The following is a 56,043-nucleotide window of genomic DNA, read 5'->3' on the forward strand; positions in this document are numbered from 1 at the left end:
AGGTCAAGCTGCGCGGCCGAGTCAAGGTCGAGGCGCTGTTCACCTTCGCGGCCGCCGCCTACAACCTCGTGCGCCTGCCCAAGCTGCTGGCCGAGGCTCGCGCATGAAGAGCGGCCCAGGCCGGGCCGAGACGCAGCCCGCGACCTGGAGTACCATCGAAGCTGGCGGATCGAGCCGCGTCGAGGTGGGCTGATCTCGAAAAACAGCCCTGACGATCCAAATCGAGCGCCACGCCAGACTTCTGCAGCAGTGCTGCTAGCGCCGCCGCGCCGCCTGCGTCGCGATCCGCAGCAGAGCGGAGGAGGCGTGGGCGTGGGCCAGCCCCGGATCGGAGCGGCGGCAGGCCAGGATCGCCTCCTGGAGGATCTGCACCGCCTGGCGCAGGGCGTTCGGGCTCCAGCGGGCGAGCTGGGTCTCGATGCTGCCCTTGCGCTTGAAGTGCAGGCCGCGCCAACTCGCGACCATCAGGCTCGGCGCCTTGTCGCCCTCCTCGATTCGGACGGCGAGCAGCTGCAGGGCGTGGCGCAGGCCGGAGCCGAGCATCGCCGACGGATCGAGGCCCTCGTGCCGGAAGCGGCGGACGTCGCGCTCCACCACGTCGCCCTGGCCCACGAAGGCGGCGTCGATCAGGGTGTTGAGCTGGCTGCCGGCGACATCGCTCACCACCGCCTCGACGTCGTCGAGGCCGACGCTTCCTTTGCCGGCTGCATAGAGCGCGAGCTTTTCGATCTCGGCGAGGCTCGCCCGGCGGTCGCCGCCCAAGCTCTCGGCCAGCAGCGTGCGGGCGTCGCGGTCGATGCGCAGGCCGCGGCCCTCCAGGGTGCGGTCGATCAGGTCGGCGATCGCGCGGGCGTCGTCGGCGTAGCACGGGATCGCCAGCGCCTTGGCCGACTTCTCGCACAGTGTGCGCAAGGGGGCGGCCTTGGCCAGGTCGCCGGCCTCGATCACGATGCGCGTGCCCTGGATCTCGCCCTTGAGCAGCGCCTCGACCGCGGGCGCGATCGGGCGGCTCGTCGGCCGCACCCAGATCGCGCGCTTGTCGCCGAACAGCCCGACGGTGCCGGCCTCGTCGACCAGCCGGCCGGGATCGCCGGCGAGTGCGTCGCCGTCGATCCGCACCAGCGCGAACGGGTCGCCCGGATCGGTGACGAAGCCCTCGGCGAGCTGCTTGGCGCGCTCGGCGACGAGCCCAGTATCGGGGCCGAACAGCAGGATCACGGGCGTGCGCGGGTCCGGCCCGCGCCGCAGCAGCCCCTCGATCTCACCGGCCTTGACCGCGGTCACGCGAGGTCTCCGGTGCGCCGAGGCGTCCGGGCGGAGCGCTCCGACTGAAGCGACTTCACGGCTTGGCCGAGAGCACCGAGGCGAGGCGGGTCTTGATCTGGTCGGCGAGGACCGAGGCGAGGCGGATCTCGGCGTCGCGGGCGGCGCGCAGGGAGGCGAAGCGCTGCACCGAGCGGTCGTAGGTGGCCGTCGAGGTCGCCACGCCCTCGGTGATGATCTTGGTGCCGTCGAGGTTTTCCAGGCTGTACTTGACCACGCCGACGATGGTGCCGGCCTCGGCGCGGCCCGTGGTGGTCGAGACGATCGGCGTCTGCACCGACTCGCTGCCTTGGAGCTTGAGCCGGTAGCGCTTCGGCCCGGGCTGGCCGGAGCCGTCGAGCGCGAAGATCAGCTCGCTGCGCAGGTAGTGCCCGATGCGCTCCTGGTCGCGCGCCATCGCGATGTCGTCGACCTGAATGCCGGCGAGCAGCGCCGGCAGCGATTCGCCCGACGCCGTCGGCCCGTAGAGCGGGCGGAAGCAGGCCGAGAGGTTCAGCGCCAAGCCCGCGACGCAGGCGAGCCGGGCCGCCCGCATCGCGGCGCGTGCCGCCGCGGTCCCGATCGTTGTGTCCGCCATCCGCCTCATCAGCCCGCCACCGTCCGACACCGTCTGGAGTTCTTTAGCGCGAGCGAACGGCCCGGCGCCACGACCCTACGACGGTTCCCTTACGATTCGTCTGCGGCGGGAGTTGGATAGGCCTTCGGCCCGGGATGTCGACGGCCGGAGCCGCCGACGGGTCTCGGGCCGGCATTCGTCAGGGGCGGTAGCGGGGCGCCGGCTCGGATTGTTGGAAGCCAGACGCCAGCACGCCGCGGGCGGGCTCCAGCGCCTCCCAGGCCGACAGGTCGTGGATCGCCGGGATCGTCACCTCTTCCTTGCGGTCGAACCCGACCAGGGCGGCGTCGACCAGGGCGTCGACGTCCATGACGCCGGGAATCCGGTTCACGTCGGCGCCGGCATGCTCCCACAGCTCCGTCCGGGTGGCGGCCGGCACCACGGCCTGGACGTAGACGCCCCGCGGGCCGACCTCGGCGGCCAGGCCGCGCGAGAAGGTCAGCAGGTAGGACTTGGTCGCGGAATAGATGCCGGGGAACAGGTCCGGGATGAAGGCCAGGGCCGAGGCGATGTTGACGATGGCGCCCGCGCCGCGCGCGGCCATGCCGGTGGCGGCGACCGAAGCCAGCATCGTCGGAGCCGTGACGTTGAGCCTGAGCAGGCGGTCCATCGCCGCGAGGTCGGCCCCGACGACGCCTCCGGGCAGGGTCGAGCCCGCGTTGTTCACCAGGATGTCGATCGCGGCGCCAGTCCGAAGGCGTTCGGCGACCGCCTCGAGGGCCGAGGCGTCGGTGAGGTCGGCCGTGAGCGCCGCGATGTCGGCGTCGTCGGCGACCTCCCACAGCGCCACGCCGTAGCTACCCGCCGGGTCGATCACCGGCCCTGGGCGACGATCAGGCGCTGCTCACGCAAGTCCGCCTGCCATTCGCCGTGCTGCTGGAACAGCGCCTTCTCATGCTCGGTGATGGTGGGCAGGAAGTCGTCGCGGGGCGGCACCCACTTCGTCAGGTAGGCCTTCATTGCATCTCTCCGCGTCGGGTGTTTCGAGATCGATCAGGCCATCTTCCGCAGGAAGTTGACGAACCTGCGCGAGAAGCCGGTGAAGGGCGGGTAGACCATCGAGGCGCCGGAGAAGCGCGACTGCACGAAGACCGGCTTCTCCTTGGAGAAGGTCTTGAAGCCGTACTCGCCGTGGTAGTGGCCCCTGCCGGAGGCGCCGACGCCGCCGAAGGGCAGCTTCTCCTGGAGGTAGTGGCCCATCGCGTCGTTGATGCAGACGCCGCCGGAGATCGTCTGGGCGAGCACCGTCTTCTGCTTGGCGCGGTCGTTGCCGAACCAGTAGAGCGCCAGCGGCCGGTCGCGCGCATGGATGAAGGCCGGCGCCGCCTCCAGGGTGTCGGCGGTGACGATGGGGGCAGGATCGGCCCGAAGATCTCCTCCTGCATCACCACCATCGCGGGCGTCGCGTCGAGGATCAGCGTCGGGGCGATGGTGCGTCGGTCGTCGCCCGCCGACCCGACGGTGACCACCGTCGCGCCCTTGATGCGGGCGTCCTCGATCGGGCCGCGCAGGCGGTCGGCATGGCGGTCGCTGACGATGGTGTTGTCGTCGGCGTTGCCCGCGACCGTGGGGTACTGCTTGGCGATCGCCGCCTTCATCGCCTCGACGAAACCGGCCTGGATGGCGCGCGGCATCAGGGCGTAGTCGGGCGCGATGCAAGTCTGGCCGGCGTTGAGGAACTTCGAGAACGTCAGGCGCTCGGCGGTCTTCGTCAGGTCGGCCGACGGATCGATGATCGTCGGCGACTTGCCGCCCAGCTCCAGCGTCACCGGCATCAGGTTGCGCGCGGCCGCCTCGGCGACCTTGCGGCCGACCGGCGTCGAGCCGGTGAACAGCAGGTGGTCGAAGGGGAGCGCCGAGAAGGCGCTGGCGCCCTCGGCGCCGCCCGTCACGACCGCGACCTCGTCGGCGTCGAAGTACTCGGCGACCTTGGCCTTGAGCAGGGCGCTCAGGCGGGGCGTCAGCTCGGACGGCTTGATCAGGGCGCGGTTGCCGGCGGCGAGCGCCGCGACGAAGGGGGGCGAGGGCGAGCTGGAGCGGGTAGTTCCAGGGCGCGATGATGCCGACGACGCCGAGCGGCTGGGGAATCACCTTCGCGGTGCCGGGACGCCACGCCATCTCGACGCCGACGCTGCGGGGCTTCGACCAGCGCGCGAGGCGTTTGCGCGCGTGCCGCACCGCGGCGATCTCCGGGGTGATCTCCGCCATGACCGTGACGATGTCCGGACGGGTGCCGAAGTCCGCCGAGATCGCGGCGGCGAACGCGGCGCCGTGCTGGTTCAGCATCGCCTCGACGCGGTTGAGCCGGTCGACGCGGATCGAGCGCGGCGGGTTCATGTCGAGGAGGAACGCCGCCTTCTGCGCGGCGATCAGGCGTACGGCCTCCGCTGCGGCACCGGGAGGGGTTGAATTCTGCGCTGGGTCGGTCCTTGGTGTCTTCATGTTGATGGCGCCAACATATGGAGTAAGTTGGCGGCGTCAACATGAGTGGCGGACTATTTCGGGACCGATGCGGATGGCGGAACGGCGGGGACTGGGAAAAGGCTCGGCCTATCACCACGGCGACCTGAAGACGGCACTGCGCGTCGAGGCCGAGCGCATCCTGGTCGAGCGCGGCATCGCCGAGGTCGGGTTGCGCGAGGTGGCGCGGGCGCTGGGCGTCTCGCACAACGCGCCCTACCGGCATTTCGCGAACCGGGAGGCGCTGCTGGCCGAGATCGCGGCGGGCGGATTCCAGAGGCTCGGCGCGCTCTACGAGGAGGCCATCGCCCCGGAGGATCCGACCGCGCGCGTGACCGCGATCGGTCACATGTACCTGCGCTTCGCCCTGGCGGAGCCGGCGGTGTTCCGGCTGATGATGGGCAAGGACCTCGCCAAGCCCCAGTACGTCGAGCTGAAGGCGGCGGCCGACGGGGTGTTCGCGATGGTGCGGGCCGGGGTGCTGACGGCCGGCGTGCCCGAGCCCGCCGTCGCCGAGACGCTGGCGCTGTGGTCGATGGTGCACGGGATCGCCACCCTGCTGCTCGACGACCGGATCGAGGGGCATGGCGGCCCGATCGATCCGTTCGAGGTCGTGACGACCTTCACCGCGACTTTCATGGTCGGCGTCCGCGCGAACGCGAGCCGCTCGTGACCGGTCGCCGGCGGGTTGGGCGGGCGGAGGGCGCGGGTCACGCTTCGCTCGGACGTGGCAGGGTCAGGGCCGCACCGAGACGCGAGGCGTGAACAGGTGATGGCCGCGACCCGCCTCCTCTCCGCCGACGAATTCGCCACCTGCTTTTCCGCTCCGATGCGGAACATGACGGCGACCGCGGAGGCGGTCGTCGATGTCTGGCCCTACGTCGACGCGATCGCGCTGCCGCTGGGACGCGCCACGGAGATCCTCGACGTGACCAGCGTCTACCGCGACGCGGCCGGCCGGTTCGATCAGGTGCTGATCGGGACGGATGTCGGAGACCTGTTCCTGGCCGTCGTCGTGAACCGGGCGGACCGCACCATCCACGGCCATCACCTTCTCGATCTCGCCGAGCGGTACGGCGTGCGTCGAACCTGACGCCGGCCGATCGCCGAGATGCGTTCGGCACGCGATACGATGCCGACGGCGCTCGGCGAGCGCCGTCACGGCCGTGCGATCGTCGCCATCGCTCGTCGTAGCCAGCCTCGACGCGAAGCTTGTAGGGTTGGCGCCATGACCAGGCCCCTCCTCCTTCGCCCCCTACGCAGGACGGCGAGCGACGCCGAAGCGTTCGCCCGCGCCGTCCACGACACGCAGACGGACAAGGCGGGCGATCCCTACGTCACCCACCTCGTGCGCGTCGTCGGCCGAGCCAGCGCGAAGCTCGCCGGCCTCCCCGGCATCCTTTCGAGCGAGACCGTGTGCGAGCTGCTTCAGGTCGCCTGGCTCCACGACGTGATCGAGGACACGCCCTACGACGGCGACCACCTCTTGGCCGAGGGCTTCTCCGAGCGGGTCGTGCACGGCGTCACCACGCTGTCGAACCTTGCGAAGACGCCGTATCCCGACTTCATCGCGGGCATCGTCGTGCATGCCTCGCTGCCCGCCATCCTCGTGAAGCTCTCCGACAACGAGGACAACGCCGACCCGGACCGCTTGGCCAAGCTGGACGCGGCGACCCAGGCCCGGCTCCTGGCCAAGTACGAGCCGTCGATGGCGTCGCTGCGCGCGGCCGCCCGCGCGAAGGGCTGGCAGGATCGCGGACGAGCCTGAGGCCCCGGCGTCCCGGTCACGCCATCCGCGCCAGGACGTCTTCCTTCCACAACACGCGGTGCAGCACCGACATGACGACGTGGCCGAGGACGACCGCCATGAGGACGAAGCCGAGCCAATAGTGGAACAGGTCGCCCGGGATCATCATCCAGGCGATCTTCTCGTCGCGAACCGGCATCAGCGGGATGCCGTAGGGGGAGAACCCCTTGCCTGACCCGTACTGACGCAGCAGCGAGATTCCCGGCACGATCACCATCAGTGCGTAGATCAGCGCATGGCCCGCCACCGCCGCCCGCCCGGCCTGGCCCGGATGCGGGGGGCGCCGACGCAGGTTCGCCAACCCCCAAGCCCCACGCAGCAGCACGAGAACGAACAGGGTGAAGCCCAAGGTGAAGTGGCTGCTCCCGACGAAGCGCGTCAGCGCCGTGTCGCCGATGCCGACATAGAGCAGGGCGCCTGTGAACTGCCACGCGAAGAGCGCCGCCATGAGCCAGTGGAATCCACGGCTGACGGGCCCATACCGCTCCGGTGTGTCGAGCCACCGCGCCATCTCAGATCCTTCCGACCCGTGCGTCGCCCCGGACGGTCCGGCTTCGCGAAGGCGATGCACGCATGAGACCGCATCCGCGGCTCCGCGGTCGAGGCGACGAAACGCCGTACCATCGATCACGCGCGCAGGCACGGGATGGCGTGTCGCGATGCCGACGTCTGTCGGCCTCCGAGGCCGGTAACCATTCGTTAACGATCCTGGGCCACGCATGGATCACGAGGGGATGCACGCCGTCCCCTCGTCATTGGGAAGCCCCGCTCCGGTTGCAACCGAACGGGGCTTTTCCATTTCCAGGCTCTGCCGTCGAACGACCGGTCCGAAGCCGGCTGCGATCGCGGCCAAAGCTTTCGCCCTCGTCGCCGGTTCGCGCGTCGAGGATGTCGGCCTCCACGCCATCGCTGCCGAGACCGAAAGCGCGCCCGCAGTCCCGGACCCGGATCATCGATCCGGATTGGTGAACCAGGCACGGGCACAGGCCCGGTTTGCGGCGGTCGCTCCATCGCTCCGGCAAATGCCCATGCCGGCCCATCGCGGTCATTGAAGAAGTCCGGAGGGTCTGCGGTGCGTTCGAATGAAGGAAGGATTTATGAACCGCATCAACGTTAGCGGTTTGTTATCCCCGTCGAGAGCGTTGCCCAATCCAAACACAACCAAACCCGGCCGGCTGCATTATGCATACGAACCGGCGCGAGGATGTCTGCGCCGGGGACTGAGATAGACGCCGTCGAAGTCGAGAGTGTGATGATCCACCAGCTCATTTACTATAGCCGCAACACCGTTCCGGGCGGCGACCGCGCCATGCTGACGAACCTTCGCGACATCGTCTCGGCCTCGCAACGCAACAACTGCCGTGACGGGATCACCGGCTTCCTGATCTTCGACAAGACTTGGTTCATCCAGATCCTCGAGGGGGATCGCACGCAGGTCGGCGAAACCTACAACCGGATCGCGCGGGACCCTCGGCACACCGGTGCGACCGTCGCGGATGCCCGCAACGTCTCGACGCGCTCGTTCCCGAACTGGACGATGGGCGGCGCGATGCGGACACCGGAGGTCGAGGAGGTCTACCTGCAGCACGGGGTCGGAAGCGCGATCGAGCCGGCCCGTCTCAAGAGCAGCCAGATCATCGCGTTGGCGTTCGACCTTCAGGCGTTCGACCAGGCGCGGCGTCAAGGGATGCGCCTCGCGAGCTGAAGGCGACGGGCACCCGCTCGGGGCGGCCCGCGCGCCGTCGAGGCCGGAAACCTTGCGGTGGGCCGAACAGGCATCGCGACGAACGCTGCCGGTGCGGTGGCGCCTCCGGCACCGCCGAATTCGATGGGACGTTGCGTAACGTCACGCTCGATTAAACCTGTCGTCGTATCCCACGGGACGGCACCCCCGCCCGAGCGGGGCTGCGCATGGGCTTCAGGGGACTTATGTCGGACACACAGCGCGAGGCGTTGCGCCAACAGGCGCTCGCCGAGATCGACCTCCTCGACACGCCGCCCGAGCGCGAGTTCGACGCCCTCGCCAAGCTCGCCCAACGCATGCTCGGAACCGGCATGTCCTCGATCACCCTAGTCGCCCCGGAGCGGCAGTGGTTCAAGGCGCGCTGCGGACCCCTGGCGGCCGAGACCCAGCGGGCCCAGGCGTTCTGTCCCATCGTGTTCGAGACCGAAGCGCCACTGATCGTCGCCGACACCACCCTCGACCCGCGCTTCGCGACGAGCCTGTTCGTCACGCGCGCACCGCACATCCGCTACTACGCCGGCGTCCCGGTCCGCGTCCGGCGCCCCGACGGCGAAAGGGTCACGGTCGGGACGCTCTGCGTCCTCGACGAGCAGCCCCGCGCGCCGACGCCTGCCGACCTCGACATCCTCACCGAGCTGGCCTGCGTCGCGGAAGCCCTGATCGAAGCCCGGACCCTCGCCGTCCGCGCCGCGGAGGTGGCCGATGAGCACCGGATGGCGGTCGAACGCCTGGAACGCGAGCGTCGCCAGTTCAAACGGGCCGAGCGCATGGCCGACATGGGATCGTACCGCTACGACATCGAGAAGCGGTCCCTGTCCTGGTCGGACGGCGTCTTCGCCATCCACGAGCTGCCCGTCGGCGGCGCCGAGCCGGACGGCGACGTCATGGAGGCCTTCCCCGAGCCCGATCGCACGGCGTTCAGGGCCGCGGTGATGCGCACCCTGGACACCGGCGAGCCGTTCGAGCTTGAGGCCGACCTCGTGACCGCCAAGGGAAACATCCGGCGCGTGCGATGCTCCTGCGAGATCGAGCTGGCCAAGGGCAAGCCCGCCGCCCTCATCGGCTTGATCCAGAACATCACCGAGCGGCACGGGCTGGAGACGCGGCTCCGCCACCAGGCCCGCACCGACGACCTGACGCAGCTGGCCAACAGGGCCGAGTTCCACCGCGTCCTCGATGCGCGGCTGCACGAGGCGCGGGCCGCCGACGGCGACGTCGGCGTCCTCCTGATCGATCTCGACGGCTTCAAGGGCGTGAACGACGCCCTCGGGCATGCGGCGGGCGACGCCGTGCTGCGCCGCGTCGCCGAGCGCCTGCGCAAAGCCGGCTACGAGCGGTATTTTCCGGCGCGCCTGGGTGGCGACGAATTCGCCGTCGTCGTCCCCCAGAACCTAGCTCGCACGGACCTGGACCGGATGGTGCGGCGCCTCCTGCACGACCTCGAGATCGTCGTGGATGGACAGGGCCACATCGCCCGCGTGACGGGAACGGTCGGCATCGCGTGGTCCAGCGAAGCGTCGCACGACCGCGACGCCGTCCTGCGCCACGCCGACGCGGCGCTCTACGCGGCCAAGCGCACGCGGAAGGGCACGGCGCAGACGTATCGGGTGAAGCCGGATTCGCGGCAGGTCGCCTGAGCGCGGTCCTAGTCTCGGGCCGCGCCGCGTCGGCGTCTACCAGCGGTAGATCAGGCTGGCGATGACCTAGCGCGGCTGGCCGCGGTAGCAGAAGCCCGCCTGGCAGCTCTGGTCGTTGCGGTCGAGCAGGTTGGTGACGTTGGCCTGAAATCGCATGCCCGCGATCCGCGGGTCGAGCTTGGCGAAGTCGTAGCCGGCCACGGCGTCGAACAGCGTCACGGTGGAGTTCCGGAAGGTGCCCGGCACGTCGTTGGCCGGGCTGGTTCCGGCGAAGCGCGCGCCGCCGCCGAAGATGAGGCCGAAGAGGTCGAAGCCCGGCGGGATCGCGTAGGTCGCGAACGCCTTCACCGCGTTGGCCGGGATGCCGGACAGGGCGAGCCCCACCGTGTCCGGGCTGCCGGGGCTCTTGGTGGTGCGGATGTCGACGTGGCTGTAGGCGGCGGTGACGTTGAAGCCCGGGCCGACTTGTCCACCGCCTCGATCTCGGCGCCGCGCGAGCGCACCTCGCCCACCGCCGCCTGGAAGATCAGCGGCGACACCGGGTCGGGGCGCAGCACGTTGGTCTGCCGGATGTCGAACACGGCGGTGTTCAGGAAGACGCTGGTGCCCGGCACGTTAAACTTGATGCCGCCCTCGACCTGCTCGCCCTGGGTCGGCGCGAAGGACGCGTTGTTGCGGCCGAGGCCGAGCTGCCGCGCGAACGAGGTCGCGTAGCTCACGTAGGGGACGAACTGGTCGGTTAGGAGATAGCTCGCGGCGGCGCGGCCGGTGAAGGCGTTCCGGTCGTCCTTGAAGGTGGTCGCCATCGACGGCACGTCGACGCGCGAGGCGACGGTGTCGTGGCGCCCGGTCAGCGTGAGGATCAGGCGGCCGATCCTGGCCTGGTCCTGTACGTAGGTGCCGACCTGCTCCTGGATCGTCCGCGACGCGACGACGACGGACGGCTCGGCAATGAACTGCGCCTCGTAATTCGGGCGGACTAGGCCGGCATGGGCGACCTCGAGCACGCTGCGGTTGCAGCGAATGGACCCATGCACACCAGATCTAGAACTCGAGGCCCGGGCCGTTCACCGCCTCGGACTCACGGGCGCAGAAGGCTTGGTCCGGCGCCTTGCGCTCGCCCGCGAGCACCTTGGAAAGCTCGACCCGCGCCCGTTCGAAGTCGGCGCGGAAGCCTGCGTCGCCCACCAGCGCGGCGAAGATCACCGAGCCGTTGGTGCGCCCGGCGGCGACGTCGCTCATCCAGTGCACGCCGCAGACGACGCGGCTCTCGCCGTAGGCCCGGCCGCGGGCGAGGATCGCGGTGGCCTTCTCGGGCACCAGGGCGGCCATGATCAGGGCATAGGCCCAGCCTTGCGTGGCGTGGCCGGACGGGTAGCTGAAGCTGTCGGCGAGCGCCTGGGTCCGCTGCACGCAGATCGGCGCCTCGTTGCCGACGAAGGGGCGCAGGCGCCGGTAATGCACCTTCGGCCCGCGGGTGCCGGCGGCGATGTCGAGGCGCGCGCGCTCGAACAGGGTGATCACCGCCGGCACGCGGGCCTGGTCGACGCGGGTGCCGAGCACGCAGGCGAAGGTTTCCAGGATCGCGGCCGCGCCCTCGGCCACGTCGGTGGCGGCCATCTCCCACCGTGCGGAGCCCTTCATCGCCCGCGTCGCGTTGAAGGCGGCGCGGTCGGCGGCCTCCAGGGTCGAGTGGCTGGCCGGCGGCGCCGGCAGGATCTGGACGGTGTCGGGAACGCCCGCGCCGGTCAGGTACGGCTTGTGCGCCGGCTTGTCGGGCCGCACCGGGTCGGCGGCGACGGAGGGCGCCGCCGGGGCCGGCGTCTGGGCGGTGGTCTCGGCCTGGGCCGCGGATGCGAGGAGCGCGAGGAGCGCCAGGGCAGTCGGGAAACGCGGCATCGGGTCCGTCCTCCGGGGCGGGCGAGGCCCAAGCCTTAACGCCTCGACCCTGAACGGGATACGACGGCGGCGCGACTTTTCCGGTCGGGACCCGGGCAAGTGCCGACGGGAGCGGGGAATTCGGGGGGCGGGCCGATCGACCCCCCCCCGCAGGCGGGGAGAGGCCCGCAGGCACCTCGTCGTGCCTGCGGGAACTCGTCGTGCCTGCGGGAAGCGGAGGCGAAGCCGAAGCGACGGTGAGGGGCAGGTGCCGGACGAGGCTCCTCCGTTGGCACCCCCTCACCTTCGGCTGCCGCCTCGCTTCGCCGACGACGAGGTCGGCCAAGCCCTCTCCCCGCACGCGGGGCGAGGGGATGCGCGCTGGCCGCCGGGGGCGGACACGCGCCGCTCTGACCAACGTCCGGAAAGAGGAACGATGCCCCCCCCCTCAAAACCCCGTCGGCGCTCGCAGATGCCACGCCGTCGCGCCCTGGAAGGCCTGCCCGATGCGCAACGCCATGGCCTCGTCGTAGCCGCGGCAGACGATCTGCAGGGAGAGCGGCAGGCCGTCTTGTGAGAAGCCGTTCGGCAGGCTGAGGCCGCAGAGGTCGAGCAGGTTGGCGAAGCGGGTGAAGCGGGACGGCATGTGCAATTCGTCGACCTCCGCCAGCGGCACCGCCGCGGTCTCGGTGGTCGGCGTCAGGATCGCGTCGACGCCCTCCCAGGCGAGCGCGAGGTCGCGCTTGAGGGCGTCGCGGCGCTGGAGCGTCGCGAGGTAGTCCTGGGCCGACAGGCTGCGGCCGCCGAGGATGCGCGCGCGCACCGCGTCGCCGAGCGGGGCGGCCGCGTCCTCGGCGAGCGCGCCGTTGACGAAGTAGGCCTCGGCGTTGGTGATCCCGCTCATCGCCACGAGGTCGGAAAACCGGAACGGCAGCGCCAGGTCGACGACCTCCGCGCCGAGCCCGGACAGCACGTCGAGGGCGGTGTCGTAGGCGGAAAGCATCTCGGCCGAGCAGCCCGTGCGCTCGGCCTCCGGCATCCGCGCGAGGCGCAGGCCGCGCACGCCGCGATGCAGGGTCGGGAACGGGTCGGCGGTCAGGATGCCGCGGGTCGCGGGATCGAGCGGGTCGGGTCCGGAGATCGCCGCGTAGAGCAGGGCGGCGTCGGCGACGCTGCGGGCGAGCGGGCCGGGGGTGTCGAGGGTCGCGCTGAGCGGCACGATGCCATGGGTCGAGACCCGGCCGACGGTGACCTTCAGGCCGGTCAACCCGCAGAACGCCGCCGGCAGGCGCACCGATCCGCCGGTGTCGGTGCCGATGCCCCAGGGCGCCATCCGCGCGGCCACCGCGACGCCGGTGCCGCTACTCGAGCCGCCGGGGGTGCGCGGGGTTTCGAGGTCCCACGGGTTCCACGGGGTGCCGAGGTGCTGGTTGGTGCCCCAGCCGCCATAGGCGAACTCCACCGTGTGGGTCTTGCCGAGCACGATCATCCCCTGCGCGATCAGCCGTCGGGCGATGGTGGCGGTGCAGGCGGCACGCCGCGCCCGGTGGGCGGCCGAGCCGCCCATGGTGATGCGGCCCTCGATGTCGATCAGGTCCTTCAGTGCGATCGGCACCCCATGCAGCGGGCCGACCGAATGGCCGGAGCGGATCGCCCGGTCGGCGCCCTCCGCTGCCAGCCGCGCGTCGTCGGCGAAGACCTCGGTGAAGGCTTGGAGCTTCGGCTCGCGGGCGTCGATGCGCGCGAGCATCGCCTCCACGGCCTCGACCGGCGACACCGTTTTGCCGGCAATGCGTTTGGCGAGCTCGGTCGCCGAAAGGTCGGCGAGGTCGTCGCCCGTATCCGTCATGATGCCTGACACCGTCGTCCTCTTCGTCGTCTTGCACTGCAGGAGGCGCGCGTTTCCCCGGACGGGTGGAGCGGGAGCGGAACCCGATCCGGGGTCCAGCATGATCACGTCGCGAAGCGTCCGAATGTCTCGCCGCGCCGGGTATCGAGCCGCTGACGCGGCACTTTCGTTCGCTGGATCCCGGATCACCCTCCGCTGGCGCTGCGGGCGTCCGGGACAACGGCACGGCGTCGTTCGAAATCCCTACGGCATGCTCACCAACGTCAAATCGACGAACCAACTCTGCGGCGAGACGAACCCCTTCACCTTCGGGCTCATGCCGCGGGGGTTGAGGTCGTGGACGACGTAGAGCCAGGGCGGGTCGTCCACCAGGCGCTCGTGCGCGGCCTTGGTGGCGGCCGAGATCTCGGCCGGGTCGCTCGATTCGGCGAGCGTCTTCAGGGCCTTGTCGAAGGTCGCGTCGGTCCAGTTCGGGAAGTTGAAGCCGTTCGGGGGAAAGCGGTCGGCCGCGAAATAGCGCACCATCACGCCGGCATCCGACGTCGGCGAGGATACGTTGAGGGCGTTCGAGCCCTGGAGGCTCGCCGCGTCGGGCAGCGCGCGGCTGGAATTCAGCAGGATCTGCCACTCGACCACGTTGAACGACACGTCGACGTCGCAGGCCTGCTTGAGGTTTTCCTGCATGAACTCGTTCATCGGCATCGGCGACATCTGCCCCGAGCCCGAGGCCGAGATCATGATCTTCAGCGACAAAGGCTTCTTGGCGGTGTAGCCGGCCTCGGCGAGCAGCGCCTTGCCCTTCTTCGGATCGAAGAGGTAGCGGTTCTTCGGGGTGCCGAAATCCGGGTTGCCGTCGTTGAACCAGCCGCTGGCGGCCTCCGCCGTGCCGTTGAGGAAGCTGACTACCGCGGGACGGTCGACGCAGTAGTTCAGCGCCTGGCGCACGCGCACGTCCTTGACCGGGCTGTTCGTCGCGCCGACGTTGAAGATCCACGGCCAGACATGCGGGTAGACGCCTGTGGTGACGGCAAAGCCCGCGGCCTTGAGCGACGGGATCGCATCGGGGGCCGGCACCTCGATCCAGTCGACCTGGCCCGCGCGCAACGCCGCGATCCGGGCGTTCGCCTCGGGGATCGGCATCAGGCGGATCTTGTCGACCTTCGCCATCCGGGATTTATCCCAGTAGCCGTCGTTGCGGGCGAGATCCGCCGATTCCCGCGGGGTCACCTTGGTGAGCTTGAACGGCCCGGTGCCGGCCGCCGGCACCGCCTGCACCTTGGCCCAGTCGCGGCCGGCCTTCTCGAACGATTGCGGCGAGGTGAACAGCAGGTACACCGCCATGTAGGGGAAGTACGAGGCCACCTGCGTGGTGGTGATCTGGATCGTGCGCGCGTCGAGCTTCTTGTAGCTGCCCATGATCGGCACCCGGGCGCGGGAGATGCCTGCGCCCTGCGCTTCGAATTGCGGGCTGTCGTTCTTGAAGTACCGGTCGAGGTTCCAGATCACCGCGTCGGCATCGAACGGTTCGCCGTCGTGGAAGCGCACGCCGTCGCGCAGGTGGAAGGTCCAGACCCGCTTGTCCTCGGCGGATTGCTCCCAGGCGGTGGCGAGCGCCGGCATCAGACCAGCCGGCTTGTCGGTGCGGGTCAGGTCCCACTGCACCAGCCCCTCGAAGATCGGATAGCCGAGGAAGCGCATGCCCTCGAAGCCGTTGTTGGGCATGCCGGTCGCGGTGGGCACGTCGGTCGCGGTCATCGCGATGCGCAGGACGCTCTCGGCCGACGCCGGCGGGGCGGCGAGCGCGGTGGTCAGCGTGACGGCGGCGAGCGTTCGGCCGATCATCGTGGGGCTTCTCATGCGGTGGGCGGGAAGATCCCGGCACGGGCAAGTCCCGCGCCGACGCCCGGGTGCCGACGGGACCGCATCCTCGATCGCAGGTTGCGATGCCCGTGCCGCGCGGTGTTGCGCCCAGGCCTTGCGCCGCCCTATTCCGCGGCGCCACGATGGCGCCTCCGGGCCGTGCGGCGCCGGACGGCGAGACGAGGGAAGAGCGCGTTGGCAGAGACGATGAACGGCGCCGAGAGCCTGGTCCGCACCCTGGTCGCCGGGGGCGTCGAGGTCTGCTTCACCAATCCCGGCACCTCCGAGATGCATTTCGTGGCGGCGCTCGACCGGGTCGAGGGCATGGCCTGCGTGCTGTTCCTGTTCGAGGGCGGCGCGACGGGGGCCGCCGACGGCTACGCCCGCATGGCCGACAAGCCGGCCTCGACCCTGCTCCATCTCGGCCCGGGCCTCGCCAACGGACTGGCCAACCTCCACAACGCCCGCCGCGCCCGCTCGCCGATCGTCAACATCGTCGGCGAGCACGCCACCTATCACCGCATCCACGACGCGCCGCTCACCTCCAACATCGAGGGCTTCGCCCGGCCGGTCTCGGCCTGGCTGCGCATGGGCACGACCGCGGAGGCCATCGCCGCCGACGGCGCCGACGCGATCGCCGCGGCGCGGACCGCGCCGGGACGGATCGCGACGCTGATCCTGCCGGCCGACACCGCCTGGAACCCGGGCACCGGCGTCGCCCCCGTGCCCGCCATCCCCGAGCGTGCGCGGGCCGGCGACGACGCGCTGAAGCGCGCGGTCGCGGCCTTGGCCTCGGGCGCGCCGGTGGTGCTGCACCTCTCCGACCGGGCGGTGCGCGGCGAGGGCCGCCGCATCGCCGCGCGCATCGCGGACAAGACCGGCGCGACGCTGCTGGCCATGGCCGCCAACGCCCGCATCGACCGCGGCGCCGGCACGGTGCCGATCGAGCGCCTGCCCTACCCGATCGACGCCGCGATCGAGACGCTGGCGCCCTTCCGCCACGTCATCCTCGTCGGCGCGACGCCGCCGGTCGGGTTCTTCGCCTATCCCGGCAAGCCGAGCCTGCTCAGCGCGCCCGACGCCGAGACCATCGTCCTGGCCCACCCGGAGGAGGATCAGATCGAGGCGCTGGAGCGGCTTGCCGAGGCCGTCGGCGCGTCGGCGGAGGTCGCGCCGGACCGCATGGCGCCGTCCGCCGGGCCGCGGCCGGAGCTGCCGACCTCCGGCGCGCTCGCCGACGCCGCAATCGGCCAGGTGCTCGGCGCGCTGATCCCCGAGGGTGCGATCGTCTGCGACGAATCGATCACCACCGGGCGCAACTTCTTCGGGCAGACGCACGCGGCTGCGCCCCATAGCTGGCTCCAACTCGGCGGCGGCGCGATCGGGCTGGGCATCCCGATGGCGACGGGGGCCGCGGTCGCCTGCCCCGATCGCAAGGTGATCTCCCTGCAGGCCGACGGCAGCGCGCTCTACACCGCCCAGGCGCTCTGGACCCAGGCGCGCGAACGCCTCGACGTGGTGACGCTGATCTGGTCGAACCGCTCCTACGCGATCCTGCGCCACGAGCTCACCAACGTCGGCGCCACCAACCCCGGCCCCAAGGCGATCGGCATGCTGACCCTCGACGACCCAGCGATCGACTGGGTCAGCCTCGCCAAAGGGTTTGGCGTGGAGGCCCGCCGGGTCGAGAACTTAGCCGACTTCGTAGACGTGTTCCGCGTGTCGTTGGGCTGCCGCGGGCCGTTCCTGATCGAGGTGGCTTTGTGAGGGTTTTGCAGACCGCTGTCGCACACGTCTCTCCAGCCACTGCCAGATTTCCGATGCCCGAGAGATGCGCCCGTCCCCTCTCCCCGCACGTGGGGAGAGGCCCAGCTGCACCTTGTGCAGCCGGGAAGCGGAGGCGAAGCCGAAGCGGCGGTGAGGGGGAGGTGCCGAGGAAGTCTCTTCCGTCGAAGCCCCCTCACCTTCGGCTGTCACCTCGCCGCGCCGATGACGAGGTCGTCGCGGCCCTCTCCCCACAGGCGGGGCGAGGGGATGCGCGCAGATGGCGGCGCTCCGCGTTGCTTGCGACGCCATCTCTGAACGGGGTGGCGCAAGGGAAACGCGCGTGACCACCTTCACCCTCCCGGGCCTGTCCGCGCCCGCCGAGATTCGGATAGACCGGCACGGCGTGCCGCATATCCGCGCCGCGAGCGCCGCCGACGCCTTTCGCGTCCAGGGGTTCAACGCGGCCCGCGATCGGCTGTGGCAGCTCGACCTGTGGCGCAAGCGCGGGCTCGGGCTGCTCGCCGCCGACTTCGGGCCCGGCTACCTCGCGCAGGACCGTGCGGCGCGGCTGTTCCTGTATCGCGGCGACATGGCGGCCGAGTGGGCGGCCTACGCGCATCCGCGCACCAAGGGCATCGTCGAGGCCTTCGTCGCCGGCCTGAACGCCTACGTCGCCCTGACGGAGGCGCGGCCCGACCTGCTGCCGCCGGAATTTTCCACCATGGGGACGCGCCCGAGCCGGTGGGCGCCCGAGGACGTGGTCCGCATCCGTAGCCATGCGCTGGTGCGCAACGTGCCCTCCGAGGTCGCCCGAGCCCGGGTGCTGGCCCGGGCCGACGCCGAGACCGACGCGCTGCGCAAGGGCCTCAGCCCGCCGCATGCGACGATGCCGCTCGGCGACCTCGACCCGGCGCGGTGGCCGGACGACCTCCTCGACGTGCTCCGCCTCGCCACCGCGCCGGTGGGGTTCGACCCGGCACGGCTGGCCGCCACCCGCGACGCGGCCTGGGCTTGGACTCACGTCGACGCGCACGGGAAGGTCGGCCGCCAGCGGGCCGCGGACGCGCCCGAGCCGCCGGGGGATGGCTCGAACAACTGGGCGGTGGCGCCGTCCCGCACCGCCACCGGGCGGCCGATCCTGGCGAGCGACCCGCACCGCGCCTACGCGCTGCCGTCGCTGCGCTACGTCGTCCACCTCACCGCGCCCGGCCTCGACGTGATCGGGGCCGGCGAGCCGGCGCTGCCCGGCATCAGCATCGGCCACAACGGGACCGCCGCCTTCGGGCTGACCATCGCGCCCTTCGACCAGGAGGACCTGTTCGTCCTCGCCCTCGACCCCGACGACCCGGACCGGTTCCGGTTCGAGGGCGGCTTCGCGCCGATCACCCGCCTGCGCGAGCGCATCCCCGTGCGAGGCGGCGCCGACGAGGAGGTCACCCTCGGCTTCACCCGCCACGGCCCGGTGATCTGCGAGGACGCCGCGACACAGACCGCCTTCGCCGTCCGCACGGTCTGGTCCGAGCCCGGGGCCGCCGCCTACCTCGCCAGCCTCGGCTATCTGGACGCGGCGACGCCGGAGGCCTTCGGCGCGGCCCTGCACCATTGGTCGGCGCCCTCCGTCAACCAGGTCTACGCCGACGTGAACGGGCGGATCGCTTGGTTCACCGCCGGCAAGGCGCCGATCCGCACGAACTGGGACGGCCTGCTGCCGGTGCCGGGCGACGGGCGCCACGCCTGGGCCGGGTTCCATGCGGCCGCCGACCTGCCGAGCCGGATCGATCCCGAGGCCGGCTTCGTCTACTCGGCCAACGAGATGAACCTGCCCGAGGATTACCCGGCGGAGGCGCGCAAACTCGGGTTCGAGTGGCACGAGCCGTGGCGGGCGCGCCGCATCCGCACGGTGCTGGCGCACCAGCCCGAGCACGGGCTCGCCGACTCGCAGGCGCTCCAAGGCGACGACGTCTCCGAGCCGGCTCTGCGGCTCGCGCACCTCGCCGCGACGCTCGCCGCCCCAGCGGAGGCGGAGGCCCGCCTCGGTGCCGCCCTGCTCGAGACCTTCGACGGGCACCTGCACGCGGCCTCGGGCGCCGCCGCCCTGGTCGAGGTGTTCTGGGTGCACCACCTGCGCCCGGCCCTGCTCCAGGCCCTCGTCCCCGACCCGGACACCCGCCGCCTGCTGCCGCCGGGTGACGCGCAAGCCCTGCTCGACCGCCTGGAAGACCCGCGCCCGCCCCTCGACCGGGCCGAGCGTGACGCCCTGGTGGAGCGGACGCTGGCGGCGGCGTGGCGGGATTGCGCCGCCCGCCTCGGCTCCGATCCGGCGACCTGGGCCTGGGGCCGCCTGCACCACGCCCGGTTCACGCACCCGCTCGCCGCGACGGGTTTTGTGGGACCCGACATCCCGCCTTTGCCGATGGGCGGTTCGGGGGCCTGCGTGATGCACGCCGAATACGATCCCGAGACCTTCCGGATGACGCACGGCGCCTCGTTCCGGATGGTGCTCGACGTCGGCGATTGGGATGCCGGCCTGTTCGTCAACGCCCCCGGCCAGTCGGGCCACCCGGACAGCCCGCACGCCGCCGACCACGCCGAACCCTGGTCCCGGCGGGGCTACCGCCCGCTGCTCTATTCCCGCTCCGCCATCGACGCCGCGACGGAGACGGTGATCACGCTGCTGCCGGGCGCGGCCGATGGTTCATCCGCCCCCTCGCCCTCATCCTGAGGGGCCGGGTCGGGGACATCGTGGAGATGTTGGGTTTCGGCAGCGTCGCTCAGGCGACCGCCGGCGTCCAGCGGCGCAGGGCGAGGTGCGTCGGGAGGAACAGCAGGGTCGGCAGGCCGACCACGAGGCCCGCGAGCCACGCCCAGGCCGGCATCCAGGTCTGCGCCGCGCGGTCGCTCATGCCCCAGACGTAGTTGATGTTGACCGGCGTCAGGCCGGCATCGGGGTTCGGCGGCGGCATCAGGAAGAAGCACACCAGCAGGGTGACGACCGCGAGCGAGGTCCAGGTCGGCAGGGCGCGGCGGTCGTAGCCCAGCCGGCCGACCAGGTAGATCAGCAGGAACGGCAGCCAGCCATGGAAGCCCGACAGGCCGCGCAGGAATAGGGATGTGCTGCCATCGAACATGTAGGCGGTCATCCCGGTGATCGGCCGGCCGACGGCGGTGCCGGCGAAGTCGAGCACCCACAGCAGCTGCGGCGCGACGAGGCCGACCGCGCACATCGCCACCAGCAGTGCGCTCTCCAACCAGATCCCGGCCAGCGCGATCAGCAGCGACTGGTCGCAGAAATACAGGAAGTTCGTCGGCCCGTAGAACCACAGGTAGGTCGGCACGAGGATGGCCACGAAGGCGGTGTAGGCGACCTTCACCGGCATCGGGATGCGCCGGCGCGGCGCGGGCGTGCTCGTTTGGAGGTCGGACATCGGATCGTCTCGGCTGGCGAAAGAGTGGGGCGCGAAGGGATCTGCGACCCGTGCGGCCCGGCCGGGGGCCGCGCGGGTCGAGCAAAGCGTCGGTCCGTGTCCCGTCAGTCTTTGCCGACCGACATCAGCAGGCGCTCGGTCTTGGCGTCCTCGATGCGGTTCACCATGCGGCGGCCCTCGTGCACGTCGCGCACCGTCTTCGTCGCTGTGATGCAGGACTGGACCAGCATGACCACGCCCATGGCGAGGTAGCCCTTGATCCAGATGTCCACCGGCAGGAACAGGATTCCGCAGGCCACCATCGCGGCCGAGCCGAGGAACGCGGCATAGGTGAAGGTGACCCAGGCGCCGGAATGCTGCGTGGTCTCGTTGTTCATGACACTCTCCTGAGGATGGGCTGGGGGAGGGGGATGGGCTTGGGGCGTTCGAGGAGTCAGGCGGCCGGGGCGAGGCCGGCCTTGCGGCGCAGGCGTTCCAGCACGTCGCCGCCGGTGGGGTGGGTGCGGGGGCCGAACCCCGCGCGCGCGAGGCGCTCCGTGATGTCGGCGCCGTCGAGCTCGGTCAGCGCGGCTTCGGTGTCGCTCGCCTCGGCCTGGAGGGCGCGCAGGCGCGCCAGGGTCGCCTCGGCTTCGCGCAGCGTCGCCGTGTCGGCGCGGCCGGTCTGCGCCGACAGGCGCCGCACGGCCTCGGTGGCGCCCGCGACCCGGCGGCCGCGCTCCAACTCCGCCTGCCGGCGGGTGGCGTCGGCGACGGTGGCGCGGATGCGGGCGACTTCTGCGGCGAACCGCGTGCGGGCTTCCGCGATCGCCCGGCGCTTGGCCTCGAGCTCGGCGATCGCCTCGGCGGCGTCGCTTGCCAGGTCGTCGCGCCCGGCGCCGAGCGCGGCGACGGCGCGGCCTTCGAGGTCGGCGGCCCGGGCGTCGATCTCGGCGGCGCGGCGGGCCTCGGCCTGGTCTCCGGCGATCGCCAGGGCCAGCGCCCGGCGGCTCCGCTCCAGCGCGGCGCGGGTCTCGCGGATCTGCTGGTCGAGGATCAGCAAGGCGTTGCGGTCGTAGAGGTCTTCGGTGGCCCGGGCGACGTTCCCCCGCGCCAGGATGTTGAGCAACTTGAGCATGGTGTGGCTCCTGCCGTATGAACATCGTTCACAAGAGGAGTGTCCCACGATCATGAACAGCGTTCAAGTGCGTTTTTGCACGTCGTACAAATTGTTGTTGCGAGGCGCGGCGTGACCGGGGCAGACGCCAACGCGAAGCCGTTGAAAGCGGAGGCACGCCGTGCTGCCTTGCGCAAACTGCTCATCGCAGCGGCCGAGCGTCGGATCTCCGAGGACGGCTTGGGCGCCCTGCGCGCGCGCGACCTCGCAGCGGACGCAGGCTGCGCACTTGGGGCGATCTACGGCGCCTTTCCGGACCTCGACGCGCTGATCCTGGAGGTGAACCTGCGCACGCTGGCCCTGTTCGAGGCCGCTCTCGGGCCCGATGGCGGCGGGTTCGACGTGACGAATGCGGCGGACGAACTTGTCCGGCTGGGCCAAGCCTACCTTGCCTTCGCACAGAGCCACGGGAAGCGATGGCGCGCCTTGTTCCAGCACCAGTTCGCGGACGGGCGCCGCCCGCCGGACGGCTACGTGGCCGAGCAGGCGCGCCTGTTCCGCCGCATCGAGGCGCCATTGCAGGCTCTGCGCCCGGACCTCTCGGCGCAAGAGCGCGTGCTGCTGGCCCGCAGCCTGTTCTCGGCGACGCACGGCATCGTCATGCTCGGCCTCGACGCGCGCCTGATGGCGCTGCCGCCCGCGGTGGTAGGCCCCCAGCTCGACCTGCTGATTCGCGCGATGGCGACGGGGCTCGCGAGCCGCGCCTAGCCGAGCGGCGCCTAGAAAAATATCGGGGCGCTTTGGTCCGCTGCCAGGGTCTTCATGAGCCGGCCCATCGACGTGCGCGTCTCGGGACCCGCCGGGTCTACCTCAAAGCGCGGTCGCCAGCGCTCGGCCCCGCTCCCGCGTCTGCGCGACGCCGCGGACGGCCTCCACCGCGTCGGCCCGGCTCGCATCGCAGGGCAGCAGGGTCCAGAGCCGGAGAAGCTGGCTGAGCGCCGCCATCTCGCGTGATACGGCGGATGCGCCGAAGATCGTCGGAACCGTGCCGCCGAGCGCCTCCGCGAGGCGGCTCAGGTCCTCGTTGTCCTGCCGAATCTGGCTGGGCTCGGTGTGCAGCGACGGTCGCCTCCGACTGGCCATGCGACCGCAGGCATTCTGGTATTCCGCATACAAGACGCTTTTGTCGCAACCCGCAACCTATGGTCGAAACACGACGTTGTGAGTTCAGTTTGTGTCGACGAATTTGGGCTTCGAAGACCGCACGATGGCGATAGACGACAGGCCCACAGACGACACCATGATCGACGCCTGCCTGAGGCTGCACGAGATCGTCCGCAAGATCGGGACACCGGAGATGGTGTTGATCTCGCGCCTGCTGCTCTTTCAGGCCGGGCTGCAGATCGCGGATGCGATCAAGGCCGACGAGGCGCGCGACCCGTCCAGCGAGCGCTGACCCTTCAAAACAGCCGGACTTACCCGCGCCCTCACCTGAGGTTTCCGCTTCGCGAAAGCGACTCGGCAAGGATGCGGGTGGAACCGTCGTTTTGTCGGTCGTCGCGCGCGGCCGCGGCGTAACCGGCCCCGAGGTCGATCCGCCTTCAATCGGTCTTGCCGTCGAGACCGAGCCAGTGCCGGCCGTCGCGGGCCAGAAGGTCGTCGGCGGCCTTCGGGCCGGGGGTGCCGGCGGCGTAATCCTCCACCGGGGCGGTCTTCCAGGCCTCGAGCAGCGGTTCGACCGCGGCCCAGCCGGCCTCGATGTTGTCGGCGCGCTGGAACAGCGTCGCGTCCCCGGTCATGCAATCGTAGAGCAGGGTCTCGTAGCCGACGTTCGGCTGGTTCTTGAAGAAGTCGGCGTACTTGAACCCCATCGTCACCCGGCCGATCTGCATCTGTGGCCCGGGCACCTTGACGTTCAGCTCGGTGCCGGCGCCGTGGTCGGGGTCGATGGTGATCCGCATCACGTTGGGGCTCAGCTCGGCCACCGGCGTGTCGGCGAACAGCTGGAACGGCGCCGGCTTGAACAGGATCGCGATCTCGGTGCGGCGGCCGGTCATGCGCTTGCCGGTGCGGACGTAGAACGGCACGCCGGCCCAGCGCCAGTTGTCGATCTCGAGCTTCAGGGCGACGTAGGTCTCGGTGTTCGAGTCCTTCGCCACGTGCGGCTCTTCCCGGTAGCCGACCACCGGCTTCCCTTCGAGCGCACCGGCGACGTACTGGCCGCGCACCGCGTGGTCGGGTCGGATCGGCTTGACGGCCTGCGCGAGCTTGGCCTTCTCGCCGCGCACGTCCTCGGCGGAAAACGAGTTCGGCGGCTCCATCGCCACCATGCACAGAAGCTGGAACATGTGGTTGGGCACCATGTCCCGCAGGGCGCCGGTGGGCTCGTAGAACCCGCCACGCTCCTCCACGCCCACGGTCTCGCCGGCGGTGATCTGGATGCTGTCGACGTATTCGCGCCGCCAGACCGGCTCCAGCATGCCGTTGGCGAAGCGCAACGCCATGATCGACTGCACGGTCTCCTTACCCAGGAAGTGGTCGATCCGGTAGAACTGGCTCTCGTCGGCCTGTTTTAGGATCTGCGCGTTCAGCGCACGTGCCGAAGCGAGGTCGGAGCCGAACGGCTTCTCGATCACCACCCGTCGGAAGGCGTCGTCCGCCTGCTTGAGCAGGCCCGCTCGCCCGAGCCCGTCGACGAGGCTGCCGAAGAAGCGCGGCGCCACCGCGAGGTAGAACACCACGTTGCCCGAGACCTTGCCCTTTAGCGCCTCGAAGGTTCCGGCGTCCTCGAAGTCGCCTTTGAGGAAGTGGATGCGCTCGCGGATGAAGCCCCAGCTCTTCGGGTCGATCCGGTCGGCGTGGAACTCGGAGCCGGGGTCCTTGCTCAAGGTCTCCATCGAGGTGGTGAGTTCGGTGCGCAGGCCCTCGTCGCTGCCGTCGTTGTGATCGACGCCGAGGATCGTGAAGCCCGGATCGAGCAGGCCCGAGCCGGCGAGGTTGTAGAGCGAGGGCATCAGCAGGCGCTTGGTCAGGTCGCCGGCCGCGCCGAAGATCACCAGCGTGCAGGGCGGCGCCGGCTTCGTGCCGCAGGCGGCCTGGTCCTTCAGGGGCGCGTCGTGTGTCGGCTCGGGCATCGGCGTCGTCCGGTTCTTCGACGCGATGGTGCGTCGCGGCATTCGATCGCACGACAACCGGCGAGCGGCATGGCCGTTCCGGCGGAGACGCGATCGTGTGGAGGGAGGTGTGGACCCTCACCCCCGCCGGCGCAGCACCACGCCCGGCAGCGGGCAGGCGGCGGGGACGACCGCGAGGACGACCGAACTCGGGCACAGGGCGCGGCAGCCGAGCGCGGCGTCGATCTGGTCGCGGCCGCAGGCGGTCGCGTCGCAGAACCGTCCAAGATCCTCGCAGGTCGCCAGGAACCGGCCCGCTCCGGGTCGCGCGTGCAGGTCGGCGGCGCCGACGGGGCCAGAGAGGACGAGGAGGGCGGCGAGGCCGAGCCGGATCATGGGTGCGCCTTCCCAGCGGCGGACGGAGCCGTGGCGTAGCATGGCGGCGCGCGGCGCCCTATGGCATGGACGCGACAGGCGAAACGCGATCCGGACCCCGACGTGCTCGACATCCGCGGCCTCTCCAAGACCTATGCCGACGGCACCCAGGCGCTCGCGGGCGTCGACCTGTCGGTGGAGGCCGGCGAGGTCGTCGCGCTGATCGGCGGTTCGGGCTGCGGCAAGACCACCCTGCTGCGCCTGATCGCCGGCCTCGACCGCGGCAGCGCCGGCACGATCACGCTGGACGGCGAGGGCATCGCCGCGCCCCACGCGAGCGTCGGCCTGGTGTTCCAGGAGCCGCGCCTGCTGCCCTGGCTCGCGGTGGCCGACAACGTCGGCTTCGGCCTCGACGGGGTCCGCCGGTCCGAGCGCCGCGCCCGCATCGCCCACGCGCTGGAGCGGGTGGGGCTGGCCGAGCATGCGACGCGCTGGCCGCGCGACCTGTCGGGCGGGCAGCAGCAGCGGGTCTCGATCGCCCGCGCCTTCGTCGCCCGCCCGCGAGTGCTGCTCCTCGATGAGCCGTTCTCGGCGCTCGACGCCTTCACCCGCAAGGACCTGCACGGGCACCTGCTCGCCCTCTGGGCCGAGACGCGCCCGACCATCCTCATCGTCACCCACGACGTCGGCGAGGCGGTGGCGCTTGCCGACCGCGCCGTGGTGATGCGCCCCAAGCCCGGCCGCCTCGACGAGACGGTGCGGCTCGGAAGCCCACGCCCGCGCGACCCCGCCTCGCCGCAGAGCGAGGCTGCGGCCCGCGCGATCCTGGCCGCGCTCGACCGTTCGCTCCGCCCCGCCGAGGCGCAATCCGCCGCGGCGCCCGCCGGGAACTGGTGGTAGCAGGCGGCACCGGTTGAGCCGTGGGGCAGTTCCCGCTAACCGCGACCGACGACGACCTACGATGGAGGAGACGACGATGGACGCCACCACGCTGCGCGCGCTTCAGGCCCCGCTGAAGGACCAGTACCGCAACACCCCCGACGACGCCGTCATCACTCTGCGGGCGAAGGGCTCTCTCGACGACACGTCGATCGCCTGCAAGGTCGAGACCGGCCGCGCGCTGGCGGTGGCCGGCCTGCACCCGGCCACCGGCGGCTCGGGCGCCGAGCTGTGCTCGGGCGACATGCTGCTCGAGGCGCTGGTCGCCTGCGCCGGCGTCACGCTGAAGGCCGTCGCCACCGCCCTCGAGATCCCCCTGCGGGCCGGCACCGTGAGCGCCGAGGGCGACCTCGACTTCCGCGGGACGCTGGGCGTCGACAAGGAGGCGCCGGTGGGTTTTCGCGCGATCCGGCTCGCGTTTTCCCTCGACACCGACGCGCCGCAGGAGAAGCTCGACCAGCTGCTCAAGCTCACCGAGCGCTATTGCGTCGTGTTCCAGACGCTGAATCACAAGCCGGAGCTGACCGTCACCGCCGCCCGCGGCTGATCGGTTCCCCAGACGACGAGGGGCGGCGGAGCCGATGCGCCTCAGCCCGCCGAGACGAGCCAGCACCCGGCCGCGAGGTGCACGGCGCCGTCCTTCGCGTAGGGCAGCAGGGTTTCGGTGACCGCCTCGAGCGCCGCCTGGCGCAGGGGCGGCTCGGCGTCGCGCAGCAGGCGCGAGACCGGGCCGAGCTCGACAACGACGGCGGCCGCCGCCTCGGCAGCGGCGCGTGCCGAGCCGTCGGCGGCGCGTCCCAACACGAGGTCGCGCACCACCGGCGCGACGGAGACGTCGGAGAAGCCGGCCTCGGCGAGCAGGCGGCGCAGGGCGCCCGCGTCGGCGAAGCGGAACGGGCCGGGGCCCGAGAAGTCCGGCGGGCTCGCGTCCGGCACCAGCGGCAGCACCGCCGCGCGGGGCACGGTGACCCAGGGGTTGCCGGCCATCGCCTGCCAGCACAGGAAACTCAGACGTCCCTGCTGCGTCAGCGCCCGGCGGAGGTTGGCGAAGGCGGCGCGCGAATCGGAAAAGAACATCACGCCGAAGCGCGAGATCGCCCGGTCGAACGTCGCGGCGGGGAAATCATGCGTCTCGGCGTCGGCCACGATCCAGTCGACCGGCGCGGCGCCGGCCGGCAGGGGCCGCGCTCGCGCCGCGGCGAGAAGCGGCTCCGACAGGTCGGCGGCGACGACCCGGCCGGTCGCCCCCACCGCCTCGGCCGCGATCAGCGCCGTGGCGCCCGAGCCGCAGCCCAAGTCGAGGACGCGCTCGCCCGGTCGCAGGGCGACGGCGGAAAACAGCGCCTCGGTCAGCGGCGCGAACACTGCGTCGAGCACGCCCTGGCTGCGCGCCCAGCGCTGGCCGACGGCCCCGTTCCAGTATTCGGCCTGGGTCATCGTGGCCGTCGTGGTGGCCGTCATGGCATGCTCCGCCGCTCAGCGATCCAGGCAGCATCTTGCACGGCTGGCGCCCGCCGTCAGCAGGGCGCCGGCCTTGCAGGATGCCGCCGGCCCCGCGCGCCTCAGGCCGCCGACCCCCGAGCCCGCGCGGCCAGCAGTTCCGCCGCGACGTCGGGCAGAACCCGGTCGCCCGGGGTGTAGCCGTGCACGTCGTCGACGGATTTGAAGCCGTCGAGGGCAAGCCGCATCGGGCAGAGCGTGGGGCCTCGCCGGATGGATCCTCGCCGGCCCCGTTGTTCAGGCGGCTCACCTCGCGGAAGCCCGCCGGCGGTGCCGAGGACTGGGCTCCGGCCTCAACGCCGGGGGCCGCCGAACCCGCCTGGCCCGCCGCCTGGCCCACCCAATCCACCGGGTCCGCCGAAGCCCCCCGGGCCGCCGCCCGGAGCACCGAAGCCTCCGGAACCCCCAACGCTTCCGGGACCTCCAAAGCCTCCGGGTCCGCCACGGCCGCCGCCGAACCCGCCCGGTCCCGTCCGAGTGTCGATGCCGAACCCGCCACCTGCTCCATTGCCAGGCCCGTTCCCCGGTCCGTTGCCGGCTCCGAGACCGCCGCGTTCGCGAAATCCGTCCGGCCCGCGGCCAGGCAGGCCCCGGCCGTCGATCCGGTCCGGCGCGCGTTCGAAGAGCGGGTTTCGGTCCGGCCCGGTGCCGCGGTCGTCGAGGCGCAGCGCCTCGACGGTGAGGCGCCCGTCGGCGGCCGGCCGCGTCGTGAGCACGGCGCGGACGCTGCCGCGACGCGGGACCGCGGCATCCGGCTGCCCGGCCACCTCGAGGCCGGACCCGAGCGTCATACCGCCTCGACTGCGGCCGACATAGGCCTCCACCGAGACCCGGCTCAAGCCGGGCGGGAAGTGCAGGGTGTCGCTCGCGCGCGCTACCTTGAGCACGCCGCCCGCCGCCTCGCCGGCGACCGCGGCCCGGCGGCCGACGGGCAGGGTGTCGGCGCCCGCGAGCCGCAGGTGCCCGATCACCAAGTGCCCGTCGTGGTCGCGCCGGACCGGGCCGGCGACGCAGGCGGGGCCGTCCGCCTGCCTCTCGATCAGGTTGGCGACGACGACGCCGTCCGGCCTGCGCAGGCCCGACACCGCGACCCGGTCGCCTACCGCCCAGCGCCCGGCGATTCCCGCCGCGGCGATGCGCTGGCCGAGGACCATGAGGTTCCCGCCGCGCACCGATTCCACTGGCCCGACCACCTCGCGCGTCACGTCGATCCGCCGTGTCGCGAGGCCGCCCGCGTCGGCGTGGGCAACGACGTGGACCACGTGCCCGACCCTCAGGTCGGCGGCGCGCGCCGGCACCCCGTCGATGCGCACGTTGACGTCGTCGGGATAGGCGATGCGCAGGTCGTTGACGACGATCGAGCCGAAGCGGCGGATCGTGCCGATCACCCCCGTGCCCCCGATGCCGCGGTCACCCTCACCCGGGATGTCGTCGGGACGCGCCCCGGTGCCGCCGATTCCTTGGTCGCGCGGCGCCTCCTGCGGCACCGCGCGCACCGGAATCAGCGCGGCGCCGGCGAGCAGCCGCAGCACGAGGCGGCGGGTGGGGGCGGCGCGATGCATCATGCGCCTGGTCCCGGAACGCGTGGACGCGACGACCGAACCTCGTGCTGCGCCTCTCGCGACTGCCCCACCGGCGTTCTCACGCCTCGGCCTCCGACGAAGCCGGCAAAGCATCGTCTGCGGGGAAGGCGTCCCCGGCCGGCGGCACGGCCTCGGCGTAGACGTAGAGCCCGAAATTCCAGCGGTGGGAGCCGCCGGGGTCGGCGGCACAGGCGGCGTGGGCCTCGCGGTTGGCCTGGGTCAGCGCCGCCATCGCGATCTCCTTGGCGCGCGCCTCCAGCCGGAGCGCCAGTTCCTCCGACAGCCCGTCGTAATGCACCGCGCGCTCGAGGAAGCGCGGCGCGTCGCCGAGGATGTTGGCGACCGAGGCCGCGATGTGGTCGTGGAGGTTGCGCCCGAAATAGTAGAGTTGCGGCTCGCCGCCGCCGCGGGGCACGTAGGCGGCCTCCGCCAGGACGATCCGGTCCTCGCCGTCGAGGGTGGCGAGCCCGCGGTCGAGCCACTCGTCGAGCACCGCGCGGGGGCGCAGGTCGCGGGTCACGCCGGCGACCAGCGCCTCGAAGGAGGGGCCGTCCTCGCCCGCGCGCCGCAGCGCCAGCGGCCGTCCCTCCGGGTCGGTGAAGGCCGGGTCGGCGAGCCAGCGGGCGATGATCCGGCTCGTCCGCGAGACCACCGCCGGCACTGCGCTCACCGGAGCCCCGGCGCCGCGCAGGCGCCGCACCTCCTTCCGGTGGATGCCGGTGAGCAGCGAGACGCGGCTGTCGGTCTGCTCCTTGCCCTGAAGCGCGAAGTCGTACTCGGCGACGTTGACGTAGAGTTCCCGCAGTAGGTTCGTCAGCGCCGGGAAGGTGATGCCGCGCGCCACGAACAGCCGCACCAGCGGCCGCAGCAGGCGCGCCACCGGCGCGTGCAGGGTGGTTCCCTCGCCGGTGTCGTTGATGGTCTCGGACATCAGATCAGCATGACCACGGGATGTGTGGGACACAATCCCACAGAGTACGCGAACGCACGTCGGCACAGCCATTTCGCGTTGACGTGGGAATTTTACACACATAGGTTTGTGGCGTGGTCAAATTTCCCACACGATCAGGACCGGCGAAGACGATGCGCGACACCAGGAATGCCTTCGTCGGCCGGCCTATGGCGCCCCTGAACGCGGCCCGGCGCTCCGAGCGCAGGACCGCGACTGCAGCCGACCTCTCGCGGCTCGGCCGGATCGCCGCCTGCCTTGTCGCCCTGGCCCTGCCAACCTTCAGGATCGTCGCCGCGGACACGGCCCACCGCGTCGCGCCCTCGGGGGCGACGCAGGCCGCAGCCTCAGGATCCCCTTCCCGACGGGCTGCGGCGTTCGACGGCGTCTCCCGGGCCGGCAGCCCGGTCTGGGAGACGCTTCTCACCCTCGATCGGGATACCAGCCGATGATTCCCGCCATCGCAAGGTCGCAAGCCATGCCGACCAACCACCGATCCTCCTGCGGCGGGGCTCCCATCCTCGACCTCGCCCTCTGCATGATCCTCGCCGTCCTCGTCGTCGGCCTGCTGATGCTGGCGCTCTGAGCGCGGGCCCTTCCTGGACGCTCGACGGAGCCGCACATCCTCTCACTTCTCCGCGCTCGCCACGCGCGAAGCGGGCGTTGGCGACCTTGTCGGCTGAACCGTGCGCGGCCTGTTACGACGCCAATCGCGCCAGCGAAGCCGGCTTCGGGCTGGTGCGCGCCGGCTCGGTCGACTGGTTCCGATCCTCGGTCTTCGCCCGCCCGTCATGGGGCACCGCGCGAGAACGGGCGCCAAGGCCGCACCTGTGTCCCGTTTGCATCGATCCAGCCGTCGCATCCGCATTCTCGCGTTACGCACAGCGTTAACCTTTCGTTAAGGGGGTGATTGCCGTCGGGGCCTCGGCGTGAGAGCTTTCGTTAACGAGAGCTTAACGGGTTGGGCCACGGCGATGCGGTTCGCGATTTCGACGGTTCGGGCGGTGTCGGCGCCCCGTCTGCGCAAGGCCCTCGCCGGCCTCGCCGTGACGGCCGGACTGGCCTTCGCCGTCGCCCCGGCCGTGGCGCAGACCCTGGCCTCGCTGCCCGCCCCCACCTTGGCCGCCGAGCCGGTCGGCGCCGCCAAGCCGATCCTCGCCTGGGTCGGCTTCTGCCAGACCTACCCAGCCGAGTGTGCGGTCAACGCCGCCGAGCCCGCCCGCATCGCGATGACCCCCGCGATCTGGAACACGATCCAGACGGTCAACCGCCGGGTCAACAAGTCGATCGTCGCGATCACCGACATGGACCACCTCGGGGTGCCGGACCGCTGGGACCTCGCCGAGGACGGCTCGGGCGATTGCGAGGACTTCCAGCTGCTCAAGCGGAGCCTGCTCGCCCGCGCCGGCCTGCCGCGCCGCGCCATGCGGATGACCGTGGTCATCGACGAGAAGGGCGAGGGCCACGCCGTCCTCACCCTGATCACCGATCGCGGCGACCTCGTGCTCGACAACAAGACCAGCCAGATCCTGCCCTGGCACCGCACCGGCTACACCTTCATCAAGCGCGAAAGCCAGGACGCCGTCGCCTGGGTGTCTCTCGGCGGCGTCACCTCGCCGGTCACCACCGCCAACCGCTGAAAACCGGCCTCTCGTCCCGAAACGGGACGCAGCGCACGACAGCACGTTGATGAAATCTTCACCGCGTCGGCGCGAGACTCCGGGATCGGAGCCGCCCACCACGACGCGCCCATGATCTCCCATCCCTTCCCGAAACCGTTGCTCGCCGCAGGGCTGGCCATCGCGCTCGCCACTGGACTGCTCGCTGCCGCGAGCCCGGTGAAGGCCGGCGAGGCCGGGACGCGCTACGCCTCCTGGCACGGCTGCCTCGACCGCCACTTCGGGTTGCAAGCCACGATCGGAAGCCGCCCGCTCGCCGCCGACGCGGCGATCGGCGCCTGCCGCGAACCGGAGAGGGCCTACCTTTCCGCCCTCGCAGCCTCGCCGCTGCTCGATGCCGACGACGCGCAGCAAGCCCGCGCCGCCCTGGTCGCGCAAGCCCGCGCCCGCCTGCTCGGACGGCGCGCGGCTCTTTAGGCCGACAGGCATTTCACAAAATCAGTCTTGGATCATCAGTCTTGGACCAGATCGCTCTTGAGCGCACGGCATCTGAGCGCACGGCATCCGCGACGCGTGATCCAGACACCACAAAGCATCCGGCTGCCTCTTGAGAATCCAAAAGCCCGGCTCACGACGGGCCGGGCTTTGGGAATTTCGAGCCGGTCCTGTCCGTACCCTTACGCGGCGTCGGCCTTGCGGGTCTGGCTGCCCTTCACGGCGGAGGTCGCCGCCTTGCGACCGCGGCGGGCGGGGGCGGCGGGCGCCTCCTCGATGTCCTCGGGCGATTCGGCGGCGGCCGAGCGGCCGGGCTGACCGAGGCCGAGGCTCTTGGCGAGCGCGGAGCGCTGGGCCGAATAGTTCGCTGAGGTGGTCGGATAGTCGGCGGGCAGGCCGTAACGCTCGCGGTAGCTGTGCGGGTCGAGGCCGTGCTTGGTCAGGTGGCGCTTCAGCGTCTTGTAGGACTTGCCGTCGATGAAGCTGACCAGCCCGTCGGGGCGGATCGACTTGCGGATCTGGGCGGTGCTGGGCTTCTCGACGGCCTCGGTGGTGACGGGAGCCGTGCCGGAGCCGACGTTGTTCAGCGCCTCATGGATGCTCGCGATCAGCGCCGGCAATTCGGTGATGGGGACGGAGTTGTTCGACACATAGGCCGCGACGACGTCGACGGTCCGCTCGATATAGTCGTTGCTCGTCTGCGCCGACACTGCAGTTTCAGACATCCGTACGTTCCTTGCCTATTTTCTGACGAAAACCCCAAGCGCAGGAATTATGATGTTTGCCAGAGAAAGCAAGGATGTCCACGGCGTTATCCGGGCTCAACATATGATCATATGTGTGTTTTGCCTGCCGAGTGCGCAGCGTATCCGTGCAACCGGCCCGGTGCGCCCAGCATTGCCTCACTCAGCGCCTCGCGAAATCTGCGCATCCGCGGCAGCGCAGATTTTGCTTTCGCCCGAGACCGTTACCGGACGCGAACATCGGGTCGAGACGGTGCCGAAATGCTGGATGTCGGCATCTTGTTCGGTCTGCACCCTACCCGTTGCCTGGATGTCCATACCACAGCGCGACGCAATGGTGGACAAAATTGTCGCACCAAGATGATGTGATCGCCATATTATAATTTCGCTCGTACCAGTACAGAAGTACTAAGTAACAGTTTCGTGTGCGAGGCGCGGTCGCCTGGAACGGGAGCGCCGCCGCGGATTATTCGACTGCGTCGTCCGTGACGAGGCCGGGCTCAGTCAGCATTGCGCTCGGCCCGGATGAGGCCACGCAACATCGATCGGTCCAGCTAGACGGCTTGGCTCGCCAGGCATCGTCGATGCGCCTCAGGGTCGACATCGAAGTCCTGCACGGGCATGTTCCGTGATCAGCAAGTCACGGGACAAGCCCTGATCTGCTGGGCATCGCATGTCCTCGAAGCGAGCCGACATCCACAGCGCCGGAAGTGCTTTCGAGAAGGTCTTGCCGCCGAAAAATCTTGCTAACGAAACGTCTTTCGCGGGTCGAACGCGTCGCGCACCGCCTCGCCAGCGAAGACCAGCAGGCTCAGCATCGCCGCGATCACCAGGAAGCCGGACAGGCCGAGCCACGGCGCGGTGAGGTTGTCCTTGCCCTGCGCCAGCAACTCGCCGAGCGAGGGGGAGCCCGGCGGCAGGCCGAAGCCGAGGAAGTCGAGCGAGGTCAGGGTGGTGATCGAACCGTTGAGGATGAACGGCAGGAAGGTCAGCGTCGCCACCATCGCGTTCGGCAGCAGGTGCACGGTCATGATGCGGACGTTGGACAAGCCGAGCGCCCGGGCCGCCCGCACGTATTCGAAGTTTCGCGCCCGCAGGAACTCGGCGCGCACGACGCTGACCAGCGCCACCCACGAGAACAGCAGCATGATGCCGAGCAGCACGAAGAAGCCGGGTGCGATGAAGGCCGAGATGATGATGATCAGGTAGAGCGTCGGGATGCCGCCCCAGACCTCGATGAAGCGCTGGAACGCCAGGTCGACCCAGCCGCCGAAATAGCCCTGCACCGCGCCGGCGACGACGCCGATCAGCGACGAGACGGCGGCCAGGATCAGCCCGAACAGCACCGAGATGCGGAACCCGTAGATCACGCGGGCGAGCACGTCGCGGGTGGTGTTGTCGGTGCCGAGCCAGTGCCAGGGGATGTTGGCGCAGCCCGCGCCCGGCGCCGTCTCGGTGGCCTGGCACTGCGCGTCGGTGAGCATCCAGGTCGGCGGCGAGGGTGAGGGGGTCGGCAATCCATCGTTGATGGTGTCGTAGGAGAACGGGATCGGCGGCCAGATCGCCCAGCCGTTCTCCGCGATCTCCTTGACGATCTCGGGCGTGCGATAGTCGGTGCGCGCCAGGAAGCCGCCGAACTTCTCCTCCGGGTAGTCGATCAGCACCGGAAACAGCCACTCGCCTTTGTAGGAGGCGACGATCGGCCGGTCGTTGGCCAGGATTTCCGCGAAAAGGCTGACGACGAACAGCGACAGGAAGATCAGGAACGAGACGTAGCCGAGCCGGTTCCGGCGGAAGTTCTCGAGCCGGCGCCGGTTGAGCGGCGACAGCCCGCCGCGGCGGGGTGCGAGCGGCCGCGCCTCGGGCAATCCCTCGCTCGGCCGCGGCACGATCGGCTGGGCCCCGGGCATCGGCGCCGAGACCGGGTCGCCCTCGGGGGGGCGGGCGATCTCGTTCATCGCGGGATGCTCCACAGAGGGTTCGCGGGATGCGCGTCGCGGCCCCCTCTCCCATGGGGAGAGGGTTGGGGTGAGGGGCGTGACCTCTCCGGTGCGTTCTCATCCCTCACTCTGTCCCTCTCCCGCCCGGGAGAGGGGACCCGCGATCCGATCCGAAGGCTCGGAGGGAGGTGTGAGCCTGCGCGACCGGCGATGCGCGTGCGAATGCCGATCAGCCGTCGATCCGCACGGCGGTGCCGTCGATCTCGTTGGGGCGGACGCCGCCGTTGCGCTCCATCCACCGGCGGAGCAGGCGGACGTTGCGGCGGTTGGCCTTGAAGGCCGCGTCGAACAGGTCGCCGGCGAGCGGCACGATGCCGATCGCGCCGTCGAAGGCGACGTTCAGCGCCATCCGGGCGATCAGCCAGCGCGGCGCGCCGATGCGGCGGGCCTCTGCGACGATGTAGGACGAGATCACCATGCCGGCGATGTCGCCAACGATCGGCACGAGCCCGATCACCGCCTCCAACCCGACCCGCCGGTTGATGCCGGGGATCAGGAAGGCGGAATCGAGCAGGTGCGCCAGCGCCTCGAGCCGGGCGAGCGTCGCCTCGCGGCTCTGGTCGCCGACGCGCAGCGTCGTGCCCGCACGCCAGCTCTGGGAGAAGGTCTGCGAGGAATCCATCGGGGGAGTCCGGTGAGCGGGGGGTGCCATCCGCGAAGATGTGGCGCCGCGACCCGGTTCCGGCAAGGATGTGGGCGGATGCCCGGCCCAGCTCCCTCACGCGGCCACCCGCCGGACCCCGGAGAGGCGGTCGAGCGCCGCGTCGAGCGGCGCGTCGGCCTTGGCGAAGCAGAGCCTCACGAGGTGGCGCACCGCCGCGTCAGGATAGAACGCGCTTACCGGGATCGCCGCGACGCGATGGTCACGCACCAACGCCTCGCAGAAGGCGACGTCGTCCGCAGGCACTCGCCCTGATTGTCCGAGCTCGGTGATGTCGACGTTGAGGAACCACGTCGCCTGCGCCGGCAGCACCGTGAAGCCGAGATGCCGGAGGCCGTCGGCGAGCCGGTCGCGCGAGCGGGCGTAGCCCACCCGCATGTCGGAAAAGTACGAATCCTCCTTGGCGAGGCCGAAGGCCACCGCCTCCTGCAGGTTCGGCGGGGTGGTGAAGGTGAGGAATTGGTGCGCCTTGGCGAGGGTGCGCATCAGCCCAGGCCCGGCCATCACGAACCCGACCTTCCAACCGGTGAGCGAGAAGATCTTGCCGGCCGAGCCGACCTTCACCGTGCGCTCCCGCATGCCGGGCAGCGCCATCAGCGGCCGGTGGCGGGCGCCGTCGAACACCACGTGCTCCCAGACCTCGTCGCACAGCGCGATCACGTTGTGGCGGACGCAGAACGCGGCCAGCATCGCGAGGTCGTCGGCCCCGAACAGGGTGGCGCTCGGGTTCAGCGGGTTGTTGAGCAGCACCACCTTCGTGCGCGGCCCGAAGGCGGCGGCCAGCGCCGCCTCGTCGAGGCGGAAGGCGGGGGGCGTCAACGTCACGATCCGGGGCACGCCGCCGGCGCGCAGCACCAGCGGCAGGTAGGCGTCGTACATCGGCGCGAACAGCACCACCTCGTCGCCGGGCGCGATCAGCGCCAGCAGCGCGCCGGCCAGCGCCTCGGTCGCGCCCGAGGTCACCATCACCTCGGTCTCGGGATCGAGGGCGAGCCCCTGGTGGCGGGCGTAATGCGCCGCCACCGCCGCGCGCAAGGATGGAAGCCCCATCATCGGCGGATATTGGTTCGAGCCTTCGACGAGCGCCCGGGCCCCGTGCGCGCGCATGTCGGCGGGACCCGGGTCGTCGGGAAACCCCTGCCCGAGGTTGATCGCGCCGTGCTCGCGCGCGAGCCGCGACATCGTCTCGAACACCGTGGTCGGGAGGCCGGAGAAGACCGGGTTCATGCGGGGCGTGGGGTGGACATCGGCCGGGTGATACCATGGCCCGAAGCGCCGGCGAAACGTGCGCGAGCGCACGCGGCCACCGCGACCCGCCGGGCCGGACGGCTGACGAATGTTGACATTCATCAGCCGTGAGGTAGCTTTCAGACACACGGCCGGTACGGCGCCGGCGGGGTTGGAACTCCGCCCCCTCGTTCCGATCCTGCCAGGCGCCGGACCGATCGTCGCGAGGCCCGCCAATTCGTTGGCGGGCCTTTTCGCGTTATGGCCTCTGCCAGATGCAACGGATCGCCGGAGCCTGCCATGTCCACCCGCCGCGCGCTCGCGCTGGCCTTCGCCTTCGGTGCCTTCGGACTCGGCCTGCGGCTCGCCGTCCCCGTGGCGCCGGTCGACGAGTCCTATCGCGACGTGGTGCGGTACTACCGCGCGCTGGAGCGTCCCTGAGGTGCCAGCAACAGCGCCGAAACATCGGCGCCGTACTGACGACGCATTGCGAAGCGAAGGCTCGGGTCGGCGAAAGCTCGGACCCACGCCGAGAACCGGGCCGCTCCGAGCGCGGGTGCCGCAGGGCGCGGGCCGTTCGGATGCCGTACAGGCGATCGAGGCCAAGGTGCTGGGCCAGGGTGCCGGATTCGCCCCGCGCGCCGACGAACGGTCGGCCCGCGGACGAAAACAGCGAGAGGATAGGGCGCGACACGGGCGCGGCGGCGTCCGGAACGTGGTCTAATCAGGCATGAACGAGAGCTCACCCATCCGCACGGACACGGCGCGCGCGTTCCAGCCGGATCCGGTCGCGTCGCCTGCGAAGACGCGGCGGTTCCGCCCATTGCGCTGGATGCTGCTGCTTCTGGCTCTGCTGGCGGCCGGCGCGATGGCCCACCGCTGGTACGACGGGCGCACGCAGGTCGCCGGCGGCCCCGGCGAGACCCAGGGCAGGGGCGGACGGGGCGGCGGCAAGCGCGGCGGCATGGACGTGCCCCAGGCGGTCGGCATCGCGCAGGTCGTCACCGGCGACATCCCGGTGGTGCTCCAGGGGCTCGGCACCGTCACGCCGCTGGCCACCGTCACCGTGAAATCGCAGATCAGCGGCTATCTCACCGAGATCGGGTTCCGCGAGGGCCAGACCGTGAAGAAGGGCGACTACCTCGCCCAGATCGACGCGCGGCCCTACGAGGCGTTGCTCGCCCAGTACCAGGGCCAGCTCGCCCGCGACCAGGCCCTGCTGCAGAACTCGAAGCTCGACCTCGCCCGCTTCCAGCGCCTCGCCCAGCAAGACTCGATCTCGAAGCAGAACGTCGACACCCAGGGCGCCCTGGTGAAGCAGAACGAGGGCACGGTCGCCTCCGACCAGGCCCTCGTCGACCAGCAGCGCCTCAACATCGCCTATGCCCGCATCGTCTCGCCGGTGGAGGGCCGGGTCGGCCTGCGCCAGGTCGACCAGGGCAACTACATCACCGCGGCCTCGACCAGCATCGTCGTCGTCACGCAGCTCCACCCGATCTCGGTGGTGTTCACCCTGCCCGAGGACGACGTCTCGCGGGTGATGCGCCGGGTGCGCGCCGGCGCCAAGCTCGTGGTCCGCGCCTACGACCGGGGCGACGCCCACGAGATCGCCACCGGCACCCTCGACACGGTCGACAACCAGATCGACGTCACCACCGGCACGGTGAAGCTGCGCGCCCTGTTCGAGAACAAGGACGAGGAGCTGTTTCCGAACCAGTTCGTCAACGCCAAGCTCACCGTCGACACGGTGGCGAACGCGGCTCTGGTCCCCAACGCGGCGATCCTGCAGGGCACCCCCGGCACCTACGTCTACCTGATGGACGGCGACGCCAAGGTCACGGTCCGCCCGATCAAGACCGGCGAGACCGACGGGACCAAGACCGTCGTGCTCTCCGGCCTGCAAGCTGGCGACCGCATCGTCACCGACGGCACCGACCGCCTGCGCGACGGCGCCCCGGTTCGGATCACGGAAGGCGTCGACGGCCAGAAGGTGACGCCTGCGGAGGCGCCTGCCGGCACCGAGCAGAAGCGCGGCCGCCGGCGGCAGCAACCGTGAGCATCGGGGTTCAGGACGCGCACCTCCCCTCTCCCCGCGGGCGGGGAGAGGCCCGCAAGGACTTCGTCGTCCGTGCGGGAAGCGAAGGCGCAGCCGAAGCGATGGTGAGGGGGAGTTTCCTCCGGGCCCGCCCCCTCACCGTCGGCTGCCGCCTCGCTGCGACGACGACGGGGTCGTTGTCGCCCTCTCCCCGCATGCGGGGCAAGGGGACGCGCACGGGCCGCCGCAGTGATCGCCTCCGCCTGTCCGAGAGTGCGCGGCCGGTATGAACCCCTCCCGCCTCTTCATCCTCCGCCCGGTCGCGACCACGCTGCTGATGCTGGCGATCCTGATCGTGGGCGGGGTGTCGTACCTGAACCTGCCGGTCTCGGCGCTGCCGTCGGTCGACTACCCGACGATCCAGGTGCAGACGTTCTATCCCGGCGCCAGCCCCGAGGTGATGACCTCGGCCGTCACCGCGCCGCTGGAGCGGCAGTTCGGGCAGCTGGCCAACCTCAACCAGATGACTTCGCAGTCTTCGGCCGGCGCCTCGGTCGTGACCTTGCAGTTCAACCTGGACCTGCCGCTCGACATCGCCGAGCAGCAGGTCCAGGCGGCGATCAACGCCGCCGGCAACCTGCTGCCGTCCGACCTTCCGGCGCCGCCGATCTACGCCAAGGTCAACCCGGCCGACGCGCCGGTGATCACGCTAGCGCTCACCTCCAAGACCCTGCCGCTGACGCAGGTGCGGGACCTCGCCGAGACGCGCCTCGCCCAGAAGATCAGCCAAGTGGCCGGCGTCGGCCTGGTGAGCATCTCCGGCGGCCAGCGGCCGGCGGTGCGGGTGCGGTTCAACGCGCGGGCGCTCGCGGCCTACGGCCTGAACATCGACGACCTGCGCACCACGATCACCAACCTCAACGTCAACACGCCGAAGGGCACCATCGACGGCCCGAAGCAGTCCTACGCGATCAACGCCAACGACCAGATCCAGGACCCGAAGGCCTACGACGACGCGATCATCGCCTACAAGAACGGCGCGCCGGTGAAGATGTCGGACGTGGCCGACGTGGTGCAGGGGCCGGAAAACACCAAGCTCGGCGCCTGGGCCGACGAGACGCCGGCGATCATCCTCAACATCCAGCGCCAGCCCGGCGCCAACGTCATCGCGACGGTCGACAAGATCAAGGCGCTGCTACCGCAGCTCCAGGGCACCCTGCCGGGCGCGATCCAGGTCAGCCTCCTCACCGACCGCACGGTGACGATCCGGGCGTCCGTCGAGGACGTGCAGTTCGAGCTCGGCCTCGCCATCGCCCTCGTGGTGCTGGTGATCTTCCTGTTCCTGCGCAGCCTGTCGGCGACACTGATCCCGAGCCTGTCGGTGCCGCTGTCGCTGATCGGCGCGCTCTCGGTGATGGACCTCTACGGCTTCTCCCTCGACAACCTGTCGCTGATGGCGCTCACCATCGCCACCGGCTTCGTCGTCGACGACGCCATCGTGGTGATCGAGAACATCGCCCGCCACGTCGAGGACGGCGATTCTCCCCTCGAAGCCGCGCTCAAGGGCAGCCGCGAGATCGGTTTCACCATCATCTCGCTCACCGTCTCGCTGATCGCGGTGCTGATCCCGCTGCTGTTCATGGGCGACGTGGTCGGGCGCCTGTTCCACGAATTCGCGATCACGCTGGCTGCCACCATCATCATCTCGGCGGTGGTGTCGCTGACGCTGGTGCCGATGCTGTGCGCGCGCCTGCTGAAGCACGTGCCGCACGCCGAGAGCCGCCGCCGCGAGGGCGTCCTCGGGCGGATGGGCCGGCGCGCCACCGAAGGCACCATCGCGGCCTACGGCCGGGCGCTGCGGGTGGTGCTCGACCACCAGGGCGTGACGCTGCTCGTCACCCTCGCGACCGTCGCGCTCACCGCCTTCCTGTTCGTGACGATCCCCAAGGGGTTCTTCCCGGTGCAGGACACCGGCGTGATCCAGGGGATCACGCAAGGCGACCAGACCCTCTCCTACGCGGCCATGGCCGAGCGGCAGCAACGCATCGCGAGCCTGATCCTCAAGGACCCGGACGTCGCCAACCTGTCCTCGTTCATCGGCGTCGACGGCCAGAACGTGACGTTGAACTCAGGGAGGTTCCTAATCAACCTGAAGCCGCAGGCCGAGCGGACCGAGCGGGCCGGCGCCATCATCCGCCGCATCCAGGCGGCCACCGCGGATGTCGCGGGCCTGCGCCTCTACATGCAGCCGGTGCAGGACCTGACGATCGACACCGCGGTCTCGGCGACGCAATACCAGGTGATCCTGGAGACCCCGAACCTCGAGGATTTCGAGACCTGGGTGCCGCGCTTCACCGACGCGCTGTCGAAGTCGCCGGTGGTGGCCGACGTGGCCAGCGACCACCAGGGCCAGGGCCTGGCCGCCTACGTGACCATCGACCGGCCGACGGCGGGGCGCTACGGCATCACGCCCGCCACCATCGACAACGCGCTCTACGACGCCTTCGGCCAGCGCATCATCTCGACGATCTTCACCCAGTCGAACCAGTACCGGGTGATCCTGGAGGCCGACCCGGACCTGCACCGGACCATCGCCAGCCTCGACGCGATCTACCTGCCCTCCTCCACTGCGACCAGCGGGCAGGTGCCGCTCTCGGCGGTCGCCCGGATCAGCGAGCGCCGGGCGCCGCTGCTGATCTCCCATCTCGGCCAGTTCCCGGCCACCACCGTGTCGTTCAACCTCGCGCCGGGCGCGGCGCTCGGCCAGGCCGTCGACGCGGTGGAGGAGGCGCGAAAAAGCATCGACCTGCCGCCGAGCTTTCGCGTGGTGCCCCAGGGCTCGGTCTTCGCCTTCCAGTCGGCGCTCGGCAACGAGCTGTTCCTGGTGATGGCGGCGATCGTCACCGTCTACATCGTGCTCGGCGTGCTCTACGAGAGCTTCATCCACCCGATCACCATCCTCTCGACGCTGCCCTCGGCGGGGATCGGCGCGCTCCTCGGGTTGATGATCTTCGGGCTCTCCCTCGACATCATCGCGATCATCGGCATCGTGCTCCTGATCGGTATCGTGAAGAAGAACGCGATCATGATGATCGACTTCGCGCTCCAGGCCGAGCGCGAGGAGGGCATGGCCCCGCGCGACGCGATCTACGAGGCCTGCCTGCTGCGCTTCCGCCCGATCCTGATGACGACGCTCGCCGCCCTGTTCGCGGCGATCCCGCTGATCGCCGGCACCGGCGTCGGCTCGGAGCTGCGCCAGCCGCTCGGCATCGTCATCGCCGGCGGGCTCATCGTCAGCCAGGTGCTGACGCTGTTCACGACGCCGGTGATCTACCTGTTCTTCGACCGCCTGGAACGCCGCATCACCGGCCGCCGCGAGCCCGAGCCGGACCTCCCGGCGGGCGAGGCGCTGCCGTGAGGGATATCGCAAGGGTTCGACGCATCCCCTCTCCCCGCGTGCGGGGAGAGGGCTTTGCCGACCTTGTCGTCGGCAAAGCGAGGCGGCAGCCGAAGGTGAGGGGGCTTCGCGGGATGAGCTTCGTCCGTGAACGCCCCCTCACCTTCACTTCGGCTTCGCCTGCGCTCCCCGCATGCACGACAAGGTGCATGCGGGCCTCTCCCCGCACGCGGGGAGAGGGGGACCGCGGCGCACGCCGCGCGGGCCTCCGCCCATGAACATCTCCGAGCCCTTCATCCGGCGCCCCGTCGCGACGACGCTGCTGACGGTCGGCGTGCTGCTGGCCGGGATCTTCGCGTTCCTGAAGCTGCCGGTGGCGCCGCTGCCGCAGGTGGATTTTCCGGTGATCCTCGTCCAGGCGCAGATGCCCGGCGCGAGCCCCGAGACCATGGCGGTGACCGTCGCCGCCCCCCTGGAGCGGCGGCTGGGCGCCATCGCAGACGTCAACGAGATGTCCTCGACGAGCTCCACCGGGAGCGTGCGGATCGTGCTGCTGTTCGGCCTCAGCCGCGACATCGACGGGGCGGCGCGCGACGTGCAGGCGGCGATCAACGCCGCGCGGGCCGACCTGCCGACGGCGCTCCGCCAGAACCCGACCTACCGGAAGTTCAACCCGGCCGACTCGCCGATCGTCATCCTCGGCATGACCTCGGACACGCTGACGCCGGGCCAACTCTACGATGCCGGCGCCACGGTGGTGCAGCAGAAGCTGTCGCAGCTGCCCGGCGTCGGCAACGTCGACATCGGCGGCTCATCGCTGCCGGCGGTGCGCGTCGAGCTCGATCCGACCGCCCTGTTCCACTACGGCATCGGCCTGGAGGGCATCCGCGCGGGGCTGGCCTCGGCCAACGCCAACTCGCCCAAAGGCGCGATCGAGGCGGGCGACCGCCGCTACCAGCTCTACGCCAACGACCAGGGCCGCAAAGCGTCCGATTACCGCGACCTCGTCGTGGCCTACCGCAACGGCGCTGCGGTGAAGCTCACGGATGTCGGCGAGGTGATCGACTCGGTCGAGGACCGGCGCAACCTCGGCGTGGTCAACGGGCGCCAGGGCGTGCTGCTGTTCGTCTACAAGCAGCCGGGCTCGAACGTCGTCGAGACCATCAACGGGGTGAAGGCGGCGCTGCCGCAGATCGTCTCGGCGCTGCCGGGCGGCATCGACGTGAAGCTCACCGGCGACCGCAGCGCCACGATCCGGGCGTCGCTCGCCGCCACCGAGGAGACGCTGCTGATCGCCGTCGGCCTCGTCATCCTGGTGGTGTTCGCGTTCCTGCGCTCGGGGCGTGCCACGCTGATCCCGGCGGTGGCGGTGCCGATCTCGATCGTCGGCACCTTCTCGGTGATGTACCTGCTGGGCTACTCGCTCAACATCCTGTCGCTGATGGCGCTGATCATCGGCACCGGCTTCGTCGTGGACGACGCCATCGTCGTGCTCGAGAACGTCCAGCGCCACATCGAGATGGGCAAGTCGCGCATCGAGGCGGCTTTGGTCGGCGCCCGCGAGGTCGGCTTCACCGTGATCTCGATGAGCCTGTCGCTCATCGCGGTGTTCCTGCCGATCCTGCTGATGGGCGGCCTGGTCGGGCGGATCTTCCAGGAATTCGCCGTGACCCTGTCGCTGGCAATCCTGATCTCGCTGGTGCTCTCGCTGACCACCACGCCGATGATGTGCGCGCGCTTCCTGCGCCCCGAGACCCATCGTTCGGGCAAGCGCCCCAACATCCTGATCCGCGGCCTGGAGGGCGCCTTCACCGGGACGCTCAACGCCTACGAGCGCACGTTGCGCGTCGCGCTGGCGCATCCGCGCCTGGTGCTGCTCGTGCTCGCCGCCACGATCGGGCTGAACGTCTACCTCTACGTCATCGTGCCGAAGGGCTTCTTCCCCGAGCAGGACACCGGCCAGATGATGGGCGGCATCCAGGCCGACCAGCGCATCTCGTTCCAGTCGATGGAGAAGAAGCTCAAGGAGGCCGCCGCCATCGTGCAGGCGGACCCGGCGGTGGACAGCGTCGTCGGCTTCACCGGCGGGCGCGGCACCAACTCGGCCAACGTCTTCGTCGGCCTGAAGCCCGCGGGCGAGCGCGTCTCGATCAGCGAGGTCGCCAACCGTCTGCGCCCGAAGCTGTCGCAGGTGGCCGGTGCGCGGCTCTACGTCTTCCCGCGCCAGGACCTGCAGATGGGCGGGCGCCAGAGCTTCGCCCAGTACCAATACACCCTGCAGGGCGACAGCGCGGCCGAACTCTACGCGGCGGCCCCGAAGCTGGTGCAGGCGTTGCAGAAGGACCCGACGTTTGCCGACGTCACCTCCGACCAGCAGGAGGGTGGGCTGGAGAGCCGGCTGGTGATCGATCGCGCCACCGCCTTCCGCTACGGCATCACGCCCGACAAGATCGACAACACCCTCTACGACGCCTTCGGCCAGCGCCAGGTCTCGACGATCTACAACCCGCTGAACCAGTACCACGTCGTGATGGAGATCGCGCCGCGCTACCTGGAGAACCCCGAGACCCTCAAGCAGCTCTACGTCTCGACCTCGGGCGGCAAGGCGCGGGGCTCGGCCACCACCAACGCGGTCGCCGGCACGGTGGCGGCGGCGCCCGCCAGCGCGGTCCCCTCCACGACGGCCGCGGCCGACGCCAGCACCAACGCCGCCGCGGTCGCCTCCGATTCCGCCCGGAACGCGGCCGCCAACGCCATCGCCGCCTCGAAGGGCAGCGCGTCTTCGAGCGCGCCGGTCTCGTCGTCGGTCGAGACGATGGTGCCGCTCTCGGCCTTCACGCGGGTGGAGACCGGCAACGCCCCGGTGCAGGTCAGCCACCAGGGCCTGTTCGTGGCGACGACGATCTCGTTCAACCTGGCGCCGGGCAAGAGCCTGTCGGACGCCACCGCCGCGATCGACAAGGCGATGTCGGAGTTGCGCCTGCCGGCCACCATCCACGGCGAATATGCGGGCGCTGCCAAGAACTACATCGCCTCGGCCTCGCGCCAGCCGCTGCTGATCCTGGCCGCGATCCTGGCGGTCTACGCGATCCTCGGCATCCTCTACGAGAGCTTCGTGCACCCGATCACGATTCTCTCGACGCTGCCCTCGGCGGGCATCGGCGCGCTGCTTGCCCTGCTGGTGACCGGCACCGAGTTCACGATCGTCGCCCTGATCGCGGTGTTCCTGCTGATCGGCATCGTCAAGAAGAACGCCATCATGATGATCGACTTCGCCCTCGACGCGGAGCGGACGCGGGGCGCGGCGCCGCGCGAGGCGATCTTCGAGGCCTGCCTCTTGCGCTTCCGCCCGATCATGATGACAACGCTGGCGGCGCTGCTCGGCGCGGCGCCGCTGATCTTCGGCGGCGGCGAGGGCTCCGAGCTCCGCCGCCCGCTCGGCATCGCCATCGCCGGCGGCCTGATCGTGAGCCAGATCCTGACCCTCTACACCACCCCCGTCGTCTACCTCTGCCTCGACCGCCTCCGGCACCGGGTGAACGCCCGCCGCCGCGGCGGAGCCGCGGCCGTGCCGGCGGGGGAATGATGCGGTTTCCGGCGATGCAGGACGGGGCGTGCGCACCCCCCTCTCCCCGCGCGCGGGGAGAGGGCTGCGACGACCCCGTCGTCGGCGCGGCGAGGCGGCAGCCGAGGGTGAGGGGGCTTCGATGGAAGAGCCTCGTCCTTCCCGGCCCCCTCACCGTCGCTTCCGCTCGCCGCCTGCACGCCAAGGTGCAGGCGGCCCTCTCCCCGCAGGCGGGGCGAGGGGATGCGCACCCAACGATGCGTCACCTCCTGAGGGCGGCCAGCCTCCTCGCCCTCACCACGGCGCTGTCCGCCTGCGTCGTCGGCCCGGACTATTCGCGCCCCTCGGTCGAGACGCCGCTGGCGTTCAAGCAGGGTGGCACCCGCGAGGATTCGGCCGCCTTCGTCGCGTCGCGCAAGAACTGGCGCGCGGCGGCGCCCAACGACGGGGCCGAGCGCGGCGACTGGTGGCGGGTCTTTCGCGATCCGACCCTCGACCGGCTGATCCGCCTCGTCGATGTCGACAACCAGTCCTTACGCCAATCCGTGGCGAACTTCCGGCAGGCGCGAGCGCTGGTCGAGTCGGCCCAGGCGGCGCTCTACCCGACGGTCGTCGGCGCCCCGAGCATCACCCGCTCGCGCACGGTCGGCACCGAGCGCACCTCCGTCTCGATCCAGGGACAGGCGAGCTGGGAGCTCGACCTGTTCGGCCGCATCCGCCGGACCATCGAGACCGAGGCGGCGCTGGCCCAGGCCGACGCCGCGACGCTGGCGCTGACCCGCCTGACGATCCAGGCCGAGGTCGCGAACAACTACCTGTCGCTGCGCTACGCCGACTCGCTGGTGCGGGTGCTCAACGCCAACGTCGAGAACTTCAAGCGCACGGTGGCGATCACCGAGAACCAGTACAATGCCGGCGTCGCCGCGCGCTCGGACGTGATCACCGCGCAGACGCAGGTGCAGACCACCCAGGCGGCGGCGATCGCAGCGACGCTCACCCGCGCCCAGTTCGAGAACGCGATCGCGACGCTGATCGGCCGCCCGCCCTCGGAGCTGTCGCTGGCGGTGGCGCCGCTGGCCCTCGTGCCGCCGGCGGTGCCGGTCGGCATCCCGGCGTCCCTCCTGGAGCGCCGCCCGGACGTGGCCCAGGCCGAGCGCGCCGTCCAGGCGCAGAGCGAGCAGATCGGCGTCGCCGTGGCCGCCCTCTACCCGAGCGTGACGCTGTCAGCGTCGGGCGGCATTTCGGGGCTTACCCGTACCGGCCTCCTGTCGGCGGCCAACCAGGTCTGGGCGGTGACGGCGGCCGGCAGCGAGGTGCTGTTCGATGGAGGCGCGCGCTCGGCGGCGATCACCGCCTCGCGGGCCGGCTACGACGCTTCGGTGGCGAACTACCGCCAGACCGTGCTCGCCGCCTTCGCCGACGTCGAGAACGGCCTCGTCGGCATCCGCATCCTCGCCCGCCAGCAGGTGGCGCAGGACGAGGCGGTGACGCTCGCCCGCCGCGCCGTCGAGATCACGCTGAACGAGTACCGCGCCGGCACCCAGAACTTCACCACCGTGGTCACCGCCCAGGCGCTGCAGCTCAACAACGAGGTCGCCGCGCTGCAGGTGCGGCTCTCGCGCTTCACCACCGCCGTGAGCCTGATCCGGGCGCTCGGCGGCGGCTGGGATGCGCGCGCGCTGCCGAGCGATTCCGAGCTGAAGGGCCCGCGCCTGCCGATCGACCTCTCGCCCGCGGTGCACCCGGACGAGTAGGGGGCGCACACGCGCGACGCGTTCCCCTCCCCGCTGAAAGGGGGGAGGGAGAGGCCGAACCGCTCAAGCCCGCCGCAGGCGCAGCCCGAACAGGTGGAGCAGGCCGGCGAGCAGCCCGCCGTAGACGGCCGCGCCCGCGACGCCGAGCAGCGCCAGCACCGCGACCTCGCGGCCGCGCGGCAGGGCGGGCACGAGGGATTCCACCACCGGCAGCCCGTAGACCGCCACCAGCGCGAGGGCGGCGCAGCTGAGCGCCACGCCGAGGATGGTGAGGCCCAGCGTCCGGCTCGGCGCGGTCCAGCCGCGGCGCCAGGCGAGGGCGACGAGGATCAGCAGGTTGACCCACTGGCTGATCGCGGTGGCGAGCGCGAGACCGACGACGCCGTAGGGGCCGGTGAGCCAGAGCTTCAGCACGACGTTGACGGCAATCGCCGTGAGCGAGGCCCAGAGCGGGGTCCTGGTGTCCTGCCGGCTGTAGAAACTCGCCACCGCCGAGCGCACCAGCACGACGGCCGGCAGCGCCAGCCCGTAGGCGGCCAGCACCGACGCCGCGCGGGCGGCGTCGTCCGCCGAGAACGCGCCGCGCTGGAACAGGGCGGCCATGGTCAGGCCGGGCAGGGTCAGGAAGGCCACCGTGAACGGGGCGGAGAGCGCGAGCGAGAACCCGGCGGCACGGTTCTGCGCGGCATGCGCGCCGGACACGTCCCCGGCCGCGATCCGCCGACTCATCTCCGGCAGCAGCACCGTGCCGGCGGCGATGGCGATGACGCCGAAGGGCAGCTGGTAGAGCCGGTCGGCGTAGTACAATGCCGAGACCGCGCCGGTGGGCAGGAAGCTCGCGATGATGGTGTCGGCAAACGTCGCGATCTGGAACCCGGCCGCGCCCACCACCGCCGGCCCGAGCACGGCGAAGAACCGGCGCATCGCCGGATCGCGCAAGCTAGGGCGGCTGAGCCGCGGCGCGACGCCCGCCCGCCGGCAGCCCCACCACAGCAGTCCGAACTGGAGCACGCCCGAGACCGCGACACCCCAGGCGGCCGCGTGCGCCGCGTCGGGGAACAGGAAGGCCAGGCTGAGCGCCGCCAGCATCGCCAGGTTCAAGAGAACCGGGGCGCCGGCCGCCACCGCGAAGCGGCGCTGGGCGTTCAGCACGCCGGAGAGCAGCGTCACCAGGGTCATGAACAGCAGGTAGGGGAAGGTGATCCGCGTCAGCGCCACCGCGAGGTCGAAGCGCTGCGGGTCCTCCGCGAAGCCCGGCGCCAGCGCCCGCACCACCCACGGCATCGCGGGGATCGCCACCGCCAGCAGCACGACCTGCACGGCCAGCATCAGCGTGAAGATCCGGTCGGCGAAGCGTTGCGCCGCGCCGTCCGCCCCGGCCTCCGACAGCCCGGCATAGGCCGGCACGAAGGCGGTGTTGAACGCCCCCTCGCCGAAGATCGCGCGGAAATGGTTCGGCAGGCGGAAGGCGACGACGAAGGCGTCGGCCATCGGCCCGGCCCCCATCACCGCGGCCATCACCACGTCGCGGGCGAACCCCGTGACCCGCGACACCAGCGTCCAGCCGCCGACGGAGAGGATCGCGCGGATCACCGGTTCGTCCCGAATGCGAGTGCCGTCACGCCGCCCACCGTCACTGCTGCCCGGCGGAGGCTTACGGTTGCGGCCACCGGCAACGCAAGCGGGTGGCAGGCGAGGGGGGAGCGGCCGCAGGCGAGGGAAGCGGTCGCGAGCCGCTTACGCCACGCTCTCGATCCGGATCGGCAGGCGGCGGTGGCGCTGGCCGGTGGCGTGGTAGACCGCGTTGGCGATGGCCGCGTTGACGCCGATGATGCCGAGTTCTCCCAGTCCCTTCAGGCCGAGCGGATTCACCTTTGCGTCCGGGTCGGGGACGAACAGGACCTCGATCTCGGGCGTGTCGGCCGCGGTGGCGACGAGGTATTCGGCGAGGTCCGCGTTGCAGTAATGGCCGCGGTCGAGCACCGTCTCCTCCAGCAGCGCCGAGCCGAGTCCCCAGATCATGCCGCCCGCGAGCTGGCTGCGGGCGGTGAGCGGGTTGAGGATGCGTCCGGCCGCGAACGCCCCGAGCAGGCGCGGCACGCGGATCTCCCCGGTCTCGGCGTGGACGCGCACCTCGGCGAACTGCGCGCCGAAGGCCCAGGACAGGTGGTCGCCGCCGCTGGCGAGGTTGATGTGCCCGGCGCGCAGGGCCTCGAGGCTCTTGGCGCTGCCGTCCTCGGGGACGAACTCGGCGAGGGTCTCGATGCCGGCGGAGTCGAGGCGGGCGACCGCCTCGCCGAGCGGCACGCCGCCCCCGTCGGCCTGCGCCAGCCGCCCGCCGACGAGGCGCAGGCGCGCGGGGTCGGCCCCGGCCAGCGGCCCGTCGGCGGCGGTGCATGCGGCGACCAGACGCGCGCGGATCTGCTCGCAGGCGAGCGCCAGGGTGTTGAGCAGGCTCGTGGTGGTCGAGGAGCCGCCCGAGATGCCGGCCGGCGGCAGCGCCGTGTCGCCGAGCCGCACCGTCACGGCCGCCATCGGCACGCCGAGCCCGTCGGCGGCGGCCATCGCCAGCAGCGTTGTGATGCCGTTGCCGATCTCGTGGTGGGCGGTCTCGACCGCGACCCGGCCGTCGGCGGCAAGCGCGACGCGCATGGTCGCGGCGGCGATCTTCACCGGCCGCACCGAGGTCGCGCAGCCGAGGCCGACCCGCCACGGACCGTCCGGGAGACGGTCGTCGCGCATCGCGCCGGGCCGCGGGTCGCGGCGCGCCCAGCCGAACGCGGCAGCCCCCGCATCGAAGCAGGCCATCAGCGGGCGCGACGAGAACGGCTTGCCCGAGACCGGGTCGGTCGGGGTGTCGTTGCGCCGCCGGAGCTCGATCGGATCGAGGCCGAGGGTCCAGGCCATCTCGTCGACCGCGCTTTCCAGGGCGAACAGGTAGGGCACCTCGGGGGGCGCCCGCATCGGGCCGGGCGTGTTGCGGTCGACCCGCACGGCGCGCTCGTCGGTGCGGATGTCGGGGCAGGCGTAGAGGCTCGCGGTCACGTCGGTGCCCTCCATCGCGAAGGCATCGAAGCGCGAGGTCGTCATCGTCGCCTCGTGGACCAGGGCGGTGAGGCGGCCGTCGCGGTCGGCGCCGAGGCGGATGTCGTGGCGGGTCTCCGGGCGGTGGTTCGCGATGGTGAAGCCCTGCCTCCGGGTCGGCACCAGGGACACCGGGCGGCCGAGGTCGCGGGCGGCAAGCGCCACCAGGGCCGTGTGCTGCGACAGAGCGAGCTTCGAGCCGAAATGGCCGCCGATCGGCCCCGATACGACGCGGACGTCCTCTGGCGCGAGGCCGAGCTGCGCGGCGAGCCCGTGCTGCAGCGCGCCGACGTAGCGGGACGGCTCGTGCACGGTGAGCCGCCGGCCCTCCCAGAAACAGGCGGTGGTGAACAGCTCCATCGGGTTGTGGTGCTGCGTGGGCGTCTCGTAGCGGGCGGCGATCCGCACTTCTGCCCGCGCCAGGGCGGCGTCGGCGTCGCCGCGGCCCGGATCCGCGTGCTCGGGCTTCAGGTCGGCCAGCCGGACGGTCTCGGCGCCGGCCTCGTCGAAGGTGGCGGCGAACGGCGCCTCCGCGTACGCGACGCGGACGCGGGCGGCGGCCGCCGTCGCCGCCTCCTGCGTCTCGGCCACGACGAGGGCAACGATCTGGCCGGCATAGGCGACCTCATCGGAGCCGAGGGGAAGGTGCGCGCTGTTGGCGTAGCCGCCGGCCATCAGGTGCTTCACCGGCGCGATCCGGCCGGCGAGCTCGCGATGGGTGAAGACGCGCAGGCACCCGGGCGTCGCCATGGCCGCGGAGAGGTCGAAGCCGCGGATGCGCCCGCGCACGATCGTGCTGGTGACGAGCGCCGCGTGCGCGCACCCCTTCAGCGGGACGTCGGAGGAGAACCGCGCCCGGCCCGTCACCTTGGCCGGGCCGTCGACCCGAACCTGCGGGCGTCCGAGCAGGCCTTCCTCGGCACCGGTTTTGGCCGGGTCGGCGATCGGGTGGTCCATTGGCGCGCTCCACTTCCCATCGGTCCGAGGCCGGTATTTCGCTTCGGTCCGGGACCGGTCGAATGGAGGTGTGCCGCGCTCTCCCGGCGGCAAGGTCTTGGGGCCGGCCCGCGGCGATCCGCGCTCAGGTCGCAGCGCGGCCGCGGGGGATCAGCTTCTGGATGAGGCTCCAGTACGAGACCGGAACGAGGCGCTCGATCAGCGCGACCAGCTTCGCGTCCGTACCGACGAGCACCCGGCCCTGCCGGCGCTCCACCGCCGCCAGGATGATCGCGGCGGCCCGTTCCGGCGGCAGCTTGAGCAGGCTGTTGGCGGCGGCACGGCCCCGGGCGGCCTCCTCCGGAGTCATGTGCGCGGGCAGGCGCGCGCTGTCGGCCACCGAGGTGGCGACGCCGCCCGGATGCACCACCGTGACGCCGACCGAGCTGCCGGCGAGCTCGTGGGCAAGCGCCTGCGAGAAGCCGCGCACTGCGAACTTGCTCGCCGCGTAGGCGGTCTGGCCCGGCGGCGCGATCAGCCCGTAGAGGCTCGACAGGTTGACGATCCGCGCCTCGGGCTGCGCGCGCAGCAGCGGCAGGAAGGCGCGGGTCATGCGGACCACGCCCCAGAAGTTGATCTCGAATAGCCATTCGAAGTCGGCTTCCGTCACGTCGTCGAAAGTGCCGCCGACCGCCACGCCGGCGTTGTTGACCAGCAGGTCGAGTCCGCCATGGGCCGCCTCAACCACTGCCGGCAGCGCGGCGACGGCCTCGCGGTCTGCGACGTCCAGCGCGTGCCGGCTGATGCGGACGCGGTTCGTCGCGATCACCCGCTCGGTCTCCTCCAGCCCGGCGACGTTGCGGTCGGCCAGCGCCAGGTTGCAACCGCGGGCGGCGAGCCCCACCGCCAACGCCCGGCCGATGCCGCTCGCCGCCCCGGTGACGACGGCCGTGCGGTTCTCGAGGTTCCAGTTCGGCATGGGGGGCCTTTCCCTTCGTTTCGATGCCGTGGCGTCGGTGTCGTGATCGCCCGGTCATCCGCTTTGGCGCTTGCGATGTCGGAAAACCGAAGACGCACGGGTCCCCTCTGCCGTTCGGGAGAGGGGGCCGGTCGGCGCCATCCCGCCCCAGTGAGAATCCTACGCCGCGCGCTTGGCCGGTTCGCTGCGCGAAAACCGCATTGTGCCGTCGTCGAGGCGGCCGAACTTCAGGGCTGCGGTGTCGAGGATGTAGTTCTGGTGCAGCTTCCACGGCTTGGTGTCGGCCTGCTTCGGCAGCAGGTGCGCGGCGCGGGTGACATAGCCGGAGGTGAGCGGCAGGGTCGGCGTCGCGTTGAGGCGAGCAACATCCGCCAGAGGTTCGCAGCGCGTGAACCCATTCGCGTCCATGTGCTTGATGAGCCGGCAAAGATAGCGCGCGGTGAGCTCGCTCTTAAGGGTCCACGAGGCGTTGGTGTAGCCGATCGTCACCGCGAAGTTCGGCACGCCGGACAGCATCATGCCCTTGTACAGGAACGTGTCTTCCGGCTCGACCGCACGGCCGTCGACGGTGAGCGTCATGCCGCCGAGCAGCTTCATCCGCAGGCCCGTGGCGGTGACGACGATGTCGGCCGGCAGCGTCTTGCCGGAGGCGAGCCGGAGCCCGTCCTCGGTGAAGCTCGCGATCGTGTCGGTCTCGACCGAGGCGGCGCCGGAGCGGATCGCCTTGAACAAGTCGCCGTCCGGCACGAGGCAGAGGCGCTGGTCCCAGGGCTTGTAGCTCGGGGTGAAATGCTTGCCGACATCGTAGTCGGGGCCGAGCTGCGCGCGCACGCCGTCGAGGATGCGCTGGGTCATCGCCTGCGGCTTCCTGCGTGCGAACTGGTAGAAGACAATCCCCAGCGCCACGTTCTTGGCCCGCGTCAGCCGGTGGGCGAGGCCGGCGGGCAGCTTTTGGCGCAGCCAATCGGCGATCTGGTCCCGGCTCGGCAGGGCGACGACGTAGGTCGGCGAGCGCTGCAGCATCGTGACGTGCCGCGCGGTCTCGGCCATCGCCGGCACCAGCGTCACCGCGGTCGCGCCCGAGCCGATCACCACCACGCGCTTGCCCGCCCAGGACAGGTCCTCGGGCCAGGCCTGCGGATGCACAACCGGCCCCGCGAAGCGCTCGCGGCCGGGGAAGTCCGGGCTGTAGCCGTGATCGTACGCATAGTAGCCGGCGCACACCGACAGCATCCGGCAGGTGTAGCGCACCGGCTCGGCCGCCGCGCCGACCTCGGCGTCCAGCGTCCACAACGCGGCGGCCGAATCCCAGGCCGCCCGCACGACCCGGGTGCCGAAGCGGATGTGTCGGTCGATGCCCTCGGCCGTCGCGGTCTCGCGCACGTAGGCCAGGATCGAGGCGCCGTCGGCGATCGCCTTGTCGCTGCGCCAGGGGCGGAAGCTGAAGCCGAAGGTGTAGAGGTCGGAATCCGAGCGCAGCCCGGGATAGCGGAACAGGTCCCAGGTGCCGCCGATCGCGTCGCGGGCCTCAAGGATCGCGTAGGTCTTCTGCGGGCACTCGGTCTGGAGGTAGTGCCCCATGACGATGCCCGAGAGGCCGGCACCCACCACCAGCACGTCGACGTGCCGGGCCTCACGCCCGGCCGCCGCAGCAAAACCGATCTTGGCAGGCGCAGCCGCTTTGGTGGGCGCAGCATCGTCGGCGGCGTCGTTCATGGCGTCTCGGCTCCGGCGGTTTCTCTCTGTGCTTGTATTTAAGGTGAACACCTTATGGACGTCAACGGGCGGGCGCCGTAGAACGCCCTTGGTGCCGGTGACGGGGCCGAACGCGGCCGGGCCGCGCGGGACCGCAAGCGGGTCCACCGCCCGTGGCAGGCAGGTCGAATGAAGCGTCGCAGGTCGGATCGGGCAGCGCAGGAACCGGGAGACGCGGCTCGCCCCGTCACGCGCGCCGCGCGGGCGAAGGCGCCGGCCGGTGAAACGGCCGAAGGCGCACCGAAGCGGACCGGCACGCGCGCGCGCGTCCTCGCGACGTGCCGCGACCTGTTCAACGAGCGCGGGCCTGCCGCGGTCACCACCGCCGAGATCGCCGCCGCGGTCGGCATCAACGAGGGCAACCTGTACTATCACTTCCAGCGCAAGGAGCAGATCCTGGAGGCGCTGTTCTCCGACTTCGAGCGCCGGCTGGAGGCGGTGGCCACCGCCCACGCCACGGCGGACGGTCGGGCGCGCTACGCCCCCTACCTCGCCGGCTGGTTCACGCTGATGTGGGAGTGGCGCTTCTTCTACCGCGACGGCGGCACGATCTTCCGGCTCGCCCCGTCCCTGCGGCCGCGGCTAAAGAGCCTGAGCGACGCCGGCCAGGACCACGTCCGGCAGGCGCTGGCAGGCATGAAGGCGGCGGGGCTGCTCAGCGCAGGCACCGCCGAGACCGAGCACCTGATCGTTAACGCCTGGATCGTCTCGACCTACTGGATCGACTACCTGCGTTCGCGCCGCGGCCTCGACGAGGTTCGGCGCGAGCACCTGGACTGGGGTGCGGCCCAGGTGGCGAGCCTGTTCCGGCCCTACCTGACCGAGGCCGGGCTCGCCGCGGCAGAGCTGGGCTGAGCGCGCATCGGCCGCGACGAAAGCCGCCCTCCCCCGGGGGAGGGCGATGTCGCGACGCCTCAGGCGGTCGCCTCGGCGTACATCTTCTCAACGTGCTCCCAGTTCACGAGGTTCTCGAGGAACGCCTTGAGGTAGTCGGGGCGACGGTTGCGGTAGTCGATGTAGTAGGAGTGCTCCCACACGTCGCAGCCGAGAATCGGCTTGGCGCCGTGTACCAGCGGGTTCTCGCCGTTCGGGGTCTTCATGATCGCGAGCTTGCCGTCCTTGACCGCGAGCCAGGCCCAGCCCGAGCCGAACTGGCCGATGCCGGCCTGGATGAAGTCCGCCTTGAACTTCTCGGCGCCGCCGAGATCCTCGTCGATCTTCTTGGCGAGGGTGCCCGGGATCGCACCGCCGCCGTTGGGCTTCATCCACTGCCAGAAGTGCAGGTGGTTGAAGTGCTGGCCGGCGTTGTTGAACAGCGGCTGGTTGTTGCCGTAGGACGCCTTGACGATCTCCTCGACGCTCTTGCCCTCGAGACCGGTGCCTTCGAGCAGCTTGTTGCCGGTGTCGACGTAGGCCTTGTGGTGCTTGTCGTGGTGGAACTCGAGGGTTTCCTTCGACATGTAAGGGGCCAGCGCGTCGTAGGCGTAGGGCAGTTCCGGCAGGGTGAAGGTCATGGGATTCTCCGTCTTGTCGAACGCAGGGGTGCGGGCGTCCGACCGGAGGCCGCGCACCGCGCTCGACGGGGCAACGACCCGGTAGGTAAGTCGGCCTTCCTTCCGCGGCAACGCCGGATCGGGAACGAAGTCCGTGGAAACCGCCACGCCGGTCCGCCGGACGGGGCTTGGTTGCGTTTTGCAAAACGCCGACAAGGTCTTACTACGGGTCTGGCGTATCCGGCCCCGATTTCGAGAGTTCCATGATCATTGCGCTGTTCGCGCTGAGTGCCGCCATGGTGATCGGCGGCGTCGTCGCGGTGATCCAGGGGTTTCCCTTCGTTCGCCTCGAGAGCGGCCTCTCCATGGTGATCGCGGGCGC

General features: G+C 71.0%; 51 protein-coding genes and 2 pseudogenes (1 of these 53 only partly in view). 21 read left to right on the forward strand and 32 right to left on the reverse strand.

Annotated features, from left to right (window positions below; genetic code table 11):
• Positions 1–255: 255 nt before the first annotated feature.
• The 7 genes and pseudogenes from holA to MFF13_RS26410 form a co-directional block, all read right to left on the reverse strand.
• Positions 256–1,284: a DNA polymerase III subunit delta gene (gene holA, locus MFF13_RS14050; protein ID WP_238272408.1), complete on the reverse strand. Its 1,029-nt coding sequence runs from the start codon at positions 1,282–1,284 to the stop codon at positions 256–258.
• A gap of 55 nt (positions 1,285–1,339) precedes the next feature.
• Complete coding sequence (gene lptE / locus MFF13_RS14055) at positions 1,340–1,900, reverse strand: LPS assembly lipoprotein LptE (RefSeq protein ID WP_147762154.1); 561 nt, start codon at positions 1,898–1,900, stop codon at positions 1,340–1,342.
• A gap of 178 nt (positions 1,901–2,078) precedes the next feature.
• A complete protein-coding gene (locus MFF13_RS14060; RefSeq protein WP_147831542.1) occupies positions 2,079–2,756 on the reverse strand; it encodes an SDR family NAD(P)-dependent oxidoreductase in 678 nt (225 codons plus the stop codon).
• A complete protein-coding gene (locus MFF13_RS14065; RefSeq protein ID WP_187273752.1) occupies positions 2,753–2,899 on the reverse strand; it encodes a hypothetical protein in 147 nt (48 codons plus the stop codon). Before MFF13_RS14065 ends, MFF13_RS14060 begins: the two co-directional genes overlap by 4 nt.
• Positions 2,900–2,932: 33 nt before the next feature.
• On the reverse strand, positions 2,933–3,289 hold the full coding sequence (locus tag MFF13_RS14070; RefSeq protein ID WP_238272436.1) for an aldehyde dehydrogenase family protein: 357 nt from the start codon (positions 3,287–3,289) through the stop codon (positions 2,933–2,935).
• A gap of 62 nt (positions 3,290–3,351) precedes the next feature.
• Positions 3,352–3,921, reverse strand: a pseudogene (locus tag MFF13_RS26405) (aldehyde dehydrogenase family protein); the annotation flags it as partial.
• Positions 3,922–4,021: 100 nt separating this feature from the next.
• Positions 4,022–4,381 (reverse strand): annotated as a pseudogene (locus tag MFF13_RS26410) (hypothetical protein); the annotation flags it as partial.
• A gap of 73 nt (positions 4,382–4,454) precedes the next feature.
• Between MFF13_RS26410 and MFF13_RS14080 the strand changes: the two are divergent.
• From MFF13_RS14080 to MFF13_RS14090, 3 genes are all read left to right on the forward strand, one after another.
• Positions 4,455–5,072 carry a TetR/AcrR family transcriptional regulator gene (locus tag MFF13_RS14080; protein WP_187273751.1) on the forward strand — a complete coding sequence of 206 codons (618 nt, stop codon included), beginning with the start codon at positions 4,455–4,457 and terminating at the stop codon, positions 5,070–5,072.
• A gap of 99 nt (positions 5,073–5,171) precedes the next feature.
• Entirely contained in the window at positions 5,172–5,492 is a 321-nt protein-coding gene (locus MFF13_RS14085) for a hypothetical protein (RefSeq protein ID WP_147762152.1), read from the forward strand.
• Between the two features lie 135 nt (positions 5,493–5,627).
• Positions 5,628–6,167, forward strand: coding sequence for a metal-dependent phosphohydrolase (locus tag MFF13_RS14090; protein WP_147831538.1), 540 nt, complete (start codon positions 5,628–5,630; stop codon positions 6,165–6,167).
• A gap of 16 nt (positions 6,168–6,183) precedes the next feature.
• Here MFF13_RS14090 and MFF13_RS14095 read toward each other — a convergent pair whose 3' ends face one another.
• A complete protein-coding gene (locus MFF13_RS14095; RefSeq protein WP_147831536.1) occupies positions 6,184–6,717 on the reverse strand; it encodes a cytochrome b in 534 nt (177 codons plus the stop codon).
• Positions 6,718–7,458: 741 nt separating this feature from the next.
• Here MFF13_RS14095 and MFF13_RS14100 point away from each other — a divergent pair.
• A complete protein-coding gene (locus tag MFF13_RS14100) occupies positions 7,459–7,911 on the forward strand; it encodes a BLUF domain-containing protein (protein ID WP_147831534.1) in 453 nt (150 codons plus the stop codon).
• A 224-nt stretch (positions 7,912–8,135) separates the two neighbouring features.
• Entirely contained in the window at positions 8,136–9,587 is a 1,452-nt protein-coding gene (locus MFF13_RS14105; RefSeq protein WP_147831532.1) for a diguanylate cyclase domain-containing protein, read from the forward strand.
• 66 nt (positions 9,588–9,653) lie between these two features.
• On the opposite strand, the gene MFF13_RS26570 is transcribed toward MFF13_RS14105, so the two are convergent.
• The 5 genes from MFF13_RS26570 to MFF13_RS14125 form a co-directional block, all read right to left on the reverse strand.
• On the reverse strand, positions 9,654–10,007 hold the full coding sequence (locus MFF13_RS26570; RefSeq protein WP_348643087.1) for a TonB-dependent receptor domain-containing protein: 354 nt from the start codon (positions 10,005–10,007) through the stop codon (positions 9,654–9,656).
• Positions 9,932–10,624: a TonB-dependent receptor domain-containing protein gene (locus MFF13_RS14110; RefSeq protein ID WP_348643086.1), complete on the reverse strand. Its 693-nt coding sequence runs from the start codon at positions 10,622–10,624 to the stop codon at positions 9,932–9,934. Before MFF13_RS14110 ends, MFF13_RS26570 begins: the two co-directional genes overlap by 76 nt.
• A 7-nt stretch (positions 10,625–10,631) precedes the next feature.
• On the reverse strand, positions 10,632–11,486 hold the full coding sequence (locus tag MFF13_RS14115) for an acid phosphatase (RefSeq protein ID WP_147831530.1): 855 nt from the start codon (positions 11,484–11,486) through the stop codon (positions 10,632–10,634).
• A 427-nt stretch (positions 11,487–11,913) separates the two neighbouring features.
• Positions 11,914–13,314 carry an amidase gene (locus tag MFF13_RS14120; RefSeq protein WP_147831526.1) on the reverse strand — a complete coding sequence of 467 codons (1,401 nt, stop codon included), beginning with the start codon at positions 13,312–13,314 and terminating at the stop codon, positions 11,914–11,916.
• Positions 13,315–13,557: 243 nt separating this feature from the next.
• Positions 13,558–15,156 carry an ABC transporter substrate-binding protein gene (locus MFF13_RS14125; protein ID WP_147831524.1) on the reverse strand — a complete coding sequence of 533 codons (1,599 nt, stop codon included), beginning with the start codon at positions 15,154–15,156 and terminating at the stop codon, positions 13,558–13,560.
• Positions 15,157–15,381: 225 nt separating this feature from the next.
• On the opposite strand from MFF13_RS14125, the gene MFF13_RS14130 reads away from it, so the two are divergent.
• Both MFF13_RS14130 and MFF13_RS14135 read left to right on the forward strand, forming a co-directional pair.
• Positions 15,382–16,941, forward strand: coding sequence for an acetolactate synthase large subunit (locus MFF13_RS14130; RefSeq protein WP_147831545.1), 1,560 nt, complete (start codon positions 15,382–15,384; stop codon positions 16,939–16,941).
• A gap of 277 nt (positions 16,942–17,218) precedes the next feature.
• The gene (locus MFF13_RS14135) at positions 17,219–19,663 is read left to right on the forward strand and encodes a penicillin acylase family protein (protein ID WP_147831522.1); all 2,445 of its coding nucleotides are present in this window, start codon (positions 17,219–17,221) and stop codon (positions 19,661–19,663) included.
• A gap of 49 nt (positions 19,664–19,712) precedes the next feature.
• On the opposite strand, the gene MFF13_RS14140 is transcribed toward MFF13_RS14135, so the two are convergent.
• The 3 genes from MFF13_RS14140 to MFF13_RS14150 form a co-directional block, all read right to left on the reverse strand.
• A complete protein-coding gene (locus MFF13_RS14140; protein ID WP_147762145.1) occupies positions 19,713–20,366 on the reverse strand; it encodes a hypothetical protein in 654 nt (217 codons plus the stop codon).
• Positions 20,367–20,470: 104 nt separating this feature from the next.
• Positions 20,471–20,743, reverse strand: coding sequence for a YiaA/YiaB family inner membrane protein (locus MFF13_RS14145; protein WP_147729665.1), 273 nt, complete (start codon positions 20,741–20,743; stop codon positions 20,471–20,473).
• Positions 20,744–20,799: 56 nt separating this feature from the next.
• Positions 20,800–21,480 carry a PspA/IM30 family protein gene (locus MFF13_RS14150; protein WP_147830764.1) on the reverse strand — a complete coding sequence of 227 codons (681 nt, stop codon included), beginning with the start codon at positions 21,478–21,480 and terminating at the stop codon, positions 20,800–20,802.
• Between the two features lie 168 nt (positions 21,481–21,648).
• Here MFF13_RS14150 and MFF13_RS14155 point away from each other — a divergent pair, with 168 nt between their 5' ends.
• Positions 21,649–22,227 carry a TetR/AcrR family transcriptional regulator gene (locus MFF13_RS14155; protein WP_238272410.1) on the forward strand — a complete coding sequence of 193 codons (579 nt, stop codon included), beginning with the start codon at positions 21,649–21,651 and terminating at the stop codon, positions 22,225–22,227.
• 102 nt (positions 22,228–22,329) lie between these two features.
• Here MFF13_RS14155 and MFF13_RS14160 read toward each other — a convergent pair whose 3' ends face one another.
• A complete protein-coding gene (locus MFF13_RS14160; RefSeq protein ID WP_147830762.1) occupies positions 22,330–22,602 on the reverse strand; it encodes a hypothetical protein in 273 nt (90 codons plus the stop codon).
• A gap of 157 nt (positions 22,603–22,759) precedes the next feature.
• Between MFF13_RS14160 and MFF13_RS14165 the strand changes: the two genes are divergently transcribed.
• On the forward strand, positions 22,760–22,915 hold the full coding sequence (locus MFF13_RS14165; RefSeq protein WP_187277380.1) for a hypothetical protein: 156 nt from the start codon (positions 22,760–22,762) through the stop codon (positions 22,913–22,915).
• Between the two features lie 145 nt (positions 22,916–23,060).
• Here the strand turns inward: MFF13_RS14165 and zwf are convergent, their stop codons facing one another.
• On the reverse strand, positions 23,061–24,593 hold the full coding sequence (zwf, locus tag MFF13_RS14170) for a glucose-6-phosphate dehydrogenase (protein WP_147830760.1): 1,533 nt from the start codon (positions 24,591–24,593) through the stop codon (positions 23,061–23,063).
• 117 nt (positions 24,594–24,710) lie between these two features.
• Positions 24,711–24,968 carry a hypothetical protein gene (locus MFF13_RS14175; protein WP_147762140.1) on the reverse strand — a complete coding sequence of 86 codons (258 nt, stop codon included), beginning with the start codon at positions 24,966–24,968 and terminating at the stop codon, positions 24,711–24,713.
• 102 nt (positions 24,969–25,070) lie between these two features.
• On the opposite strand from MFF13_RS14175, the gene MFF13_RS14180 reads away from it, so the two are divergent.
• Together MFF13_RS14180 and MFF13_RS14185 are read left to right on the forward strand one after the other, a co-directional pair.
• Positions 25,071–25,847, forward strand: coding sequence for an ABC transporter ATP-binding protein (locus tag MFF13_RS14180; protein ID WP_147830758.1), 777 nt, complete (start codon positions 25,071–25,073; stop codon positions 25,845–25,847).
• Positions 25,848–25,923: 76 nt separating this feature from the next.
• A complete protein-coding gene (locus MFF13_RS14185) occupies positions 25,924–26,433 on the forward strand; it encodes an OsmC family protein (RefSeq protein ID WP_147830756.1) in 510 nt (169 codons plus the stop codon).
• Between the two features lie 41 nt (positions 26,434–26,474).
• Here MFF13_RS14185 and MFF13_RS14190 read toward each other — a convergent pair whose 3' ends face one another.
• From MFF13_RS14190 to MFF13_RS14200, 4 genes are all read right to left on the reverse strand, one after another.
• Positions 26,475–27,347 carry a class I SAM-dependent methyltransferase gene (locus tag MFF13_RS14190; RefSeq protein ID WP_238272411.1) on the reverse strand — a complete coding sequence of 291 codons (873 nt, stop codon included), beginning with the start codon at positions 27,345–27,347 and terminating at the stop codon, positions 26,475–26,477.
• A gap of 101 nt (positions 27,348–27,448) precedes the next feature.
• Complete coding sequence (locus MFF13_RS26415) at positions 27,449–27,574, reverse strand: hypothetical protein (RefSeq protein ID WP_281407959.1); 126 nt, start codon at positions 27,572–27,574, stop codon at positions 27,449–27,451.
• A gap of 105 nt (positions 27,575–27,679) precedes the next feature.
• Positions 27,680–28,951 carry a DUF5666 domain-containing protein gene (locus MFF13_RS14195; protein ID WP_210250923.1) on the reverse strand — a complete coding sequence of 424 codons (1,272 nt, stop codon included), beginning with the start codon at positions 28,949–28,951 and terminating at the stop codon, positions 27,680–27,682.
• A gap of 76 nt (positions 28,952–29,027) precedes the next feature.
• The gene (locus MFF13_RS14200) at positions 29,028–29,900 is read right to left on the reverse strand and encodes a DUF6502 family protein (RefSeq protein WP_147830754.1); all 873 of its coding nucleotides are present in this window, start codon (positions 29,898–29,900) and stop codon (positions 29,028–29,030) included.
• Positions 29,901–30,052: 152 nt separating this feature from the next.
• Here MFF13_RS14200 and MFF13_RS14205 point away from each other — a divergent pair, with 152 nt between their 5' ends.
• The 3 genes from MFF13_RS14205 to MFF13_RS14215 all read left to right on the forward strand — a co-directional run bounded on the left by MFF13_RS14205 (position 30,053) and on the right by MFF13_RS14215 (position 32,014).
• Positions 30,053–30,370: a hypothetical protein gene (locus MFF13_RS14205; protein WP_238272412.1), complete on the forward strand. Its 318-nt coding sequence runs from the start codon at positions 30,053–30,055 to the stop codon at positions 30,368–30,370.
• Between the two features lie 522 nt (positions 30,371–30,892).
• Positions 30,893–31,558, forward strand: coding sequence for a transglutaminase-like cysteine peptidase (locus MFF13_RS14210; RefSeq protein WP_147830750.1), 666 nt, complete (start codon positions 30,893–30,895; stop codon positions 31,556–31,558).
• Positions 31,559–31,669: 111 nt separating this feature from the next.
• Positions 31,670–32,014, forward strand: coding sequence for a hypothetical protein (locus MFF13_RS14215; protein WP_147753058.1), 345 nt, complete (start codon positions 31,670–31,672; stop codon positions 32,012–32,014).
• 200 nt (positions 32,015–32,214) lie between these two features.
• On the opposite strand, the gene MFF13_RS14220 is transcribed toward MFF13_RS14215, so the two are convergent.
• From MFF13_RS14220 to MFF13_RS14235, 4 genes are all read right to left on the reverse strand, one after another.
• Entirely contained in the window at positions 32,215–32,757 is a 543-nt protein-coding gene (locus MFF13_RS14220) for a Ros/MucR family transcriptional regulator (RefSeq protein ID WP_147830748.1), read from the reverse strand.
• Positions 32,758–33,521: 764 nt separating this feature from the next.
• Entirely contained in the window at positions 33,522–34,733 is a 1,212-nt protein-coding gene (locus MFF13_RS14225) for an ABC transporter permease (RefSeq protein ID WP_147830746.1), read from the reverse strand.
• Positions 34,734–34,944: 211 nt separating this feature from the next.
• A complete protein-coding gene (locus MFF13_RS14230; RefSeq protein ID WP_147753055.1) occupies positions 34,945–35,397 on the reverse strand; it encodes a DUF4112 domain-containing protein in 453 nt (150 codons plus the stop codon).
• Positions 35,398–35,493: 96 nt separating this feature from the next.
• A complete protein-coding gene (locus tag MFF13_RS14235) occupies positions 35,494–36,663 on the reverse strand; it encodes an aminotransferase (RefSeq protein WP_147830744.1) in 1,170 nt (389 codons plus the stop codon).
• Positions 36,664–36,963: 300 nt separating this feature from the next.
• Between MFF13_RS14235 and MFF13_RS14240 the strand changes: the two genes are divergently transcribed.
• The 5 genes from MFF13_RS14240 to MFF13_RS14270 all read left to right on the forward strand — a co-directional run bounded on the left by MFF13_RS14240 (position 36,964) and on the right by MFF13_RS14270 (position 47,414).
• A complete protein-coding gene (locus MFF13_RS14240) occupies positions 36,964–37,104 on the forward strand; it encodes a hypothetical protein (protein WP_187273722.1) in 141 nt (46 codons plus the stop codon).
• Between the two features lie 289 nt (positions 37,105–37,393).
• Complete coding sequence (locus tag MFF13_RS14245; protein WP_147830741.1) at positions 37,394–38,719, forward strand: MdtA/MuxA family multidrug efflux RND transporter periplasmic adaptor subunit; 1,326 nt, start codon at positions 37,394–37,396, stop codon at positions 38,717–38,719.
• A gap of 265 nt (positions 38,720–38,984) precedes the next feature.
• Positions 38,985–42,116 carry an MdtB/MuxB family multidrug efflux RND transporter permease subunit gene (locus tag MFF13_RS14250; RefSeq protein ID WP_147830739.1) on the forward strand — a complete coding sequence of 1,044 codons (3,132 nt, stop codon included), beginning with the start codon at positions 38,985–38,987 and terminating at the stop codon, positions 42,114–42,116.
• A gap of 253 nt (positions 42,117–42,369) precedes the next feature.
• A complete protein-coding gene (locus tag MFF13_RS14260) occupies positions 42,370–45,681 on the forward strand; it encodes an efflux RND transporter permease subunit (RefSeq protein WP_147753052.1) in 3,312 nt (1,103 codons plus the stop codon).
• Between the two features lie 236 nt (positions 45,682–45,917).
• Positions 45,918–47,414 carry an efflux transporter outer membrane subunit gene (locus MFF13_RS14270; protein ID WP_147830737.1) on the forward strand — a complete coding sequence of 499 codons (1,497 nt, stop codon included), beginning with the start codon at positions 45,918–45,920 and terminating at the stop codon, positions 47,412–47,414.
• A 63-nt stretch (positions 47,415–47,477) separates the two neighbouring features.
• Here MFF13_RS14270 and murJ read toward each other — a convergent pair whose 3' ends face one another.
• The 4 genes from murJ to MFF13_RS14290 all read right to left on the reverse strand — a co-directional run bounded on the left by murJ (position 47,478) and on the right by MFF13_RS14290 (position 54,129).
• The gene (gene murJ, locus MFF13_RS14275; protein WP_147830735.1) at positions 47,478–49,007 is read right to left on the reverse strand and encodes a murein biosynthesis integral membrane protein MurJ; all 1,530 of its coding nucleotides are present in this window, start codon (positions 49,005–49,007) and stop codon (positions 47,478–47,480) included.
• Between the two features lie 144 nt (positions 49,008–49,151).
• The gene (locus tag MFF13_RS14280; protein ID WP_147830733.1) at positions 49,152–51,455 is read right to left on the reverse strand and encodes a xanthine dehydrogenase family protein molybdopterin-binding subunit; all 2,304 of its coding nucleotides are present in this window, start codon (positions 51,453–51,455) and stop codon (positions 49,152–49,154) included.
• 124 nt (positions 51,456–51,579) lie between these two features.
• Positions 51,580–52,413 carry an SDR family NAD(P)-dependent oxidoreductase gene (locus MFF13_RS14285; protein ID WP_147830731.1) on the reverse strand — a complete coding sequence of 278 codons (834 nt, stop codon included), beginning with the start codon at positions 52,411–52,413 and terminating at the stop codon, positions 51,580–51,582.
• A gap of 159 nt (positions 52,414–52,572) precedes the next feature.
• Entirely contained in the window at positions 52,573–54,129 is a 1,557-nt protein-coding gene (locus MFF13_RS14290; protein WP_147830729.1) for a flavin-containing monooxygenase, read from the reverse strand.
• Positions 54,130–54,297: 168 nt separating this feature from the next.
• Between MFF13_RS14290 and MFF13_RS14295 the strand changes: the two genes are divergently transcribed.
• On the forward strand, positions 54,298–55,023 hold the full coding sequence (locus MFF13_RS14295; RefSeq protein WP_147830727.1) for a TetR/AcrR family transcriptional regulator: 726 nt from the start codon (positions 54,298–54,300) through the stop codon (positions 55,021–55,023).
• A 59-nt stretch (positions 55,024–55,082) separates the two neighbouring features.
• On the opposite strand, the gene MFF13_RS14300 is transcribed toward MFF13_RS14295, so the two are convergent.
• A complete protein-coding gene (locus MFF13_RS14300; RefSeq protein WP_147754409.1) occupies positions 55,083–55,682 on the reverse strand; it encodes a superoxide dismutase in 600 nt (199 codons plus the stop codon).
• A 242-nt stretch (positions 55,683–55,924) separates the two neighbouring features.
• Between MFF13_RS14300 and MFF13_RS14305 the strand changes: the two genes are divergently transcribed.
• Positions 55,925–56,043: the beginning of a hypothetical protein gene (locus tag MFF13_RS14305; protein WP_238272413.1), read on the forward strand. It continues 769 nt past the right edge of the window; 119 of the gene's 888 nt are visible here — the first part of the coding sequence; its start codon is at positions 55,925–55,927; its stop codon lies beyond the right edge, outside the window.

The sequence above is a fragment of the Methylobacterium cerastii genome (assembly GCF_022179125.1).
Taxonomy (GTDB): domain Bacteria; phylum Pseudomonadota; class Alphaproteobacteria; order Rhizobiales; family Beijerinckiaceae; genus Methylobacterium; species Methylobacterium cerastii.

Coding starts and splice junctions, on each gene's coding strand:
- lptE (WP_147762154.1), bottom strand. CDS start 1,900: ATGGCGGACACAACGATCGGGACCGCGGCGGCACGCGCCGCGATGCGG.
- MFF13_RS14065 (WP_187273752.1), bottom strand. CDS start 2,899: ATGAAGGCCTACCTGACGAAGTGGGTGCCGCCCCGCGACGACTTCCTG.
- MFF13_RS14080 (WP_187273751.1), top strand. CDS start 4,455: ATGGCGGAACGGCGGGGACTGGGAAAAGGCTCGGCCTATCACCACGGC.
- MFF13_RS14085 (WP_147762152.1), top strand. CDS start 5,172: ATGGCCGCGACCCGCCTCCTCTCCGCCGACGAATTCGCCACCTGCTTT.
- MFF13_RS14090 (WP_147831538.1), top strand. CDS start 5,628: ATGACCAGGCCCCTCCTCCTTCGCCCCCTACGCAGGACGGCGAGCGAC.
- MFF13_RS14095 (WP_147831536.1), bottom strand. CDS start 6,717: ATGGCGCGGTGGCTCGACACACCGGAGCGGTATGGGCCCGTCAGCCGT.
- MFF13_RS14100 (WP_147831534.1), top strand. CDS start 7,459: ATGATCCACCAGCTCATTTACTATAGCCGCAACACCGTTCCGGGCGGC.
- MFF13_RS14105 (WP_147831532.1), top strand. CDS start 8,136: ATGTCGGACACACAGCGCGAGGCGTTGCGCCAACAGGCGCTCGCCGAG.
- MFF13_RS14115 (WP_147831530.1), bottom strand. CDS start 11,486: ATGCCGCGTTTCCCGACTGCCCTGGCGCTCCTCGCGCTCCTCGCATCC.
- MFF13_RS14120 (WP_147831526.1), bottom strand. CDS start 13,314: ATGACGGATACGGGCGACGACCTCGCCGACCTTTCGGCGACCGAGCTC.
- MFF13_RS14125 (WP_147831524.1), bottom strand. CDS start 15,156: ATGATCGGCCGAACGCTCGCCGCCGTCACGCTGACCACCGCGCTCGCC.
- MFF13_RS14130 (WP_147831545.1), top strand. CDS start 15,382: ATGAACGGCGCCGAGAGCCTGGTCCGCACCCTGGTCGCCGGGGGCGTC.
- MFF13_RS14135 (WP_147831522.1), top strand. CDS start 17,219: ATGGCGGCGCTCCGCGTTGCTTGCGACGCCATCTCTGAACGGGGTGGC.
- MFF13_RS14140 (WP_147762145.1), bottom strand. CDS start 20,366: ATGTCCGACCTCCAAACGAGCACGCCCGCGCCGCGCCGGCGCATCCCG.
- MFF13_RS14145 (WP_147729665.1), bottom strand. CDS start 20,743: ATGAACAACGAGACCACGCAGCATTCCGGCGCCTGGGTCACCTTCACC.
- MFF13_RS14150 (WP_147830764.1), bottom strand. CDS start 21,480: ATGCTCAAGTTGCTCAACATCCTGGCGCGGGGGAACGTCGCCCGGGCC.
- MFF13_RS14160 (WP_147830762.1), bottom strand. CDS start 22,602: ATGGCCAGTCGGAGGCGACCGTCGCTGCACACCGAGCCCAGCCAGATT.
- MFF13_RS14165 (WP_187277380.1), top strand. CDS start 22,760: ATGATCGACGCCTGCCTGAGGCTGCACGAGATCGTCCGCAAGATCGGG.
- zwf (WP_147830760.1), bottom strand. CDS start 24,593: ATGCCCGAGCCGACACACGACGCGCCCCTGAAGGACCAGGCCGCCTGC.
- MFF13_RS14175 (WP_147762140.1), bottom strand. CDS start 24,968: ATGATCCGGCTCGGCCTCGCCGCCCTCCTCGTCCTCTCTGGCCCCGTC.
- MFF13_RS14185 (WP_147830756.1), top strand. CDS start 25,924: ATGGACGCCACCACGCTGCGCGCGCTTCAGGCCCCGCTGAAGGACCAG.
- MFF13_RS14190 (WP_238272411.1), bottom strand. CDS start 27,347: ATGACGGCCACCACGACGGCCACGATGACCCAGGCCGAATACTGGAAC.
- MFF13_RS26415 (WP_281407959.1), bottom strand. CDS start 27,574: ATGCGGCTTGCCCTCGACGGCTTCAAATCCGTCGACGACGTGCACGGC.
- MFF13_RS14195 (WP_210250923.1), bottom strand. CDS start 28,951: ATGATGCATCGCGCCGCCCCCACCCGCCGCCTCGTGCTGCGGCTGCTC.
- MFF13_RS14200 (WP_147830754.1), bottom strand. CDS start 29,900: ATGTCCGAGACCATCAACGACACCGGCGAGGGAACCACCCTGCACGCG.
- MFF13_RS14205 (WP_238272412.1), top strand. CDS start 30,053: ATGCGCGACACCAGGAATGCCTTCGTCGGCCGGCCTATGGCGCCCCTG.
- MFF13_RS14210 (WP_147830750.1), top strand. CDS start 30,893: ATGCGGTTCGCGATTTCGACGGTTCGGGCGGTGTCGGCGCCCCGTCTG.
- MFF13_RS14215 (WP_147753058.1), top strand. CDS start 31,670: ATGATCTCCCATCCCTTCCCGAAACCGTTGCTCGCCGCAGGGCTGGCC.
- MFF13_RS14220 (WP_147830748.1), bottom strand. CDS start 32,757: ATGTCTGAAACTGCAGTGTCGGCGCAGACGAGCAACGACTATATCGAG.
- MFF13_RS14225 (WP_147830746.1), bottom strand. CDS start 34,733: ATGAACGAGATCGCCCGCCCCCCCGAGGGCGACCCGGTCTCGGCGCCG.
- MFF13_RS14230 (WP_147753055.1), bottom strand. CDS start 35,397: ATGGATTCCTCGCAGACCTTCTCCCAGAGCTGGCGTGCGGGCACGACG.
- MFF13_RS14235 (WP_147830744.1), bottom strand. CDS start 36,663: ATGAACCCGGTCTTCTCCGGCCTCCCGACCACGGTGTTCGAGACGATG.
- MFF13_RS14240 (WP_187273722.1), top strand. CDS start 36,964: ATGTCCACCCGCCGCGCGCTCGCGCTGGCCTTCGCCTTCGGTGCCTTC.
- MFF13_RS14245 (WP_147830741.1), top strand. CDS start 37,394: ATGAACGAGAGCTCACCCATCCGCACGGACACGGCGCGCGCGTTCCAG.
- MFF13_RS14250 (WP_147830739.1), top strand. CDS start 38,985: ATGAACCCCTCCCGCCTCTTCATCCTCCGCCCGGTCGCGACCACGCTG.
- MFF13_RS14260 (WP_147753052.1), top strand. CDS start 42,370: ATGAACATCTCCGAGCCCTTCATCCGGCGCCCCGTCGCGACGACGCTG.
- MFF13_RS14270 (WP_147830737.1), top strand. CDS start 45,918: ATGCGTCACCTCCTGAGGGCGGCCAGCCTCCTCGCCCTCACCACGGCG.
- MFF13_RS14280 (WP_147830733.1), bottom strand. CDS start 51,455: ATGGACCACCCGATCGCCGACCCGGCCAAAACCGGTGCCGAGGAAGGC.
- MFF13_RS14285 (WP_147830731.1), bottom strand. CDS start 52,413: ATGCCGAACTGGAACCTCGAGAACCGCACGGCCGTCGTCACCGGGGCG.
- MFF13_RS14290 (WP_147830729.1), bottom strand. CDS start 54,129: ATGAACGACGCCGCCGACGATGCTGCGCCCACCAAAGCGGCTGCGCCT.
- MFF13_RS14295 (WP_147830727.1), top strand. CDS start 54,298: ATGAAGCGTCGCAGGTCGGATCGGGCAGCGCAGGAACCGGGAGACGCG.
- MFF13_RS14300 (WP_147754409.1), bottom strand. CDS start 55,682: ATGACCTTCACCCTGCCGGAACTGCCCTACGCCTACGACGCGCTGGCC.